The sequence below is a fragment of the Nocardioides imazamoxiresistens genome (assembly GCF_032378595.1).
Taxonomy (GTDB): Bacteria; Actinomycetota; Actinomycetes; order Propionibacteriales; family Nocardioidaceae; genus Nocardioides; species Nocardioides imazamoxiresistens.
On the sequence record NZ_JAVYII010000004.1, the window covers coordinates 202206 to 259676 of the forward strand.

General features: G+C 74.5%; 48 protein-coding genes, 1 tRNA gene and 1 other RNA gene (1 of these 50 cut by a window edge). 34 read left to right on the top strand and 16 right to left on the bottom strand.

Annotated elements, in window-relative coordinates; all coding sequences use genetic code 11:
• A partial coding sequence (locus RDV89_RS10190) for a GDP-mannose 4,6-dehydratase (protein WP_315732933.1) occupies positions 1 to 391 on the top strand: 391 nt, incomplete at its 5' end.
• 30 nt (positions 392 to 421) lie between these two features.
• On the opposite strand, the gene RDV89_RS10195 is transcribed toward RDV89_RS10190, so the two are convergent.
• A complete protein-coding gene (locus tag RDV89_RS10195; protein WP_315732934.1) occupies positions 422 to 1894 on the bottom strand; it encodes a lipase family protein in 1473 nt (490 codons plus the stop codon).
• Entirely contained in the window at positions 1891 to 2448 is a 558-nt protein-coding gene (locus tag RDV89_RS10200) for a hypothetical protein (protein ID WP_315732935.1), read from the bottom strand. Before RDV89_RS10200 ends, RDV89_RS10195 begins: the two co-directional genes overlap by 4 nt.
• Before the next feature lie 189 nt (positions 2449 to 2637).
• Here RDV89_RS10200 and RDV89_RS10205 point away from each other — a divergent pair, with 189 nt between their 5' ends.
• Positions 2638 to 4137, top strand: a complete 1500-nt coding sequence (locus RDV89_RS10205) for a potassium/proton antiporter (protein ID WP_315732936.1) — start codon at positions 2638 to 2640, stop codon at positions 4135 to 4137.
• A 58-nt stretch (positions 4138 to 4195) separates the two neighbouring features.
• Here the strand turns inward: RDV89_RS10205 and RDV89_RS10210 are convergent, their stop codons facing one another.
• From RDV89_RS10210 to eccCa, 3 genes are all read right to left on the bottom strand, one after another.
• On the bottom strand, positions 4196 to 5053 hold the full coding sequence (locus tag RDV89_RS10210; RefSeq protein ID WP_315732937.1) for a LytR C-terminal domain-containing protein: 858 nt from the start codon (positions 5051 to 5053) through the stop codon (positions 4196 to 4198).
• Entirely contained in the window at positions 5050 to 5346 is a 297-nt protein-coding gene (locus tag RDV89_RS10215; protein WP_315732938.1) for a type II toxin-antitoxin system VapB family antitoxin, read from the bottom strand. Before RDV89_RS10215 ends, RDV89_RS10210 begins: the two co-directional genes overlap by 4 nt.
• Before the next feature lie 103 nt (positions 5347 to 5449).
• A complete protein-coding gene (eccCa, locus tag RDV89_RS10220; RefSeq protein ID WP_315732939.1) occupies positions 5450 to 9472 on the bottom strand; it encodes a type VII secretion protein EccCa in 4023 nt (1340 codons plus the stop codon).
• 130 nt (positions 9473 to 9602) lie between these two features.
• Here eccCa and RDV89_RS10225 point away from each other — a divergent pair, with 130 nt between their 5' ends.
• From RDV89_RS10225 to RDV89_RS10250, 6 genes are all read left to right on the top strand, one after another.
• Positions 9603 to 11009, top strand: coding sequence for a hypothetical protein (locus RDV89_RS10225; protein ID WP_315732940.1), 1407 nt, complete (start codon positions 9603 to 9605; stop codon positions 11007 to 11009).
• A 131-nt stretch (positions 11010 to 11140) separates the two neighbouring features.
• The gene (locus RDV89_RS10230; RefSeq protein ID WP_315732941.1) at positions 11141 to 11455 is read left to right on the top strand and encodes a WXG100 family type VII secretion target; all 315 of its coding nucleotides are present in this window, start codon (positions 11141 to 11143) and stop codon (positions 11453 to 11455) included.
• A gap of 31 nt (positions 11456 to 11486) precedes the next feature.
• Entirely contained in the window at positions 11487 to 11777 is a 291-nt protein-coding gene (locus RDV89_RS10235; RefSeq protein WP_315732942.1) for a WXG100 family type VII secretion target, read from the top strand.
• A 163-nt stretch (positions 11778 to 11940) separates the two neighbouring features.
• Positions 11941 to 13293 carry a type VII secretion integral membrane protein EccD gene (eccD, locus tag RDV89_RS10240; RefSeq protein ID WP_315732943.1) on the top strand — a complete coding sequence of 451 codons (1353 nt, stop codon included), beginning with the start codon at positions 11941 to 11943 and terminating at the stop codon, positions 13291 to 13293.
• Between the two features lie 4 nt (positions 13294 to 13297).
• On the top strand, positions 13298 to 14794 hold the full coding sequence (locus tag RDV89_RS10245; RefSeq protein ID WP_315732944.1) for a type VII secretion protein EccB: 1497 nt from the start codon (positions 13298 to 13300) through the stop codon (positions 14792 to 14794).
• Positions 14791 to 16092 carry a S8 family serine peptidase gene (locus RDV89_RS10250; RefSeq protein ID WP_315732945.1) on the top strand — a complete coding sequence of 434 codons (1302 nt, stop codon included), beginning with the start codon at positions 14791 to 14793 and terminating at the stop codon, positions 16090 to 16092. The genes RDV89_RS10245 and RDV89_RS10250 overlap by 4 nt, the downstream gene beginning before the upstream one ends.
• 7 nt (positions 16093 to 16099) lie before the next feature.
• Here RDV89_RS10250 and RDV89_RS10255 read toward each other — a convergent pair whose 3' ends face one another.
• Entirely contained in the window at positions 16100 to 16918 is an 819-nt protein-coding gene (locus tag RDV89_RS10255) for a class I SAM-dependent methyltransferase (protein ID WP_315732946.1), read from the bottom strand.
• A gap of 80 nt (positions 16919 to 16998) precedes the next feature.
• Positions 16999 to 17086 (bottom strand) — tRNA-Ser (locus RDV89_RS10260).
• A gap of 97 nt (positions 17087 to 17183) precedes the next feature.
• Between RDV89_RS10260 and ffs the strand changes: the two genes are divergently transcribed.
• The 9 genes from ffs to RDV89_RS10305 all read left to right on the top strand — a co-directional run bounded on the left by ffs (position 17184) and on the right by RDV89_RS10305 (position 25171).
• An RNA gene (gene ffs / locus RDV89_RS10265) (signal recognition particle sRNA small type) lies at positions 17184 to 17274 on the top strand.
• Positions 17275 to 17317: 43 nt separating this feature from the next.
• Positions 17318 to 18142, top strand: coding sequence for a TspO-related membrane protein (locus RDV89_RS10270; protein WP_315732947.1), 825 nt, complete (start codon positions 17318 to 17320; stop codon positions 18140 to 18142).
• Positions 18143 to 18168: 26 nt separating this feature from the next.
• Complete coding sequence (locus tag RDV89_RS10275) at positions 18169 to 20481, top strand: DNA polymerase III subunit gamma and tau (protein WP_438823267.1); 2313 nt, start codon at positions 18169 to 18171, stop codon at positions 20479 to 20481.
• 67 nt (positions 20482 to 20548) lie between these two features.
• Positions 20549 to 20977, top strand: a complete 429-nt coding sequence (locus tag RDV89_RS10280; RefSeq protein WP_315732949.1) for a YbaB/EbfC family nucleoid-associated protein — start codon at positions 20549 to 20551, stop codon at positions 20975 to 20977.
• Between the two features lie 12 nt (positions 20978 to 20989).
• Complete coding sequence (recR, locus tag RDV89_RS10285; protein ID WP_315732950.1) at positions 20990 to 21589, top strand: recombination mediator RecR; 600 nt, start codon at positions 20990 to 20992, stop codon at positions 21587 to 21589.
• Positions 21582 to 22217, top strand: coding sequence for a DUF5063 domain-containing protein (locus RDV89_RS10290; RefSeq protein ID WP_315732951.1), 636 nt, complete (start codon positions 21582 to 21584; stop codon positions 22215 to 22217). Before recR ends, RDV89_RS10290 begins: the two co-directional genes overlap by 8 nt.
• A gap of 165 nt (positions 22218 to 22382) precedes the next feature.
• Positions 22383 to 23657, top strand: a complete 1275-nt coding sequence (locus RDV89_RS10295; protein ID WP_315732952.1) for an aspartate kinase — start codon at positions 22383 to 22385, stop codon at positions 23655 to 23657.
• A gap of 1 nt (position 23658) precedes the next feature.
• On the top strand, positions 23659 to 24702 hold the full coding sequence (locus RDV89_RS10300) for an aspartate-semialdehyde dehydrogenase (RefSeq protein WP_315732953.1): 1044 nt from the start codon (positions 23659 to 23661) through the stop codon (positions 24700 to 24702).
• Between the two features lie 52 nt (positions 24703 to 24754).
• Entirely contained in the window at positions 24755 to 25171 is a 417-nt protein-coding gene (locus tag RDV89_RS10305) for a DUF3151 domain-containing protein (RefSeq protein WP_315732954.1), read from the top strand.
• A 30-nt stretch (positions 25172 to 25201) separates the two neighbouring features.
• Here RDV89_RS10305 and lysS read toward each other — a convergent pair whose 3' ends face one another.
• A complete protein-coding gene (gene lysS / locus RDV89_RS10310) occupies positions 25202 to 26962 on the bottom strand; it encodes a lysine--tRNA ligase (RefSeq protein ID WP_315732955.1) in 1761 nt (586 codons plus the stop codon).
• A 262-nt stretch (positions 26963 to 27224) separates the two neighbouring features.
• Here lysS and RDV89_RS10315 point away from each other — a divergent pair, with 262 nt between their 5' ends.
• On the top strand, positions 27225 to 28211 hold the full coding sequence (locus tag RDV89_RS10315) for a LuxR C-terminal-related transcriptional regulator (RefSeq protein WP_315732956.1): 987 nt from the start codon (positions 27225 to 27227) through the stop codon (positions 28209 to 28211).
• 24 nt (positions 28212 to 28235) lie between these two features.
• Here RDV89_RS10315 and RDV89_RS10320 read toward each other — a convergent pair whose 3' ends face one another.
• Entirely contained in the window at positions 28236 to 31061 is a 2826-nt protein-coding gene (locus RDV89_RS10320) for a glycosyltransferase (RefSeq protein ID WP_315732957.1), read from the bottom strand.
• 57 nt (positions 31062 to 31118) lie between these two features.
• Here RDV89_RS10320 and RDV89_RS10325 point away from each other — a divergent pair, with 57 nt between their 5' ends.
• Together RDV89_RS10325 and RDV89_RS10330 are read left to right on the top strand one after the other, a co-directional pair.
• Positions 31119 to 32663 (top strand): glycosyltransferase, encoded by a 1545-nt coding sequence (locus tag RDV89_RS10325; protein WP_315732958.1) that lies wholly within the window; start codon positions 31119 to 31121, stop codon positions 32661 to 32663.
• 35 nt (positions 32664 to 32698) lie between these two features.
• Positions 32699 to 33355: an SDR family oxidoreductase gene (locus RDV89_RS10330; protein WP_315732959.1), complete on the top strand. Its 657-nt coding sequence runs from the start codon at positions 32699 to 32701 to the stop codon at positions 33353 to 33355.
• 28 nt (positions 33356 to 33383) lie between these two features.
• Here RDV89_RS10330 and RDV89_RS10335 read toward each other — a convergent pair whose 3' ends face one another.
• A complete protein-coding gene (locus tag RDV89_RS10335; protein ID WP_315732960.1) occupies positions 33384 to 35972 on the bottom strand; it encodes a polysaccharide pyruvyl transferase family protein in 2589 nt (862 codons plus the stop codon).
• Between the two features lie 86 nt (positions 35973 to 36058).
• Between RDV89_RS10335 and RDV89_RS10340 the strand changes: the two genes are divergently transcribed.
• On the top strand, positions 36059 to 38119 hold the full coding sequence (locus RDV89_RS10340) for an acyltransferase family protein (RefSeq protein ID WP_315732961.1): 2061 nt from the start codon (positions 36059 to 36061) through the stop codon (positions 38117 to 38119).
• Between the two features lie 28 nt (positions 38120 to 38147).
• Here the strand turns inward: RDV89_RS10340 and RDV89_RS10345 are convergent, their stop codons facing one another.
• A complete protein-coding gene (locus RDV89_RS10345) occupies positions 38148 to 39065 on the bottom strand; it encodes a diacylglycerol/lipid kinase family protein (protein ID WP_315732962.1) in 918 nt (305 codons plus the stop codon).
• Between the two features lie 187 nt (positions 39066 to 39252).
• Here RDV89_RS10345 and RDV89_RS10350 point away from each other — a divergent pair, with 187 nt between their 5' ends.
• The 5 genes from RDV89_RS10350 to RDV89_RS10370 all read left to right on the top strand — a co-directional run bounded on the left by RDV89_RS10350 (position 39253) and on the right by RDV89_RS10370 (position 45269).
• Complete coding sequence (locus tag RDV89_RS10350; RefSeq protein WP_315732963.1) at positions 39253 to 40539, top strand: adenylosuccinate synthase; 1287 nt, start codon at positions 39253 to 39255, stop codon at positions 40537 to 40539.
• A 135-nt stretch (positions 40540 to 40674) separates the two neighbouring features.
• Positions 40675 to 41922: an MFS transporter gene (locus tag RDV89_RS10355; RefSeq protein ID WP_315732964.1), complete on the top strand. Its 1248-nt coding sequence runs from the start codon at positions 40675 to 40677 to the stop codon at positions 41920 to 41922.
• A gap of 11 nt (positions 41923 to 41933) precedes the next feature.
• Positions 41934 to 43214, top strand: coding sequence for a phosphoribosylamine--glycine ligase (gene purD / locus RDV89_RS10360; RefSeq protein WP_315732965.1), 1281 nt, complete (start codon positions 41934 to 41936; stop codon positions 43212 to 43214).
• Between the two features lie 13 nt (positions 43215 to 43227).
• Complete coding sequence (purB, locus tag RDV89_RS10365; protein WP_315732966.1) at positions 43228 to 44655, top strand: adenylosuccinate lyase; 1428 nt, start codon at positions 43228 to 43230, stop codon at positions 44653 to 44655.
• A gap of 71 nt (positions 44656 to 44726) precedes the next feature.
• Complete coding sequence (locus RDV89_RS10370) at positions 44727 to 45269, top strand: hypothetical protein (RefSeq protein WP_315732967.1); 543 nt, start codon at positions 44727 to 44729, stop codon at positions 45267 to 45269.
• Between the two features lie 27 nt (positions 45270 to 45296).
• Here RDV89_RS10370 and RDV89_RS10375 read toward each other — a convergent pair whose 3' ends face one another.
• Entirely contained in the window at positions 45297 to 45617 is a 321-nt protein-coding gene (locus tag RDV89_RS10375) for an antibiotic biosynthesis monooxygenase family protein (RefSeq protein ID WP_315732968.1), read from the bottom strand.
• A gap of 367 nt (positions 45618 to 45984) precedes the next feature.
• Here RDV89_RS10375 and RDV89_RS10380 point away from each other — a divergent pair, with 367 nt between their 5' ends.
• Together RDV89_RS10380 and RDV89_RS10385 are read left to right on the top strand one after the other, a co-directional pair.
• Complete coding sequence (locus RDV89_RS10380) at positions 45985 to 47457, top strand: HNH endonuclease signature motif containing protein (RefSeq protein WP_315732969.1); 1473 nt, start codon at positions 45985 to 45987, stop codon at positions 47455 to 47457.
• Between the two features lie 359 nt (positions 47458 to 47816).
• Positions 47817 to 48434: an antibiotic biosynthesis monooxygenase gene (locus tag RDV89_RS10385; RefSeq protein WP_315732970.1), complete on the top strand. Its 618-nt coding sequence runs from the start codon at positions 47817 to 47819 to the stop codon at positions 48432 to 48434.
• On the opposite strand, the gene hchA is transcribed toward RDV89_RS10385, so the two are convergent.
• The 3 genes from hchA to RDV89_RS10400 form a co-directional block, all read right to left on the bottom strand.
• Positions 48422 to 49279 (bottom strand): glyoxalase III HchA, encoded by an 858-nt coding sequence (hchA, locus tag RDV89_RS10390; protein WP_315732971.1) that lies wholly within the window; start codon positions 49277 to 49279, stop codon positions 48422 to 48424. The genes RDV89_RS10385 and hchA overlap by 13 nt on opposite strands.
• Before the next feature lie 104 nt (positions 49280 to 49383).
• The gene (locus RDV89_RS10395) at positions 49384 to 49944 is read right to left on the bottom strand and encodes a hypothetical protein (RefSeq protein ID WP_315732972.1); all 561 of its coding nucleotides are present in this window, start codon (positions 49942 to 49944) and stop codon (positions 49384 to 49386) included.
• A gap of 9 nt (positions 49945 to 49953) precedes the next feature.
• Entirely contained in the window at positions 49954 to 50223 is a 270-nt protein-coding gene (locus RDV89_RS10400; protein WP_315732973.1) for a hypothetical protein, read from the bottom strand.
• A gap of 54 nt (positions 50224 to 50277) precedes the next feature.
• Between RDV89_RS10400 and RDV89_RS10405 the strand changes: the two genes are divergently transcribed.
• The 6 genes from RDV89_RS10405 to RDV89_RS10430 all read left to right on the top strand — a co-directional run bounded on the left by RDV89_RS10405 (position 50278) and on the right by RDV89_RS10430 (position 57106).
• On the top strand, positions 50278 to 51183 hold the full coding sequence (locus RDV89_RS10405; RefSeq protein WP_315733191.1) for a phosphoribosylaminoimidazolesuccinocarboxamide synthase: 906 nt from the start codon (positions 50278 to 50280) through the stop codon (positions 51181 to 51183).
• Positions 51184 to 51185: 2 nt separating this feature from the next.
• Positions 51186 to 51635: an SRPBCC family protein gene (locus RDV89_RS10410; RefSeq protein ID WP_315732974.1), complete on the top strand. Its 450-nt coding sequence runs from the start codon at positions 51186 to 51188 to the stop codon at positions 51633 to 51635.
• 59 nt (positions 51636 to 51694) lie between these two features.
• Positions 51695 to 53248 (top strand): long-chain-fatty-acid--CoA ligase, encoded by a 1554-nt coding sequence (locus RDV89_RS10415; RefSeq protein ID WP_315732975.1) that lies wholly within the window; start codon positions 51695 to 51697, stop codon positions 53246 to 53248.
• Between the two features lie 107 nt (positions 53249 to 53355).
• Positions 53356 to 53667, top strand: a complete 312-nt coding sequence (locus RDV89_RS10420; RefSeq protein WP_315732976.1) for a hypothetical protein — start codon at positions 53356 to 53358, stop codon at positions 53665 to 53667.
• Positions 53667 to 56168 carry a hypothetical protein gene (locus RDV89_RS10425; RefSeq protein WP_315732977.1) on the top strand — a complete coding sequence of 834 codons (2502 nt, stop codon included), beginning with the start codon at positions 53667 to 53669 and terminating at the stop codon, positions 56166 to 56168. Before RDV89_RS10420 ends, RDV89_RS10425 begins: the two co-directional genes overlap by 1 nt.
• Positions 56169 to 56179: 11 nt before the next feature.
• Entirely contained in the window at positions 56180 to 57106 is a 927-nt protein-coding gene (locus RDV89_RS10430; protein ID WP_315732978.1) for a hypothetical protein, read from the top strand.
• 16 nt (positions 57107 to 57122) lie between these two features.
• Here RDV89_RS10430 and RDV89_RS10435 read toward each other — a convergent pair whose 3' ends face one another.
• Positions 57123 to 57471, bottom strand: partial view of a YflT domain-containing protein gene (locus RDV89_RS10435; RefSeq protein WP_315732979.1) — the 3' portion only. The gene runs 155 nt beyond the window's last position; the window shows 349 of its 504 coding nt (coding positions 156-504); the start codon falls outside the window, past its right edge; it ends in the stop codon at positions 57123 to 57125.

Here is a 57471-nt window from a genome sequence, read left to right on the forward strand (position 1 = left end):
GCGGCTCGAGATCTACGGCGACGACTACGACACCCCCGACGGCACCTGCCAGCGCGACTACATCCACGTCGACGACCTGGCCGCCGGGCACCTCGCCGCGCTCGAGCACCTCGACGCGATGAGCGAGCCCGTGCGGGCCTTCAACCTCGGCGGCGGCCGGGGCACGAGCGTGGCCGAGGTGGTCGCGGCCTTCCGCGCCGCCTCCGGTCGACCGGTCCCCGCCGTCGCGGTGGACCGCCGCCCCGGCGACCTCCCGGCGTACTGGGCCGACACCTCCCGTGCGGCCAACGAGCTCGGGTGGCGTGCCACCCGCTCGATCGAGGACATGGTCGCCGACGTGTGGCGCTGGCAGTCCGGGAACCCGGACGGCTACCCGGACGACGCCGCCTGAGCCCGGTGGCCGGACGGCGCGGCCGGCGGGTCACCCGCGCGTGATCCGGTACGCCCGCCGCGCCACCTCCTCTCCCGGACCCCCGTCCGAGCCCCCTTCCGAGCCCGGGCCCAGCGACTCCAGGCGCTGGCGCAGGGTCGGGTCGCCGGACGCGTCCACGGCGGCCGCGCCGGCCGCGTACCGCTCCAGCGCGTGCGCCTCGGCCAGCGACCCGCCGCCCGCGTCGAAGCGCACGGTGACGTGCGACAGCCGGTCGGGGTTGGGCTGGCCGTCGAGGCGCGCGACGAGGTCCGACTCGTTCTCGAGCGACGTGACCTCGACGCCCGGCGGCACCTCGGGCATGAGCGCGACCGGCGAGCCGAGGGTCACGACGTGCTCGACGGCGAACTCGCCGGAGGCCGCGATCTGCACCCCCGCCATGCCGCCCTGCGAGTGCCCGACGATCGTCACCGGCGCGTCGGGCGGGATGCCGGCGTCGCGCATCGCCTCCAGGATCCCCTCGGTGTAGACGGTCGGACGGCCGGCCATCGACGCCAGGTTGGTCCCGAGGTCGCGCGCCACGGTGCTGTGCTCGTCGGGGGAGGTCACGAGGTCGTCGGTGCCGGGCAGGAGCACGACGTAGGAGGCGTCCGCGCCGCTACCGGTGCGCTGCACCTCGATCGTCCCGTCGCGGCCGGGACCGCTCGCGCCCGCCACCCGCTCGAGCTCCTCGACCAGCCCGGCCAGCCCGCCGGCGCGGCGGCCCACGACGGGCGCGTCGGCCGGGGCCGCCGGGACGACGACGGGTCGGCCGGGCGTGAACCACAGCGCCAGGGCCCCGGCCGCGGCGGCGATCGTGGGCAGCGCCCAGCGGCCGTGGCCCGCCGACGGCAGGCCGTCGGAGTCCCAGAGCCCCTCGAGCACGCCACCGCCGGTGCCGACGAGCACCTCGAAGTGGTCGGGGTTCTCCAGGGCCCACGCCTCGAGCCGGGCGGCGCCGCCGCCGTCGCCGCCGTCCGAGGCCGAGAGCCGGTCCAGCAGCGGGCCGAGGTCGCCGCCGGGCTCCGGCAGCAGGTCGCCGTTGCCGGTCAGCCGCAGCCCGACGCCCGTGGGGTGCGCCACGAGGTAGCCGAGGCGGTGCTGCAGGTGGTCGACGAACGAGGTCACCAGCTCGTCGGCGGTGCGGAACGCGAGGGAGGAGGTCCGCACGGAGTCGGCCTGCAGCGTCCACCGGGCCGCCGTCGCCAGCAGCCCGCCCGGTCCGGCGGCGAGCGCCGCCAGCTGCGCCTCCACCGACGCGAACGACCGCGGCGCGTAGGGCGCGGAGCACAGCAGGTCGTCGTCGAGCAGCGTCAGCCCCACGTCGCGGCTGCGCCCGGCCAGCAGCGCGGCGGCAGCGTCGTACGCCATCGCCAGACGCTCCACCGCGACGTACTGCGCCTGCAGGCCACCCACGCCGCCGTCGACCTCGAGGTCGCCCGGCGTCACGGGCGCGACCGGCTCCGGAGCCCCCGGCGCGCTCACGCCAGCTCCGGCAGGTCGAGGTCCAGCCACGCGAGGTCGCCGACGCCGGGGACGTGGATGCGCTCGATCCGCTCCCGCAGCTCGGCGGCTGCCTCCTCCGCGTCGTCGCCGCCGAGGAGGCCGCCCAGGTCGCCGGCGAGCTCGCCGACCGCCCCGACGGCGTCGCCCAGTGCCCCGGGCACGTGCTCCCCGACGGTCTCCAGCAGCTCGCCCGCCGTGGACAGCGTCGCCCCCGCGGCGTCGACGACGGTGGCGCCGACGGAGGCGGCCAGCGCCAGGAACCGTTCCCGCACGGCCGCGATCGCCGCCAGCGTCCGCGCCACCTCCAGCGCGTGCGACTCCAACGCCGCGGCCACCTCGTCGTGCTCGTCCGCGCGGGCCCGGGTCATGGCCCCGACCTCGTGGGTGGCCGCCCGCGCCGCTTCCGCGGCGAGCCCGTGCCACGGCGTCGACTCGACCGCCACGCCGAGCGCCGTCGCCTCGGAGCGCAGCGTCCCGCCCGCGGCCCGGTACGCCTGCGCCAGCGCCCGCAGGGCCTCCACGTCCGGCAGCATGCCTCCCCCTCTCCGGGGCGCGGCGCGCCCACGGCCACCTCGGTGCCCGGGCGCGAGGGCACCGGAAACGGCGGTGGAACGGGGTGGGGACGACCACGTCGCGACGGCGTCCTGGGGACGACCGACGGGCCGGGGACCCTCCCGGCGCAACTAGGATCAGCCCCGACCCCACCGAGCGACGGGAGCCCCGTGTCCTTCGACGTGCACGATCTCGACCGCTTCCTGCTGGTGGGGTCGGCCGTCACGCTGCTGGCGATCCTGGCGGTGCGGTTGTCGTCGCGGGCGGGCCTGCCCAGCCTCGTCCTCTACCTGCTGATGGGTGTCGCGCTCGGCAGCTCGGGCCTCGGCATCGAGTTCACCGACGCCTCCCTCGCCCACGCGCTCGGCTTCGGAGCCCTCGTGCTCATCCTGGCCGAGGGCGGGTTGACCACGGACTGGCGCGAGATCCGCCCGAGCATGCGGCTGGGCCTCGCGCTGGCCACGGTCGGGGTGGTGGTCTCGGTCGGGGTGGTGGCCCTCGCGGCGCACTACCTGCTCGGCCTGCCCTGGCAGATCGCGGTGCTCCTGGGCGCCGCGACGTCCGCCACGGACGCGGCGGCCGTGTTCTCCGTGCTGAGGATCGTGCCGCTGCCGCGCCGGATCACCGGCGCGCTCGAGGCGGAGTCCGGGCTCAACGACGCCCCCACGGTCGTGCTCGTGACCCTCGTCAGCACGGGTGCCGCGCTCGAGCACGGTGTGCCCCTGCTGGTGCTGGAGGTCGTCTACGAGCTCGTCGCGGGTGTCGTGATCGGGTTCGTGGTCGGCGCCCTCGGCGCCGCCGCCATGCGCCGCGCGGCCCTGCCCTCGTCCGGTCTCTACCCGCTCGCCGCCGTGTTCTGGGCGGTGCTGGCGTACGCCGTGGGCGCGACCGTGCACGTGTCCGGCTTCGCCGCCGTCTACGTCGCGGCGCTCGTGCTCGGCAACGCCGACCTCCCGCACCGCGCCGCCACGCGCTCGTTCGTCGAGGGCGTCGCCTGGCTCTCCCAGATCGCCCTGTTCGTGATGCTGGGCCTGCTGCTGACGCCCTCGCGGATCACCTGGGAGATCATCGGGATCGCCCTCGCCGCCGGACTGGTGCTGACCGTCGTGGCGCGTCCGGTGTCGGTGCTGGTCAGCTCGGCCCTCCAACCGACGCCGCCCCGCGACCTGCTGTTCCTGTCGTGGGCGGGCCTGCGCGGCGCGGTGCCCATCGTGTTCACCACCATCCCGCTCGCCGCGGGGGTGCCGGGGGCCGAGCAGCTCTTCGACGTCGTCTTCGTGCTGGTCGTCGTCTACACGCTGCTGACCGGGCCGACCCTCCCGTGGGTCGCCCGTCGGCTCGGGCTGAGCGAGGCCGCCGAGCCCCGCGACCTCGACGTCGAGGCCGCGCCGCTGGAGCGGGTGGCGGCCGACCTGCTCCAGGTGCACGTGCCGGAGGCATCGCGCCTGCACGGCGTCGAGGTGGGCGAGCTGCGCCTGCCGCTGGGGGCGTCGGTCTCGTTGGTCGTGCGCGGCGGCGAGGTGCTCGTGCCGGACGCGACCACCGTCCTGCGTCGCGGCGACGACCTCGTGGTGGTGACGCCGCGCGCCGAGCGCGCCGCCACCGAGGAGCGGCTGGCGCTGGTCTCACGCTACGGCCGGCTCGCGCGCTGGCGCCGCGAGCCGGGCTGAGGGCAGGGCCGAGCGGTGGCCCCCGCGTACGCCCCCGGTCAGGGCGTACGCACTCCGGTCACGGCAGCTCGGCCTCCGGCGGACCGCAGACGCTCTCGTCCGCGTTGACCGTCACGCTCTGCTGCGCCTGGCCGGTCGGCCCGTTCCAGCTCGGGCCGAGGTAGATGGCGATGCCGTCCACCTCGGGGTCCGCGACGACGACCGCCGGGTCCCCGATCGTGCCGCGGACCAGCTGGACCGCGGCCGACTCCGTGTTCCGGGCGCGGATCTCGACGCGGTCGACCTGCATGCCCTCCGGGGCGTTGCCGGCCCGGCCGGCCACGAAGCCGGACTGCGTCAGGGTCGTCATCGTCTGCTGCGCCAGCTGCGAGCGGCCGCTGGCGTTGTAGACGCTGACCGCCACGTCCGCCGGGGTGAGCGCGTCGCCGGCCGTGAAGTCGCGGACGGTGCAGATGTCCGTGCTCTGCGAGCCGAGGTTCGCCTCCGGCAGCGGAGCCGTCGTCCGGGACCAGCCCCACACGAAGAAGAACAGCAGCACCGCGACGAGCACGGCGACCGTGATGTTCGACCGCGCGCGCCGGCTCAGACCCTCCCGGGGCGGCGCGGCCGCGGCGCTCGTCGCGGCGGCCGGGGTCGCGGGCTTGGCTCCAGGCTTGGCTCCCGGCTTGCTCGCCCCACCGGGCTTCGCCGCGGACCGGTCCGCCGGCATCGTCTGGGACTGGCGCGTGGGGCGCGTGCCCCGTGGACCCGTGCCGGCGGCCGGGCCGGCCTCACCGCGCGGCCGGTCGGACGCACCCGGCTTCCGGATCGGGCGGGTCGCCTCCTCGCCGCCCTGGCCCGGGCGGGCGGGCAGCGGCTTGCCCTGGCCGCCCGGCTTGCCGGGCTTCCTCGGGCCGGTGCCGCCGGTGCCGCTCACGACTCCACCACGATCACGCGGGCGTGCAGGACGTTGCGCTGCTGGAGCGCCGCGCGCAGCGCGCGGTGCAGGCCGTCCTCGAGGTACATCTCGCCGTGCCACATCACCACGTGGGCGAACAGGTCGCCGAAGAACGTCGAGTCCTCGTCGAGCAGCGCGGCGAGCTGCAGGGTGTCCTTGGTGGTCACCAGCTGGTCGAGCCGCACCTGGCGCGGCGGCACCGCGGCCCAGTCGCCGGCGTCGAGACCGTGGGCGGGGTAGGGCCGCCCGCTGCCGACGCGCTTGAAGATCACGGAGGCGATCATACGGAGCGCAGGGCGCTCCCCGACCGGGCGCCGGGGCTCGGCGCGTCGGCCGGGTGCGGTAGCGGTCCGGACGGGAACGCTCGCGACCCCCTCACAGGTCGGCCGGGGCCGACCAGCCGAGCTGCACGACCTCGGTGCCGCGGTCGCGGGTGACCAGGCGGCCGCGGCCGGGCGGCGCCTTCTGCGGCTTGACCTTGCCGAGCAGGAAGCCCTCCTCCGGCGAGCCCGACAGCACGATGCCGGGCATCGCGAGGTCGCGCATCGACTGGATGACGGGCTCGTACAGCGCCCGAGACGCACCGCCGGCGCGCCGTGCGACGACCATGTGCAGCCCCACGTCGCGGGCCTGGGCCATCAGCGGCTGCAGCGGCTGTGCCGGCGAGTTCTGACCCGTCGCGACGAGGTCGTAGTCGTCGATCACGATGAACACCTCGGCGCCGGTCCACCAGGAGCGGTTGCGCAACTGCTCCGGCGTCACGTCGGGTCCCGGGATCCGGTTCTCGAGGTACTTGGCCAGGTCCCGCAGCAGCGGCGTCGCCTGCGCGGCGCTGGTCAGGTAGTTGAGCTGGTACTCCTCCGGCACCTCGCCCAGCAGCGAGCGCCGGTAGTCGACGACCACGATCTGCGCCTGCTTGTTGGTGCGCGTGCGCATCACCTCGCGCACGTAGCTGCGCAGCAGGGCGCTCTTGCCCGAGCGCCCGTCGCCGAAGACCAGCAGGTGCGGCTCCGCGTCGACGTCGATCCCGACCGGCGCGAGGTCCTTCTCGTTGACCCCGAGCAGGATCCGGCCGCTGCCGGCGAGCGTGGTGTGCTCGTCGAGGCGCAGCCGCTCGGCCTGCTCGACCACGGTGGCGTGGTCGATGAGCTCGGGCAGCAGGCGCAGCTTCGGGCCGGTCGGCCCCGTCCAGGCCTCGCGCATGCGTCGCACCAGGTCCTCGACGCCCTCGCCGAGGGTGGAGGCGTCGGGGTCGCCGTCGACGCGGGGGAGCGCACCGAGGTAGTGCAGCTTGCCGGCGACCAGGCCGCGACCGGGGCGGCCGGTCGGCACGAGGGCGGCGATCTTACGGTCGATCTCGGAGTCGACGGGGTCGCCGAGCCGCAGCTCGAGGCGCGTGCCGAACACGTCGCGCATCGCGGAGCGGAAGTCCGCCCAGCGGCCGGCGGCGACCACGAGGTGCAGGCCGAAGGTGAGGCTGCGCCCCGCCAGCTGCTGCAGCTCCATCTCCAGGTCGTCGAAGTCGCTGCGCAGCGTGCTCCAGCCGTCGACGACGAGGAAGATGTCGCCGTAGCCGTCGTCGGCGCGGCCCTCGCGGCGGCGCCGGCGGTAGGTCTCGATCGAGTCGATGCCCTGCGCGCGGAAGTACGCCTCGCGCTTCTCCACGATGCCCTTGACCTCGGCGACGACGCGGCGCACCACGTCGGGCTCCGCGCGCGTACCGACGCCGGACACGTGCGGCATGTCGGCCATCGGCGCGAAGGTGCCGCCCCCGAAGTCGAGCACGTAGAACTGCGACTCCAGCGGCGTCGTCGTCAGCGCCGTGCTCGTCACGATCGTGCGCAGCAGGGTGCTCTTGCCCGAGCGCGGGCCGCCGACCACCGCGACGTGGCCGGTCGCGCCGTTCATGTTGACCGTCATCGTGTCGCGCCGCTGCTCGCGGGGCCGGTCGACCGTGCCGAGCGGCACGACCAGACCGCCGTGGCGCCGCCACGCGGGGGAGACCAGACCGAGCTCGGGCACGACCCGCAGGTCGTCCATGAGCGCGTCGAGGGTGTCGGGCACGTCGAGCGGCGGCAGCCACACCTGGTGGGCCTCCGGCCCCTGGCCCTGCATCCGCTCGACCGCGATGTCGAGCAGCGACGGCTGCTCGCCGGACGAGCCGCGCTCGGGCGCCACCGCCTCCTCGACGGGCTCGGGGGCCTCGAGCGACTGCACCTCCGAGATCGTGAAGGGGAGGATGCCGCGCACGTTGCCGCCCTCGTCGCGGCGCACGTGCGTCCGCGCGGTCGGCGGCGGCCCGGAGACGTAGGCCGCCTTGAAGCGCAGCAGCGTCGACTGGTCGGGCTTGAGGTAGCCGAGCCCGGGCACGGCCGGCAGCTCGTACGCGTCCGGGACGCCGAGCACGGCGCGGGACTCGGCGGCCGAGAAGGTGCGCAGACCGATCCGGTAGGACAGGTGCGACTCGAGACCGCGCAGGCGGCCCTCCTCCAGGCGCTGCGAGGCGAGCAGCAGGTGCAGGCCCAGCGACCGGCCGAGCCGGCCGATCGCGACGAAGAGGTCGATGAACTCGGGCTTGGCCGAGAGCATCTCGGAGAACTCGTCGACGACCACGAAGAGCGACGGCATCGGGGCCAGCGGCTCCCCGGAGGCCCGGGCGCGCTCGTAGTCGCGGATGGACGCGTAGTTGCCGGCCTCGCGCAGCAGCTCCTGGCGCCGCACCATCTCGCCCGACAGGGCGTCCTGCATGCGGTCGACCAGCGTGAGCTCCTGGCTCAGGTTGGTGATCACCGCGGAGACGTGCGGCATCTGGGACATCCCGGCGAAGGTCGCGCCGCCCTTGAAGTCGACGAGCACCATGTTGAGCTGCTCCGACGAGTGCGTCATCGCCAGGCCGAGCACCAGCGTGCGCAGGAACTCCGACTTGCCGGAGCCCGTCGCGCCGATCACCAGGCCGTGGGGGCCCATGCCCTGCTGGGCGGACTCCTTGATGTCGAGGTGCACCAGGCCGCCGTCGCCGATGCCCACCGGCACCCGCAGCCGGTCACGGGCGGGGCGGGGCCGCCACACGTTCGCGGGCTCGTAGCGGTGCACGTCGCCCAGGCCGAGCAGGTCCATGAAGTCGGTCGGCCCGGTCTCCACCGAGCCGCTGTCCGAGGTGTCGCCGGAGGTCACGGTGTGCAGCGGCGTCAACCGCCGGGCGAGCGCCTCGGCGGTCGCGACGGTGCACTGGTCGGCCGTGCCGACGACGGCCTCGGCACGCAGGCGTACCGCCTCGACGCGCAGGCGGCCCTGCTCGTCCTCGCCCTTGAGCTCCAGGCGCAGCCGGGTGGCGTCCTCCAGCTCGTCCCAGCGCGAGGGCAGGTCGAGCACGGTGACGCCGTGCAGCCCGTCGGGCGGGATCACGTGGTTGCCGGGCGGCAGGCGGCCGCCGTCGACGACCAGCACGACGTGCGGCGTCGCGGGGCGCTCGTCCGCGCCGAAGCGCGGACGCTCGGAGAGGTCGGGGGGCAGCAGGCCCGCCAGGTCGTCGATCGACGTGGTGACCATCCGCTTGGGGCCGACCGCGTCGGTCTCCTGCGCGCTCTGGGCGTGGGGGAGCCACTTCAGCCAGTCCCAGTGCTCCAGGTTGGCCTCGGAGCTGAGCACCGCGACGACGAGGTGCTCGGGGTTGTGGAAGGTGACGGCGCTGGTCAGCAGCGCGCGGGCCAGGGAGCGGGCCTGCTCGCGGGGACCGCAGATCTCGAGGCGGTCGAAGGCCGTGAGGTCGACGGAGGCCGGCAGGTCGGGCTGGACGCGGTGGACGACGAGCAGGCGGTGCAGCGCCGAGGCGGCGGCCGGGTCGACCTGGTCGATCGGGGCGCTCGCCGGCGGGACGAGGTCGATCGAGAGCGGCTGCGGGCACACGCCCCAGCGCGCGTGCAGGAACAGCTCGTCGGCGCTGGTGCGCTCCCACAGCCGGGTGCGCTCCTCCGCGATGGCGGGCAGCGCCTCGGGGGCGGGGTGGTGCCAGGTCAGGGCGCGGCGCTGGCGGTCGGCGGAGTCGCGGGCGGCCTTGCGGATCCCGGAGAGGTAGCGCAGGTACTCCGTGCGCGAGCCCGTGACCTGCTGGTTGCGCTGCTTGCGCTGCCGGTCGATCTGCACCGCGACGAAGCCGAGCGTCGCGAAGAGGAACATGCCCGCCGCGAGCATGCTGCGCGTACCGGTGCTGCCGCCCTGGCTGCTGAGCGAGGCGATCACCACGATCGAGCCGATGCTGCCGAGCATCGGGATGGCGTTCATCAGCACGCCGCCGGCGCCCTCGTGCTCCTGGATCTGCGGAGGGGGCTGCAGGGTGATCTGCCCGGAGGGCGGCTCGGGCGCGTCGACCCGGTGACTGCTGCGCAGGGTGGTGCTCACGTGCCCCCTTGTGCTCGACGGTCGGGTGTCCGAAACCCGTCCCGCTCACGGCGGGGCCGATGATAGGTGGGCGTTCCGACGACGGGCTACCCTCCTGCCACGACAGCGTCGAGCGGCCGAGGGGGATCCGATGACCGGCACGGTCGAGCCCGCCGAGGCCCTGCCCGCCACGTCCGCGGCGACCGGAGGACCCGGCGGCCCGGCGAGCGGGATGCTCGCCGTCAGCGTGCACGGCGTCGCGGGGGTCCTCGACCTGCTCGTGCCCGAGGGGGCGACGCCGGCGGACGTGCTGAAGGAGTACGCGCGCCAGACCGGCACCCCGCCCGCCGCCCGGCTCTTCGACGGACGCGGCCGCGAGGTGCGCGCCGACCTGCTCCTGGGGATCGCCGGTGTCACCACCGGCTCCGTGCTCGTCACCGCGCCCGCCGTGCCTCCGCCGGTCTCGCCGGCGGAGGCCGCCGAGGCGGCCCGCCGCGGGGCCGAGCGCCCCACCACGACGGCCAGCCTCCTCGTCCTCGCCGGCCTCTGCGCGCTGCTGGCGGGGGTGTACGCCACCGCTGCCGCCGGCGTCGACCGCGACGTCGTCGCCGGGGCCCTCGTCGCCGCGGCGCTGCTCGCCGTCCTGCCCGTCGGCCGGCTCGTCGCCCGCCGGGCCGCCGTGGCGCCCGTGTTCGGCGCCGCCGCCGGACTCACCGTCGCCTGGGACGACGGCTCCGCCCGCCTGCCGATGGTGGTCGGGATCGCCGGCGCCGCGGCCGCGCTGACCGCCGCGGTCGGCGCCGCGCTGGGCGACGCCGGGCGCGAGGTGCTGCGCGTGTGGATGTGGGCCGGCTCGGCGGTCTTCGTGGTCGCCGGGGCGGGGGCCGTCCTGGGTCTCGACGAGCGCGTCGTGTGGGCGACGCTCCTGCTCGGCGCCATGCTGGCGGGCCGGGTCGTGCCCTCGTTCGCCGTGGACGTGCCCGACCAGGCGCTGGTCGACTTCGACCGGCTGGCCGTGTCGGCCTGGTCGGCGCGCGAGGGCGACCGCAAGAGCCCGCGGGCGCGCACGATCGTGCTGCGCGAGTCGGTCGAGCAGGTGGTCGACCACGGGTCCCGCACGGTCGCCGCGGCGGCCGCCGCCGTGCTCGTGGTCACCGTCGTCGCGGCGCCGCTGGTGCTGACCACCACCCACCTGCCGCTGGACCGGATCGGCTCCCCGCTGCTGGTCGCGCTCGTCGGCTGCACCCAGCTGCTCGTGGCGCGCAGCTACCGCCACGCGACGGCGCGGCTGCTGCTGCGCGTCGCGGGCCTGTGGTGCCTCGGCGCCGTGCTCGTCCTCGTGGTGGCCGAGCGGGACTGGCGCTCGCAGGTCGGCATCGCCGCCTTCGTCCTGGGGCTGGCCCTCGTGCCGGCGGCGGTCGCGGTCGGTCGGGGCTGGCGCTCCGTGTGGTGGGGCCGCCGCGCGGAGCTCGCGGAGGCGTTCGCCGTGGCCGCGTCGGTGCCCGCGTTCGTGGTGACCGTCGGCGTCTTTCGCAGGATCTGGGAAATCACGGGGTAGGTGTTTAGCGCTCAGGGCGTCGGGTACCACAGCCCCCGCTGCGGCACGCAGGCAACCCGCCCGGCGGCAGCGCTTCCGTTTTCCACGTACATGTCCTCGGGCCGAGCAGCACGGGGAAGAGGAGTGACGACATGTCAGAGAACCTGCAGGTAGGCGAGGGAACACTCGTCAACGCGGCGGAGCGCGTCTCGGGCGCCCGGGCCGACGTGACCCAGCGCTGCAACCAGCTCGCGACCGACATCCAGGGCATGGCCGCCCAGTGGCGGGGCCAGGGTGGAACCGCGTTCCAGAACCTCCAGAACCAGTGGCAGGAGCGTCAGCGCATCGTCCTCGACGCGCTCGGCGACCTGGAGAACGCCCTGCGTGGCACGCAGAGCACCACGACCGCCGCGGACGAGGCGGAGGCCGCCGCGTACGTGTCCAAGTTCCCGGCGCTCGACGCCTGATCCCGGACATCCGGACCCGGAAGGAATTGTCATGAGCGGAATCATCGTCAACTACGCGGCCCTCGAGGGCGCGATCCAGAACCTGCAGTCCACGGCGCGCGGCATCGACGGGCGTCTCAACGAGCTCGAGAGCGAGCTCGCCCCCCTGCGCAGCGACTGGAGCGGTGAGGCGCAGGGCGCCTACACCATCGCCAAGCAGCGCTGGGACGGCGCGATGCTGGAGATGACCCAGTTCCTCGAGTCGACCGCCACCACGGTGCGTGCCTCGTCCGAGAACTTCCAGTCGACCGACCGCCGCGAGGCCGGCAACTACGGCGTCTGATCGCACCACCGAGCCGCCCCCGGACACCGCGACGCGGTGCCGGGGGCGGCTCGCGGTCTGCCGACGGAGGTTCGTCGGCGCCGCTCGATAGCATGCGGGGCGCTCGCTGGCGGGCGCGGTTCGGGCCGGTGCCCACGACAGGGCCCACGGAGGGAGACGCTGCATGACCCAGACCCAGGTCGGTGCCTCGGGACTCGTGCGCGTCACGATCGCCTCCGGGCGTCGCCGCGTCGACCTCGTCCTCCCGGCCGCCGTGCCGGTCGCGGAGCTCGTGCCCGAGCTGGCCCGCAGCGTCGGCCTCCTCGACGGCGCGACCGTCTACGGGGGGTACGCGGTGGTCACCCAGGACGGTCGTGTCCTGGCCCACGACGCGGGTCTGACCATCCAGGGCGTCGAGGACGGCAGCCTGCTCACCGTCAGCGCCGGCGTGGACCAGACGCCCCCGCGGGTCTACGACGACGTCGTCGAGGCGATGACGGACGTCGTGGAGAAGGAGCTGCGGCCCTGGGAGCCGGCGGCCGGGCGACGCACCGCGCTGGGCGCCTCCGCGCTGCTGCTGCTGGTGGGGGCGTACTCGTTGCTCCTGCAGACCGACCAGACCCTCGGTGCCGTCGGCGCCGGCGTGGTCGCGGTGCTGCTGTCCGCGGCGGCCATCGTGCTCTCCCGCGTGCAGCGCGAGCGCCAGGCCGCCGTGGTGCTCGGCACCGTGGCGGCGGTCTACGGCGGGGTCGCCGGAGCGCTCGTCGGCCGCGACGAGGTGCTGCTGGGCCTCGGCGGGACCTACGTCGGGGCCGGGGTGGTGCTCGCCGCGCTCGTCGTCGTGGTCGGCATCGAGGACGGCCGGCCGCTGCTCGTGCCGCCGATCTTCGTCGGCGGCGTGCTGGCCGTGTGCGGCTGGCTCTTCGACGTCACGGACCTCTCGCCGGCCTCCGTCCTCGCCTCGCTGCTCGTGCTCGTCGTGGTGGCCGGCAGCGTCTTCCCCTGGCTCGCCCTCAGCGCGACCGCGACCCGGGTCGACCAGCTGGCCTCCATCGAGGACATCGAGGCCACGCCGGGCGACATCGACGCGGACAAGGTGCTCGCCGACGCGCGCGCCGCACACGAGATCCTCGTCGGCCTGACCGTCGCCGTCGGCGTGCTCCTGGTGCTGGTGGCGCCGCTGGCCGTCTCGCTGGGCGCGGTGGGCACGGTCCTCGTGCTCCTGTGCTCGGCGATCATCATGCTGCGCACGCGGCAGTACCGGACGGGCACCGAGGTGCTCGCCGGGCTGGTCTCCGGCATCGCCGCCCTGCTCGTCATCGGCCTCTCGGTCCTGGTCCTGCACCCCGACTGGCGGCCGGTGGCCGCGGTGGGGCTCGCGGTCGCCGGCGGGCTGGTCCTGGTCGGCACCCTCGTGCCGGGGTCGACCTCCATCCGACGCGCCCGCGTCGGCGACGTGGTCGAGACGATCGCCCTCGTCGCGCTGTTCCCCGTGCTGGCCGTCGCGGTCAACCTCTTCGGACGGTTCGGGGGCTGAGCGGGTGGCCACCAAGCGCGACCTGGTCGAGGCGTACTCGTTCTCGCGGCGACGCCTCGTCACCGCCTTCGTCAGCGGCGCCCCCGGCGGACGCGAGGTGGAGCCGAGCCGGCCGGGCCGGGCGCTGGCCGGCGGGATTGCCCTGACCGTCCTGGTGCTCGCCGCCGGCGCGGTGCTGGGCTTCCTCAAGCCGCGTCCCGACGCGGGCTGGGCCGACCGCGGCGGCTTCGTCGTCGCCGAGGGGACGGTGCAGCTCTACCTGGTGCAGAACGACGAGGGCGACGACGACCCGGTGCTGATCCCGGTCGTCAACACGGTCTCCGCGCGGCTCATCGTCGGTGAGGACCTCGACCCGGTGACGGTGCCGCAGTCGGAGATCGACCGCTACGAGGTCATCGAGGGCATCGGCATCCCGAACGCCCCGGTCACCACCCCCAGCGACAGCGCGCTGGTCGAGGACGGCTGGACGTCGTGCACGGCGCCGGGCGCCGGCGTGCGCACCGCCGTCACCTCGACGCCGCAGGTCGACCTCGTCACCGAGCAGTCGGCGTTCGTGCGCTCGGGGGAGTCGTACTACGTCGTGACCCCCGGCCAGCCGGCCGCCGCGACCGGCGAGGTCCGCTACTTCCGGATGAAGCTGCCCTCCGACCCCGAGGACCTCAACCGCGTCCTCACCAACCTGCGGGGGCCCGGCCTCGAGGACGTGGTCGAGGTCCCGAGCCGTTGGCTCGACATGCTGCCGGCGGGCCCCGCCCTCAACGCGGCCGCCTTCGACTTCGGCGGCGCGTCCTTCTCGGGCCAGGTGCCGGGCCTGACGGACGCCGAGGGGCAGCCGCTGGCGGCCGGCACCCTGGTGACCTACCAGGGGGAGGACGCGGTCGTCGGGTCGGACGGGTACTGGCCGCTCTCGGAGTTCGCGAGCGCGGTGTACGCGGCGCTGCCCGGCCGCGCCGCGCCCGTCGAGGTCGACGAGCTCCCCGGCACCCGCGGGTCGAACCCGTACCCCGACGACGTCTGGCCCGGCGCGGTGCCGGCGGCGCTGGGTGGCGGGGTCACCGCGGACCTCTGCGCAGTGCTGCAGACCCATGCCGACGAGCCGCCCACCGTGGTCCTGGGCGTGCGGCCCACCCCGGAGGTGGCGGCCGGTGACCTGGCGCCCGACACCCACGTCGGCTACGTCGAGCGCGCTCGTGGCTCGGTCGTGCGCGTCGGCGGCTTCACCGCGACGGCCGCCGAGGACGCGTTCCTCATCGACCCCCAGGGCATCCGGTACGCGCTGCCCGGCGACTCGCTGCAGCGTCTCGGCTACGGCCGCGACCAGGCCCGGGTCGTGCCCACCGCCTGGGTCGAGACGTTCTCCTGCGGCGTCACGCTCACCCGCGACGAGGCGCTGAAGACCCTGAGCGCCGAGCGCCAGGCCCAGCAGTCGTGCGGTTCGGCCGAGGCCGACGCGACCGAGGCGACCGACGGGACCGACGGGGCCGGCGAGGGCTCCGGATGAGGTCGCGCACCCTCGGTGCTCTCGCGGGTGCTCTCGCGGTCGCGGCGACCGCGGTCGTGCCGGTGGGAGCGCACGCGTCGGGCACCGCCCCGCAGCCGGCGCTGACGGCCGTCCCGTGCCCGCCGGACAACCAGCCCGACGCCGAGGCCCTCGACACCCCGGGGGCCTCGCCCCTCGCGACCGAGCTCGACTTCACGACCCTGCACGCCGACTACCCCGCCGCCACCGACGTCGGCGTCGCGGTGCTCGGCACCGGCGTCGTGCCGAGCGCGCGGCTCGCGGTCGAGGGGTCCGGCACCTTCGGCTCGCCGGCGCCCACGGCGCAGGTCGAGTCGCTGCACGGGACCCAGGTGGCGGGCATCGTCGCGGGCACGGCGGCCGACGGGGAGCCGGCTCCGGGCGTGGCGCCCGGGGCCCGGATCTTCTCGGTCCAGGTCGCCGACGTCCGCACCGGCGAGGCGCCGGAGGGCGGGGGCGGCCCGCAGCTGGTCGAGCCCACGGCCCAGTCCGTGGAGGCGGGGCTCGCCTGGGTGGCGCAGAACGCGGCGAACCTCGGCATCCGGGTGGCGACCGTGTCGGTCGGCGTCGCCGACGCCGGGGACGGTGCGCTGGAGACCCAGGTCGCGGCGCTGGCCGACCAGGGCGTGCTGGTCGTCGCCGCCCAGGGCGAGGCGGTCCCCCCGGAGGAGCCGTACGGACCGGGCAACCCGCCGCCGGACATCTCGACCGACGAGCCCCCGTCCTTCCCGGCCGGCTTCGAGCAGCCGCACGTGCTCGCGGTCGGCGCGCTGCCGCGGCTCGGGTCCGACGCGGCGGGCACGAACGTGCCGTCCTACCGCACCGACGTGGTGGCCCCCAGCGGCGCCATCACCTTCGACGGGCTGGGCGGCACGTGCGAGGTCGACGGCTCGTCGGGCTACGCGGCCGCCGTGGTCAGCGGTGTGGCGGCCCTGATGTTCGCCAGCAACCCCGGCTGGACGCCCGCGCAGGTGCGGACCCGGATCATCGAGACGGCGGGCGGCGTCACGGACGCACCCAACGCGTACTCCGGGGCCGGGAGCGTGCAGCCCGTCGAGGCCCTCAGCCGGGTGCTGGACGTGCAGCCGGACGGCACGCTCGTCGAGTCGAGCGGGGTGCCGCGGGAGTCCGTGCAGGCCCAGGCCCCCCGGCTGCCCGAGGACCCGCTGGACCGGTCGCGCACGGAGTTCCTGTGGTGGGGCCTGCTCGCCGGCGCCGGCGTGGTGCTCGCGCTGGTGCTGCGTCCCGCGCTGCGGCGCGCCGGGCGCGGGACCCGGTAGACCGGTCTCAGTAGATCCGCAGGATGGGCTGGTCGCGGATCGTCTGCTCGTCGAGCTTGAAGGCGTCGCTGGCCGCGACGCCGGCGCGGACGGCCGCGCGGCCGGGCTCGGGGTCGCCCCAGGTGCCGTAGAGCTTCTGGCCGGTCAGGCAGATCACCTGCAGCCCGTCGTCGAGCACCGTCTCCCACACGGCGGCGGCCGTGCCGGGGGTGTGGGCCGAGCGGTAGTCGTCGAAGCAGACGATGCCGCCCTCGCGCAGCAGCAGCCGCGCGGACTCGGCGTCCTCGCGGACGTGGTCGTACATGTGCGAGGCGTCGACGTGCACGAAGCGGCACGTGTCGGCCTCGACGTGCTCGCGCACCACGCTGGACAGGCCGCGGACGACGACCGGGAGCTCCGGGTGGAACTTCAGGTAGTTCTCCTCGAACGTCTTCTGCGTCAGCGAGCGGTAGGTCGTGCGCTCCGAGGCGGGGATCGACGCCTCGTCGGTGACGTCGTCGAAGAGGTCGACGACCGTGAAGCGCTCGCCCTCGGCGAGGTGCTGGCCGACGTACACCGCGCTCTTGCCCATGAACACGCCGAGCTCGACCACGTCGCCGGCGGGCTCGGTGGCCCGCTGGTGGTCGAGCAGCCACGTGAAGGTCGCCTGGTCGCTCGCGGGGAACCAGCCGCGGATGTCGTCGAGCCGAGGCTCGCGGGGCTGCTCCGGCTCGGCCGGCACGACCGGCTCGGTCGGCGCCGCTGCGGGCGGGGGGCTGGCCGGGGTCGGCTTCGCCGTCTCCTGGCCCCGGACGGCACGGCGAAGGTTCCTCAGCAGTGGCTTCACGGCGCCGACCCTACCGAGGCGCCACCGGACGCGCGAGAGCCCCCGTCGGCTGGTGCCGGCGGGGGCTCTCGTGTTCCGTCTGGCGGAGGTAGGGGGATTCGAACCCCCGAGGGCGTTAACCCAACACGGATTCCAGCCGTGCGCCATAGGCCACTAGGCGATACCTCCGCGGAGGAGGTTAGCGGCTGGCGTCGGGGCGGTGAAATCGGGCAGGGGCGCGGCGCCGACTTTCGTCCCGTCGCGGGGCTCGCCTACACTCGCCCCCAACCCCCCGTGTGGCGGCACCTCGCCCAACTCCCCCAGGGCCGGAAGGCAGCAAGGGTAAGTGAGCTCTGCCGGGTGCACGGGGGGCCTTTGCGTCTCCGGGGCCCGTCAGGGCCTCGCGCCTACCGTGAACGCATGACCACGCCCTCCGCCCCCGCAGCAGTCGCTCCCGTCCGCCCGGCCGGGACCCGCCCGCTGGCCTGGGTGGTCCTGGGGGCCTCGGTGCTGCAGGTGGCGGCGCCGGCCGTATCGATCGGGGTCTCGGGCGACACCCCGGGAGCGGGCTCCGCGCCGGACCTCCTCGTCTCCCCGGCCGGGTGGGCCTTCGGGATCTGGGGCGTCATCTACCTGCTGGCGATCGCGCAGGCCGTGGGTGCGCTGGTGGCCGGCCCGGGCGGTCTGCCGCGCCGGCTCCAGCTGGACCAGGTGCTGCTCTACGCCTCCGGAGCCCTCTGGATCGCGATGTCCGCCCTCGGCTCGAGCCTCGCCACCGCGGCCGCGCTGGCCCTGATGCTCGCCGCCGCCGTCGACGGCGTCCTGGTCGTGGCGCGCTCGGGCCTGGTGCCCCGGTGGCTCGCGCGGCTCTCCCGCGCGGCCGTGGGCCTGTACGCCGGCTGGGTCACCGCGGCCTTCTTCCTCAACCTGGGCACCGCCCTGGTGGAGGTCGGCGCGTTCGACGTGGGCGGCCTCGGCTGGCAGCTGGTGCTGCTCGCGGGAGCGGCCGTGGTGCTGGCGGCGCTGGCGTACGCCACCCGCGTCGTGGCCTACGTGGTGGCCGGGATCTGGGCCCTCGGCGGGATCACCGCGACGGGCCTCGGCAACGACGACCCGGGCGTGTGGGGTCTCGCGGTGGCCGCCGCGGCGGTGATCGGCGCCGCGCTGGTCGCGGGGATCGCGGCCGGCCGGGCCGGTCGGTCCGGGAGCCCGGTGCGGCCGGGTCGCGCCGCGCGACCGAGCTGACCGGACTGTCAGAACCTCTGGCTAGGGTGCTTCTCGTGGAATCACCCCTTGCTCTGTACCGGCGCTACCGCCCGGAGACGTTCGCCGAGGTCATCGGCCAGGATCACGTCACCGAGCCGCTGCGCGCCGCGCTGGCGAGCAACCGCGTGAACCACGCGTACCTGTTCTCCGGGCCCCGCGGGTGCGGCAAGACCACCAGCGCCCGGATCCTCGCGCGGGCCCTGAACTGCGAGCAGGCGCCGATCGCCGACCCGTGCGGCGAGTGCCGGTCCTGCCGTGACCTGGCCCGCGGCGGTCCGGGCTCGATCGACGTCATCGAGATCGACGCGGCGTCGCACGGTGGTGTCGACGACGCCCGCGACCTGCGCGAGAAGGCGTTCTTCGCGCCGGTGCAGAGCCGCTACAAGGTCTACGTCATCGACGAGGCCCACATGGTGACCACGCAGGGCTTCAACGCGCTGCTGAAGCTGGTCGAGGAGCCCCCGCCCCACCTGCGCTTCATCTTCGCGACCACGGAGCCCGAGAAGGTCATCCCGACCATCCGCTCGCGCACGCACCACTACCCGTTCCGGCTGATCCCGCCGCGGCTGCTGTCGTCCTACCTCTCCGAGCTCTGCCAGCGCGAAGGCGTGCCGCTCGAGCCGGCCGCGGTGCCGCTGGTCGTCCGTGCCGGCGGCGGGTCCGCCCGCGACACCCTCTCCGTGCTCGACCAGCTGATCGGCGGGTCGGGGTCGGACGGCGTGACGCACGCGCTGGCGACCGGGCTGCTGGGCTACACACCCGACTCGCTGCTGGACGAGATCGTCGACGCCTTCGCCGCGGCCGACGGCGGTGGCGTCTTCCGCGTGGTCGACAAGGTCATCGAGACGGGACAGGACCCGCGGCGGTTCACCGAGGACCTGCTGCGGCGGCTGCGCGACCTCGTGATCGTGGCGGCCGTGCCCGACGCGCCGACGACCGGTCTGCTCGACGTGTCCGACGACGCGGGGGAGCGGCTGACGTCCCAGGCGGCCCGCTTCGGCGGCGCGGAGCTGAGCCGTGCCGCAGACCTGGTCGCGACCGGTCTGACCGAGATGCGTGGCGCCACCTCGCCGCGCCTGCTGCTCGAGCTCATCTGCGCCCGCGTGCTGCTGCCCGGCGCCGACTCCACGACCGACGGCGTGATGGCGCGCCTCGACCGTCTGGAGCGACGCCTCTCCGTGCCCGGCGGGTCCCTGCCCGGCCCGGCGGCGCCTGCACCTGCACCGGCCTCCGCGCCGGCGCCTTCACCGGCCCCCGCCCCCGCGCCGGAGCGTCCCGCCGCGCCGCGCGTCGACGAGCGCCCGCAGCCGAGCACCGAGGCAGCGCCCGAGCCCGCCCCCGAGCCGACGCCCGAGCCGCAGCGACCGCCCGAGCCGACGCCCGAGCCGACGCCCGAGCCGGTCCAGCAGGCCGAGGACGACGGGTGGCCGGTGGTCGAGGTCGCCGGTGGCGGCGCCGCGCGCCGCGACGCACCGCAGCCCGAGCCGTCCCACGAACCGTCCCCCGCGCCGCAGCATGCGGCCGCCGAGCCGGCCGCTGCTCCGGCCGCGCCGGCGACGACCGGCGGCATGAGCCTGGCCGAGGTGCGTCGCCTCTGGCCCGACGTGGTCGACGCGACGAAGTCGATCCGCCGGGTGACCTGGATCCACCTGTCCCAGCACGCCCAGGTCGTGGCGTTCGACGGCAACGTCCTCACGCTGGGGTTCGCGAACGCCGGTGCGCGCCAGTCGTTCGAGTCGGGCGGCAGCATCGACATCGTGCGTCAGGCGGCGGCCCGCACGTTCGGCTTCGACTGGCGCATCGAGGCCATCGTCGACCCCGGTGCGGCGGGCGGGGCAGGACGCGCCCCCGAGCGGCGTCCCGAGCCGCCGGCGCCCCAGGGCCAGGAGTGGGGCCGGTCGAGCGACCAGCCCGGCAGCCAACAGGGCGGCCAACAGGGCGGCCAGGGTGGCCAGGGCGGTCAGCAGGCCGGTCAGGACCGCGGCCGCGACACCGGTGCCGGCGAGGACCGCCGGCCGGAACCGTCCGGACGGGCGGCCGAGCAGACCGAGCGACCGTCGCAGGGCGGCGACCGCGGACCCGAGACCCGCGGCGGGCGTGGCGCCGACGGCCCTTGGACGGCGACCGCCCCGCCCGACCGCGACGGCCCGCCGCCGGCGTACGACGGTCGCGACGAGCCGCCGAGCTGGGCCGACGAGGACCCGGACGCGGCCGCGTCGCCCGACGACCCCGACGACAACACCCCCGAGCTCGCGGGCACCGAGCTGCTCGAGCGCGAGCTCGGGGCCCGGGTGATCGAGCAGATCCGGCACGATTGACGGGGCACGACCTCTTGCTCGACCGCTTCTCCGACCGCACGACCGACCGCGACACCAGGAGTCCTCGATGACCCAGAACCCGTTCGACCCGGCCGCCGGCGGCGGCAACCCGCTCGGCGGCCTCGACATGGGGGCCCTGCTGCAGCAGGCCCAGGCCATGCAGGAGCAGCTCGTCAGCGCCCAGGCCGAGCTGGAGCAGACCGAGGTGGACGGTCGCAGCGGCGGCATCACCGTCACGGTCTCCGGCTCGGGCGAGCTCAAGGGCGTCACGATCCCGGTCGGCTCCTTCGACGGCGCCGACGCGGAGAGCGTGGCCGACCTCGGCGACCTCGTGGTGGCGGCGTACCGCGACGCGCGTGCCGAGGCCGACAAGCTGGCCGCGGAGAAGCTCGGCCCGCTCGCGGGTGGGCTCGGCGGGCTGGGCGGCGAGGGCTTCGGTGGCCCGGGCGAGGGCGGTCTGCCGGGGCTGCCCGGCGGCGGCAAGCTCGGTTTCTGAGCGGCTGCGCGGGTGTACGAGGGCGTCGTCCAGGACCTGATCGACGAGCTGGGCCGGCTGCCCGGCGTGGGTCCGAAGGGAGCGCAGCGGATCGCGTTCCACCTCCTCGCCGCCGACCCGGCGGACGTGCGCCGGCTCGCCGACGCGCTGCTCGAGGTCACCGTCAAGGTGAAGTTCTGCCGGATCTGCTTCAACGTCTCCTCCGAGGAGGAGTGCCGGATCTGCCGGGACCCGCGCCGCGACCCCTCGGTGATCTGCATCGTGGAGGAGTACAAGGACGTCGTCGCCATCGAGCGCACCCGCGAGTTCAAGGGCCGCTACCACGTGCTGGGCGGCGCGATCAGCCCGATCGACGGGATCGGGCCGGAGCAGCTGCACATCCGTGAGCTGATGGTGCGCCTCGGCGACGACGAGGTCACGGAGATCATCCTCGCCACCGACCCGAACCTCGAGGGGGAGGCGACGGCGACCTACCTGACCCGGATGCTCAAGCCGTTGGGGTTGCGCGTGACGCGACTTGCGAGTGGACTGCCGGTGGGAGGCGACCTCGAGTACGCCGACGAGGTCACCCTCGGCCGTGCCTTCGCAGGGAGGAGATCCGCTGATGACTGACGCTCCGGACCACGACGTCGCCGTGACACCCCTCGCCGCGACGCCCCTCGACGCCGACACCGAGGACCTCGCCCAGCAGATCGCCGACCAGGTGGAGAGCTTCCTGGTGGCGCTGCAGGCGATCGCCCGCGAGGAGGAGGCCGGGCCGGCCGTCTCGCTGCTCCTCCTCGAGGTCTCGCAGGTCCTGCTGGCCGGGGCGCGGCTGGGCGTCCAGCGCGACTTCGACCCCGCCGAGGAGTTCGAGCCCGACGCCGGCCCCGACCCGGACCTCGACGAGATGCGCCTGCGCCTCGCCCGCCTGCTGGACGGGGTCGACGAGTTCACCGAGGTCTTCGACCCGTACACGCTGGACGCCGAGGGCCGCCCGGAGCTGCTGGAGGCCAGCCTGTCGGACGACCTGACCTCGGTCGCCTCGGCACTGGCCCACGGCCTGCGCCACTTCCGGGCGGGACACGTCGCCGAGGCCCTGTGGTGGTGGCAGTTCTCCTACGTCGCGAGCTGGGGCGGCGAGGCGTCGGGCGCCCTGCGGGCGCTGCAGGCGATCGTCGCGCACGACCGGCTCGACGCGGACTTCGCCGGCGAGCTGGACCGCGTGGCGGCTGCGGACGTCCTGCTCGAGCGCGGCTGAGGGGTACGCACGGCGGCTGCGGCGGCCGCGCGCGGCGGGCGTACGCCCACCGGCCGGAATCACGTCGGAGGGCGGGGTGCGCCGCCGGTAGGATCGTCGGCGGTCCAGGAGCGGGACGTCGCGGTCGCGGCGTGCCCGCCTCGTACAGCGTGAAGGAAGTCCTCAGTGAGCATTGTCGTGCAGAAGTACGGCGGCTCGTCCGTGGCCGACGCGGCCGGCATCAAGCGGGTCGCCCAGCGCATCGTGGCGACGAAGAAGAAGGGCCACGACGTCGTCGTGGTCGTCTCCGCGATGGGCGACACCACCGACGAGCTGCGCGACCTCGCCGAGCAGGTCACCCCGATGCCGCCCCCGCGCGAGCTCGACATGCTGCTCACCGCCGGTGAGCGGATGTCGATGGCGCTGGTCGCGATGGCGATCCACTCGCTCGGCTACGAGGCCCGGTCGTTCACCGGCTCGCAGGCCGGCGTGATCACCGACTCGGCGCACGGCAAGGCCAAGATCATCGACATCACGCCGGGCCGCATCGAGCAGGCCATCGGCGAGGGCAGCATCGCCATCGTCGCCGGCTTCCAGGGCGTCAGCCAGGACACGAAGGACGTCACGACCCTCGGCCGCGGGGCCTCCGACACGACGGCCGTCGCGCTCGCGGCGGCGCTCGGCGCCGAGGTCTGCGAGATCTACTCCGACGTCGACGGCGTCTTCACGGCCGACCCCCGGATCGTGCCGAAGGCCCGCAAGCTCGACCGCGTCTCCACCGAGGAGATGCTCGAGATGGCGGCCAACGGCGCCAAGATCCTCCACCTGCGGTGCGTCGAGTACGGGCGCCGCCACACCATGCCCATCCACGTGCGCTCGACCTTCTCGCAGAAGGAGGGCACGTGGATCATCCCCGAGCAGCAGGGAGACCCCATGGAAGACGCGATCATCTCCGGCGTCGCCCACGACAAGAGCCAGGCCAAGATCACCGTCGTCGGCGTGCCCGACAAGGTGGGCGAGGCGGCCCGCATCTTCGAGACCCTCGCGACGACGGGTGCGAACCTCGACATGGTCGTGCAGAACGTGTCGGCGGCCGCCACGGGCCTGACCGACATCTCGTTCACGCTCGCCCGTGAGGACGGCCAGAGCGCCGTCACCGCGCTGGCGGCGCTGCAGGAGCAGGTCGGCTTCGACAAGCTCCTCTACGACGACCAGATCGGCAAGGTGTCGCTGATCGGCGCGGGGATGAAGTCGCACCCGGGCATCACGGCGACGTTCTTCGCCGCGCTCGCGTCGACCGGCGTCAACATCGAGATGATCTCCACCTCGGAGATCCGCATCTCGGTGGTCATCGACCAGACGCAGATCGAGGACGCCGTGCGCGCCGCGCACACCGCGTTCGACCTGGACGACGACGACCCCGACGGTGGCGCCGTGGTCTACGCCGGGACGGGGCGCTGACATGGGCATCCGTCTGGGAGTGGTCGGCGCGACCGGCCAGGTCGGCGTCGCGATGCGGCAGATCCTGCTCGAGCGGGGCTTCGAGGCCGACGAGGTCCGCTTCTTCGCCTCGGCCCGTTCCGCCGGCACGGTGCTGCCGTTCGGCGACCGGGAGATCACCGTCGAGGACGCGTCGGTCGCGGACCCCTCCGGCCTGGACATCGCGCTCTTCTCCGCCGGGGCGACGACCTCGCGCGCGCAGGCGCCGCGCTTCGTCGACGCCGGGGTGATCGTGGTCGACAACTCCAGCGCGTTCCGCAGGGACCCCGCGATCCCGCTCGTGGTCTCCGAGGTCAACCCGCACGCGGCGGCCGAGGTGATCGACGCGGGCCGCGGCATCATCGCGAACCCGAACTGCACCACGATGGCGGCGATGCCGGTGCTGAAGCCGCTGCACGACGAGGCCGGCCTGGTCCGGCTCGTCGCCTCGACCTACCAGGCCGTCTCCGGCTCCGGCGTCGCCGGCGTCGAGGAGCTCGCGAACGGCATCGCGGCGGCCGGCGACAAGGCGACTGAGCTCGCCTACGACGGCGAGGCCGTGGCGTTCGGCGAGCCGGGCGTCTACAAGAAGACGATCGCCTACAACGTGCTGCCCTTCGCCGGGAACCTCGTCGACGACGGTCTCAACGAGACCGACGAGGAGCAGAAGCTGCGCAACGAGTCGCGCAAGATCCTCGGCATCCCCGAGCTGCGCGTCTCGGGCATCTGCGTCCGCGTGCCGGTCTTCACGGGCCACTCGCTGGCGATCAACGCCGAGTTCGAGCGGCCGCTGTCGCCCGAGCGGGCGACCGAGCTGCTGGGCTCCGCGGCGGGCGTGCAGCTGGTCGACATCCCCACCCCGCTCGACGCGGCGGGCAAGGACCCCTCCTACGTCGGCCGCATCCGCGCCGACGAGGGCGTCGACGGCGGCCGGGGCCTGGCGCTCTTCGTGAGCAACGACAACCTCCGCAAGGGTGCCGCGCTCAACACGGTGCAGATCGCCGAGCTCGTCGCCGGCGCTCGCTGACGCCGACCGGTCCCCGGTCTCCCCGCGCCCCCGGGCGTGGGAGGCTGGGGACATGAGCCACGTCGACCTGATGGCGGGTCCCCCGCCCACCCGGCTGCCCGAGGACCCCGCGACCACCGAGCTGGAGACCACGGCCCCCGCCGACGTCGTGCGACGTCGACCCGCGTCACCTGCCGCCTGGGCGGCGCTGGCCCAGCAGGCCAAGGACGAGGGCGCCGACGACGTCACGGTCTACGCGTACGCGCGGGTGGGCTACCACCGTAGCCTCGACCTGCTGCGGCGCAACGGCTGGAAGGGCCACGGCCCGGTGCCGTTCGACCACGCGCCCAACCTGGGCTTCCTGCGCTCGCTGGCGCTGCTGGCCCTCGCCGCGCGCGCCATCGGCGAGACCGAGGAGTGGGAGCGCTGCCGCGACTTCCTGCGCGACTCCAGCCCCGCCGCGTACGACGCACTCCTCCCCGACGCCTGACCCTGCCGAGCCAGGGGGTCCGCGGCGCCGTCAGGCGCCGCGGACCAGGTCCGAGACGGTGTCGAGGCCGAGGGCGAGGATCAGCGTGGGCAGGCGCGGACCGCGCTCGGCCGCCACGAGCAGGCGGTAGAGCAGGCGGAAGAACGCCTTCTGGTCGGCCTTCACCTCGTCCGTCGGCTGGTCCTCCAGCGCGAGGCCACGGGCCAGCTTGGGCACCCCGTAGACGACCGTGGTGACGCGGTCGAGGTCCGGCGTCCCGGTGCTCCAGGCGCTCGGCAGGTGCTCCATGAACAGGTAGAGCCAGGTGCGCTCGGTCTCGTCCAGGGAGGCCAGCAGCTCGCGGTCCGGGGTGGTCCGCACGGTGGTGCGGTCCTCCTCGGGCACGAAGTCGGCCGTCCACGTGATCGAGCGCGTCAGGCGCGGCTCGAGATCGGCCACCGAGGTGTGCTCGTGGCCGAGGTCGCCGACCAGACGGCTGATCTGCGCGGCGCTGCCCGCGGTGACGTCCGCGATGGACGACAGGGTGCGGAACGGCACGACGACCGGGGGCGTCGGCAGCACGCCGGCGCTCGACGTGGCGGACGCCCGCTCCCACGCGAGCACGGCCGCGTCGCGCTTGGCCTCGGGGTTGCGGGCCTTGCGGCCCAGCGCGTCCCACTCGTCGTAGAGCCGCACGACCTCGGGGCCGAGGTCCACGGTGAAGGCCTGCTTGGGCTGGCGGCGGGCGTACAGCCAGCGCAGCACCGGCGCCTCGAGCACCCGCAGGGCGTCGGCCGCGGTCGGCACGCCGCCCTTGGACGACGACATCTTCGCCATCCCGGCCACGCCGACGAACGAGTAGCCGACGAACGCGGGCGCGCGCCCGTCGTACAGCTTCACGATGTCCTTGCCGACCGTGTACGAGGAGCCCGGCGTCGCGTGGTCCACGCCGCCCGGCTCGAAGTCGACGCCCTCGACCGACCAGCGCATCGGCCAGTCGACCTTCCAGACCAGCTTGCCCTCGTGCTGGGTGCGCACGTTCGTGACGTGGGAGTCGCCGCAGACGTCGCAGGTGTACGCGAGGTCGGTCGTGGCGTCGTCGTACGCCGTGAGGGTCACCGTGTCGCGCCCGCAGGTGCGGCAGAACGGCTTGTACGGGAACCGCGCGAGGTCGCCGGTCTGCGTCGGCTCGTCGTCCTCGGCCACCGAGTCCTCGAGGACGGCGGCCTCCTCGGCGGAGACGTCGTCGGCGACGGGCTTCTTGGTGCGGTGCCGGGCCAGGATCGTCTCGATGGCGTCGCGGCGCTCGAGCGCGTGGAGGACCTGCTCGGTGTACGCCCCGGCCGTGTAGCGCTCGGTCTGGTCCACCTCCTCCATCGTGGCGCCCATCTGCTCCAGGGCGTCGCGCAGCGGGGCCTTGAAGTGCTCGGCCCACGACGGGTGGCACTCCCACGGGTCGGGCACGGCCGACAGCGGCTTCCCGACGTGCGTGGACCAGCTCGGGTCGACGCCCGCCGGGACCTTGCGGAACCGGTCGAAGTCGTCCCAGCTGTGCAGGTGGCGCGCGGGCACCCCGCGCCGCTTCAGCTCCTCGGCCACGAAGTGCACGGTGAGGAACTCGCGGAGGTTGCCGAGGTGGATCGGGCCCGACGGGCTGATGCCGGAGGCGCAGGTCACGACCGTGCCGGCCGCGGTCAGCGTCGCGGCGACGTCGGGGTCGCGCGGGTCGCCGCCGGCGTGCCGGATCGCGTCGTCCGCCGCCCGGGTCACCCAGTCCGTCGGCTCGGGGGAGTCGCTGCGCTGTGCTGCCATGCCGGTGTCGTCGCCTGCTTCGTCTGAGGTGGGTGGAGGGCCGTGGGCAGGCTACCGGTCCCGGCCCGGACACGACGAAGGGCGCCGTATCCCCTCGGCACGGCGCCCTCGTCCGACGCCGACTCCCGTCCCCCGACAGGCGTCGCATCCCCCGCGGCGCGACGTCGGCGTCGCGGCACATCCTTCCACTGGCTGGATGCGGACACCTGGCGTGAAAGCGCCAGTGTCCGGAAGTTGCCACACAGCGAATATGCTGCGGCGCGTGGCGACCCGACGTACGACCCAGGCGGTGCTCACGGAGTTCGGGCTGACCCTCGAGGTCGAGGACCTGTACTGGCGTCTGCACGGACGCGACGGGCAGCTGGTCGCGGATGCCGCGTCCGCGCTCGGCTACTCGCCCGAGACCCTCGTGGCGACCCTCGCGCCGCTGGCCGAGCTCGGGGCGGTCGCGGTCGACGACGAGGGCCGGCTGCGGGTGCCGTCGCGCACCCTCGTGCTGGCGCGCCTGCTGGAGGACGAGGTCGCCCGCATCGAGGAGTCCTCGCGGCGGGTGCGGGAGCTGGCGGCGACCGTGCCCTACGTGGTGGCGCCGTCGCCGACGGTGCCGCAGGACGAGGAGCCGCTCGACGGCTTCCGCTCGCTCACCCTCTCGGCGCCCACGGCTCTCGCGCGGTGGATCGACGAGAGCACGGGCGACCTCCTCATCATGCGTCCGGACCAGTGGCGCTCGCCGATGCACCCGGCGCTGACCGCCGCGCTCGAGCGCGCCCACGAGGCCGGGCGGATCTGCCGCGCGCTCTACCCGGCGCGGGCCCTCGAGGAGGCGCCCGACGTGCTGCGGGCCCGGGCCCGGGCGGGGGAGCAGATCCGGGTGCTGGCCGACGTGCCGACCCGCCTGTTCGTCATCCCCACGACCCACGCCCTGGTGCCGCACATGCCGGGCTACGCGACCGACCGGCTGCTCGCCGTCAACGAGCGCGGCCTCGTCCTGCTGCTCGCCCGCTACTTCGAGCAGCTGTGGGAGAGGGCGCTCCCGGTGCCCGACCTCGACCTGCGCGGGTCGCGGGAGCGGGGGCGCCGGCTGCTGCTCTCGCAGCTGGCCTCCGGAGCGGCCGACGAGCAGATCGCCCGCACCCTGGGGGTCAGCGTCCGCACCGTGCGGCGCCGCATCTCCGAGCTGCTCATCGAGCTCGGTGCCGACTCCCGGTTCCAGGCCGGCGTCGAGGCCGCCCGCCGCGGCTGGATCTGACCGGCACCCGGAGCGGGAGCCGCCTCAGCCCAGCCGCGCCCGTCCGAGCGCGTCGGCCTCCTCGACCAGGTCGAGGAAGCCGCGGGCCATCACCTCCGGCGAGCGTCGGCGCGCGAAGGCCCGCGCACCCGCGACCGCTTCCTCGCTGCGGAACCAGTCGTCCTCGAGCAGGGCGGTGATCGTCGCGACCGCGTCGTCGGGGTCGAAGAAGCGCACCCAGGGCTCCTGGCCGAGGTCCTCGACCAGCGCCGGCTCGGACGGCAGGACGACGGGTACGCCGTACGTCGCGGCGAGGTGCGCGGCCCCCGAGTTCAGCACCTTCTGGTACGGCAGCACCGCCACGTCGGCCGCGGAGAACCACGTGGCGACCTCGGCGTCCTCGATGAACCGCAGCGCCGAGGTGACGCGCACCGGCCCCTCCTCGACCTCGCGCAGCACGGGGGCGAGCGCCGGCGCCGGCTTGCCCGCGAGCAGCAGCTCGACCGGGTTGGTGTCCTGCAGGCCGGTCGCGGCGGCGAAGAGCCGCTCGAGCCCCTTGTAGGGCCGCAGCTGGCCGAAGAAGAGCACCGCGCGGGAGTCCGGGTCGGCGCCGATCTCGGCGCGGGCCACGGCGGGGTCGACGGCCGCGCCGTAGACCCCGATGTAGCTGGAGTGCACCAGCAGCCGCGTCTTCGCGGGGTCGACGCGGTAGGCGTCGCCGATGATCGGCAGCGTCATGTCGGTCAGCAGGTGCACGAGGTCGGCGGCGTCGGCGAGCCCCTGGTGCAGGCGGATCGCGGCGGCCGGGAAGCGGGCGTCGTGGGGCAGCGCGTTGTGCACCGTCCAGATCACCCCGCGCCCGCGGCGGCGGGCACCCTCGAGGGCGCTCAGCAGCTCGTCGACGCGCCGCTCGGCGTCGGCGGCGTCCTTGGCCTGCTCGGTGACCGGGCTGGGCCAGTGCAGGTGCACGACCCCGCCGGCCCGCTCGTCGTTCAGCTCCTTGACCAGCGGGTGGTGCAGCACCGTGCCGGGCAGGTCGTAGCCGCACGCGCGCGCCTCGAGGTGCAGCATCGTCATGTACGGGTTGCTGTACCAGTTCGGGAACGTGTAGACGCGTCCCGCCGGCGTGGCCGGCTCGTCGCTGCGCGCCTCGGGGCGGTCGCGACCCACGAGCCGCAGCGGCCGGCGCCCCAGCACCTCGACGTCGTCGGGGGTCGCGACGTCCGCGTCGGCGTGCAGCGGCAGCGCCACCCGGCCGAAGTAGGGCCGCTCGATCTCCAGGTCGACCTCGACCGGGGTGCTCGAGGCGGGCACGACGACCTGCCAGCGCAGGCGGTCGTCGCGGTGCGCGTCGGGCGCCGCCCACGTGGCCACGGTGCGGTGGGTGCCGTCCGCGGAGCGCACCCGCGCCACGAAGCGGGCGTCGGACAGGTCGGCCCCGCCGGTGGCCAGGTCGCCGCGCAGCGTCGTGCCACGGGCGCCGGAGCGCACGTGGCGCACCCGGGCGCCGGGCAGCGGGAGGTCGGCGAGCACCGTCCGGAAGCCGGCCGCGACCGCGTCGCCCGGCAGGTCGCCGGCCAGCGGGGCGCGCACGACGCGGGCGTACGCCTCGCGCGGCAGCGCGTCGGCGAGCACCCGGGCACGGTCGAGCAGCGCGGCTGCGGTGCCCTCGCCGGGCAGCGCGGCGAGCGGGACGAGCACGCGGCTGACGAGCAGCTCGGCGGCCAGCACCGCCTCGACGTCGGCCTCGAGGTCCAGCAGCGCCACGGCGTCGAGGGCGGCCTTGGCGATGGCGCGCACCCGGGCGGGGTTGCGGGGGTTCGAGCCGCTGGGCGGACGCAGCAGCGGGGACACGGCGTCCGCGCCGTCGCCGGCCGCGCCGCCCGTGGCCACGAGCGAGGACCAGCGGCGGCTGACGCCGCGGTCGGCGAAGAAGCGCAGGGCGGCGGCCTGCAGCGGCAGCAGCCCGTCGGGGCGGTCGCCGAGTGCGGCCAGCATCGCGGCGGACAGCGTCTCCATCCGCTCCAGCAGGTCGTCGTCGGCGAAGTCGGTGACCCGCTCGGCGCGCGTCCACCACTGGCGCAGCGTGTGCTTGCCGACGTAGTGGCGCACCAGCGCGTCGTCGCCGTGCTCGACGACGATGTCGACGGTGCGTGCGGCCTCCTGCAGCCAGTCGCCCAGCGTGCGGGCGCGCAGGTAGTCGGCGCTGATCGTCTGCTCGTGGCGGCGGTGCTCGTAGGTCTCGACCGGCACGACCGAGGTCGAGGTGGCGTCGAGCTGCAGGCGCAGCGACAGCGCGATGTCCTCGCAGTGCACCCCGACGGGGAAGCGCATGCCGACCCGGTCGATGAGATCGCGGTGGATCAGCTTCGCCCACGCCGTGTGGTCGTCCAGCAGCGAGGGCATCTCGGTGAGCGTGTGGGTCGCGACCGGGCCCTCGAACTGCCGGCAGCGGTGCGTCCAGTAGCGCGAGCGGCGGCCGCGGGGGTACGTGTCGACCGCGAGGCCGGCGGCGATCTCGCTGTCCGTGCCGCTCAGCGCCCCGACCAGCAGCTCCAGGGTGGGCGGCGTGATGGTGTCGTCGCTGTCGAGGAAGTAGACGTACTCGCCGCGGGCCTGGTCGAGCCCGAAGTTGCGGGCCGCGCCGAGGCCGCCGTTCTCCGTCACGTGCACGACGAAGCGGGGATCGCGCTCCGCGAAGCCGCGGGCGATCGCCTCCGAGCCGTCGGGCGAGCCGTCGACGACCAGCACCGCCTCCCAGTGCGGGTAGGTCTGCGCCTCCACCGAGCTGAGGCACGCCGCCAGCCAGTCCTCGACCCCGTAGATCGGAACTATGATGCTGACGAGGGGCTGGAACGACGTGACAGTCATCGGGTCGGTCTTTCCTCCGTCGGATCGAGTGGTCGTCAAGTCTAGGAGTGCGAGTTCATGAGCCCCACCGGGGACGCCGCGGCAGCAGGCGCCACCGACACCCCGCGCGTCTCCGTGATCATGCCCGTCCGCGACGTGGGCGAGTGGATCGGGGAGACGATGGAGTCGATCCGGGGCCAGTCGATGGCCTCGTGGGAGCTCATCGTCGTCGACGACGGCTCGCAGGACGACACCCCCGACCAGGTCGCCGCGCTCGCGGCGACCGACCCGCGCGTACGCCTCGAGCGCAACCCCGGCGCGGGCGGCGCGACCGCCCGCAACCACGGCGTCTCGCTGGCGCGGGGCGACTTCCTCGCCTTCGCCGACGGCGACGACGTCGTGCCCCGCGACGCGTACCGGGTGCTGGTCGACCAGGCCGACGCGACGGGCGCCGAGATGGTCGTCGGCAACCACGTCGTCGTCGAGCCGCAGCGCCTGACCTCGCGCGACCAGAGCCTGCGCGTCTACGACCGTGTGCGCACGGGCCTGACGATCCGCGACGACCCGCGGCTGCTGCGCGACCGGGTCTGCTGGAACCGGGTGGTGCGCCGCTCCTCGTGGGAGGCGCTCGAGCTGGAGTTCGCCACCTCGCGCCGCTCCAACGACATCCTGGCGATGACGGAGGCGTACTGCGCGCTGGAGTTCGACGTCGTGCCGACGCCGGTCTACGCGTACCGCCGGCGCGTCGGCACCACCTCGATGACCAGCGGCAAGCACCAGCCGGGCGCCCTGCGCGACCACTTCACGCAGGAGCTCGCCTGCGTGGCGGCGGTGCGCCGCCTCGACGACGCGGGGGTGCTGAAGCAGTTCTACGCCGGCATCCTGCAGTTCGACATCTGGGCGCACGGCGTCGTGGCGCTCGAGCGCGACGAGCCGGAGTTCGACGAGGTCCGCCAGCTGCTGGTCGAGCTGGTCACGGGCGCCCCGGCCGCCTCGCTGCGAGGGCTGCCCGCGTTCCAGCGGCTCGTCTACCAGCTCGTCGTCCGCCGCGCCTGGGGCCTGGCGCGCGCCGTCGTCGGCGCCACGGGTCCGCACGCGGCCGAGCAGCTCACGCGCCCCGACGTGCTCGGCGTCGTGAGCGGCATCGCGCACTCCGACCGCGCGCTCGCGCAGCCGCTGGGCGAGGTGCTCGAGCGGGTGTTCCTGCAGCCGCTGGTCGAGACGCCGTACGCGTTGTCGGACGAGCAGGTGCGCGACCTCTTCGACCGTGCGCTGGCCTTCCGCGACGCCGCCGGGATCGCCGGCGCGCTGCGGGGCCCGGTGCGTCGACTCCTCGACGGCGTCTACCCGCACCCGGCGATGCTACGCGCGGCCGCCCGCGGCCTCGAGGCCCGCGAGGCGTCCTCGATGTCGGTCGAGCGTCGGCTGCGCAAGACCGTCCGCGCCTTCCGCAAGGACGGCCCGCGGGCCGGTCTCGGCGAGCTGGCCCGCACCGCGCGCCACGTGCGTCCGCGTCACCTCGTGGCCGCCGCCCGCCGCGTCGAGCGGCGCCAGCTCGAGGCGGGCGCGCGCAAGGGCGTGCGCACGGGCGTACGCGTGGCCCGCCGCGTCGTGCGGCGCTGACGGGCTCCAGCCGAGGCGACGAGGGGATGGCGGGCATGGACGTCGTGGTGCTGGGGGTCAGCGGGGCCGTCGGCGGCCTCCTGGCCGACCTGCTCGTGGCCCGTGGCGACACGGTGCGCGGGCTCGTGCGCACCGCCGAGCAGCAGGACGCCCTGCGGGCGCGCGGCGTCGAGACGGTCGTCGGCGACCTCGCGACCGCGGACGCCGACGCGCTGCGCGACCTGGTCGCCGGAGCCGACGCCGTCGTGTTCGCCGCCGGCTCCAACGGAGGCGCCGCCGCCGTCACGCGGGCGGTGGACGGCGAGGCCGTGACGACCACCCTGGAGGCGTGCCGCCGGGCCGGGGTGTCGCGGTTCCTGCTCGTCTCCGTGCTCCCCGAGTCCTGGCGCGAGCGGGACCTCGACGACGAGGTCGAGCTCTACTTCGCGGTGAAGAAGCAGGCCGACGTCGCGGTCACCCGCAGCGACCTCGACTGGGTGGTGCTGCGCCCGGCGCTGCTCACCGACGACCCGGGCACCGGGGCCGTCTCGCTGGGCCCGGCCGAGCTGCACGGACAGGTGCCACGCGCCGACGTGGCGGCGGTCGTGGCGGCCCTGCTCGCCGAGCCGCGCGTGCGGCGCCAGATCCTGGAGCTCGACGGCGGTGCGGTGCCGGTCGCGGACGCCGTGCGGGCGAACGTCCGCGGCGACTGAAGGGCGTACCGATCCTTCCGCCGTCGCCTCAGCGCAGGCGCGCGGCCACGGTCCGCAGGCCCTTGCGGGCCACACGCCGCGTGACGCGGCCGAGCGGACCGGCCCCGACGCGCACGTAGGTGCCGCCCGAGGGCGTCGACTCCACCACGTTGCCGGCGGCGCCGTCGCGCACCGTCACCGGAGCGGTGTGCGAGGTGCCCGCCGCGGCCAGGCGCAGCACGCCGGAGCCCGGGAGCACCGCGGGCACGGTGGCCGTCCAGGTGCGGCGGGTGCCGGGTCCCGCGACGGGAGCGCCGAGACGCACGGGCGCCGACGCCCGGTGCCCGGTGCCCACGCGCGCCTCGAGCTGCAGGCCCTCGACGCACGGGTGCACGGAGCCGCGCAGGAACCAGACCGGCCCGGCCTTGACGACCCGGTCGATGCGGACGTCCTCGCCGCCCAGGGTGAGCAGCACGGCGCCGGCCACGTCGCCGCCCGCGGCGGCGGTGAAGAGCGGGTCGAGGTGCGGAGCCACGAGCCGCGTCCCGTCCTCCTCGGAGGGCGGGACGACCTGGTCGAGGTCCAGCACGGGCCGCACCAGCGGCCAGGCGGTACCGGCCGTGGTGGTGCGCAGCTCGAGACGCAGGCGGTCCACGGCGTCGGTCGCGAGCGTCGCGACCAGCGGGTGGCCCCGCCCGAAGCGCTCGTCCAGCGCGAGGGCGGCCGCGACCAGCTCGCCGCTGCTCAGGTCCGGGGCGCGGCGCCCCGCGCCGTCGGGGTCCGCCGCGGCGGCGAGGGCCGCGGCGACGTGCCCGGACGCCAGCAGGGCGGGCACCCGGCGCTGCTCGGGCCGGCAGGCGAGCAGGGCCAGCACGGAGAGCCGGCCCACCATGTCGGCCGCCCGATCGGTCAGGTCGGCCAGGGCGGCCGGGTCGAGGCCGTCGGCGAGGCGAGGTCCGTCGGTGCCGCCGGTGCTACCGGTGTCGCCGAGGAGCGCGACGGCGCGGCGCAGCTGCGTCGGCAGGGTGCGGCGCACGACCACGTGGCTGTAGGCGCGGTGCACGTCGTCGTCGCGCTCGGACCACAGCGCCCGGTGGCTGTCGGCCTCGACGCCGACGTAGGCGGTGAGACGCGCGAGCGCCTCCGCGGGGTCGGCGAGCGGCGGCCGCTCCTGGTGGTGCAGGACGACGCGGTCGACGACGTCGATCGCGGTGGCCTTGCGCAGCGCGACCGCGAGCGGCTGCAGGGCCGTGGCGGTGTCGTCGTCGCGGAAGTACAGGTCGTGGTCGCGGTAGGCGTCGGTGTCGAAGAGGTACGCCCCGGCCCGTCGCACGTCGACGAGGTCGGGCACCTCGGCGAGCGTGGTGCGGCGCGGCTCGGTGTCGAAGAACGTCGGGCGGTGCTCGGTGACGGCGCCGGCCGCGCTCGTGACACGGGTGCGGCCGACCGCGATCTGCGAGCCGGTGGCGCGCAGCGACTGCTCCAGCGCGCGCCGCCCGTCGACGTCGACCGTGTCGTCGCCGTCGACGAACCCGAGGTAGGCCCCCCGGGCGTGGGCCACGCCGACGTTCATCGCCTCGCCCCGCGGGCGGGCGCCGGAGCCGACGACGCGGATCCGGTCGTCGTCGGCGGCGCGGGCCCGCACGAGCGCCTCCACCTCGGGGGCCTCGCCCTGGAGCACCACCACGACCTCGCGCTCGTCGTCGGTGCGGCCGTCGAGGACCGGGTCGGGGGCGCGGCCCAGGGCCGGTGCGAGGGCGGAGTCGAGGGTCGCGCCGACGCGGGGCGCGTCGGCGTCGGCGACGACCACGAGCGTGCTGGACGGCTCGCGCCACAGGAACGCGGGGAAGGCGTCGAGGAGGGGTGCGGGGTCCCAGTCGGGCGCGGGCACCGGGCCGAGGGCGTCGGCCGCGTCGAGGTCGGCGGCCAGCTCGAACGGGTCGCGTCCGGTGCCGCGGGCGTAGTCGTCGTACTTGAACCGGTCCTCCGCCTGCGGCTGGAGCGGCCGCGCGGGGACGCCGAGGGCGTCGGCGACGATCAGGCCGTGCAGGGAGGAGGCCACCACGAGCTCGGCGGAGGCGATCTCCCGCACGACGTCCATCGGCGGCAGGTAGGGGGAGACCGCGTCGGGGTGCTCGGCGTACGTCGGCCAGTCGTGCAGGTTGGGCACGATCACGCGGCGCCGCTTCTTCTCCCCGGCCCAGGCGCGGGTCTCGGGGAAGAGGTGGGGCAGCAGCAGGGCGGGGTCGCCGTAGACCTCGGGGGCCCACACGCCGAGCTCCGCGAGACGGGCGCGGGTCAGGGGCCCGCGGACGGCCCGGACGTCGAGGACGTCCGTCCCGACGGGGTCCTGGGTGACCTTGCCGTTGATGCCGGTGCCCCAGACGACGTCGCCGGCGCGGGCGTACTGCAGCACCGAGCCGATCGAGAGCAGGCGCCGCGAGCGGTCGACGGGCCGCTCGACGCCGAGGTGGCGCAGCGCGGCCTCGACGACGACCAGGGCGAGCGAGTCGCCGAAGTTCTCCGGCTGCTCGTCGGGGGCCTCGGCGTGGCGCTGCGGGAGCCAGCGGAAGACCGGCACGCCCAGCACGTCCACGGTCTTGTCGCGCGACGGCAGGTAGTCGACCTCGGTGTCCACGCGCCGATCGTACGGTGCACGAATCGGCGTCCAGGGGCCCGCTTGCCTACACTCGCCCGCGATCCGTCCCGAAGGAGTCCCTGCTTGTGAGCGAGCCCGTCCGCACCGAGCGGAGCGCCCCCCACCCGGGCGCCGTCCCCCGGGACTCCGCCCGACGCGACATCCAGGGACTGCGGGCGTTCGCCGTCGGCAGCGTGATCGCCGAGCACGTGATCGGGTCGCCGTCGGGCGGCTTCGTGGGCGTCGACGTGTTCTTCGTGATCTCCGGCTTCCTCATCACCGGGCTGATGCTGCGCGAGGCCGACCGCAGCGGCCGCGTCTCGCTGGTCGGCTTCTACCGCCGCCGGATCAAGCGGCTGATGCCGGCCGCGCTGCTGGTGCTGGGCGTGACGGTGCTCACCGCCGCTTACCTGCTGCCCCGCACCCGCGCGGTCGAGGTGGCCTGGGACGGCATCTTCGCCGCGTTCTTCACCGTCAACTGGCGCCTCGCCGCCGTCGGCACCGACTACTTCGCCGCCGGCCAGCCGCCCTCGCCCCTGCAGCACTACTGGTCGCTGTCGGTCGAGGAGCAGTTCTACGTCGTCTGGCCGCTCGTGATCATCGCGATCCTCGCGCTGCTGCCGGTGGGCCGGACCAGCGCGCGTCGCCGTGGGCTCGCCATCGGCGGCTTCATCGCCGTCGCGATCGTGGCCAGCCTCGCCTGGGCCGTGCACGAGAGCGTCGCCAACCCGACGTACGCGTACTTCTCGACGCTGTCGCGGGCCTGGGAGCTCGGCATCGGCGCGCTGGTCGCGGTGGTGCTGCACCAGACCACGCGTCGCGTGCCGGCCGCGCTGGCGCCGGTGCTGTCGTGGGTCGGAGTCGCCGGCATCGTCCTGAGCTGGTTCGTGATCTCGGACGCCACGACGTTCCCCGCGCCGGGCGCGCTGCTGCCGGTGCTGTCCACGGCGCTCGTGCTGGTCGCCGGCGCCGGCCAGCCGGCGTCGTTCGACGTGCGGGTGCCCGTGCTCACGAACCGGGTCTTCACCTACGTCGGCGACATCTCCTACTCGCTCTACCTGTGGCACTTCCCGGTCGCGATCCTGCTGCTGGCCGTGATGCCGGAGCGCTCGGTCACCTACGTGCTGGTCGCCTTCGCGCTGACCGCGGCGCTCTCGGTGGCCTCGTACCACCTCGTCGAGGACCCGCTGCGCCGCTCGCCGTGGATGACGAAGCGGATGACCTGGCACCGCCAGACGCGGGTGGTCGCGGCCTGGACCCTCACGGTCGCGCTGGTGGCCGGGGCGGCCGCCGCCTGGGGCCTGACCCGCCAGGTCGACCGGGGCAGCATCGACGACGTGGCCAGCGGCGGGTGCGCCGGCGTGGCGTACCTGTTCAACGACTGCACGACCGACGACCTGACCGGCGAGGTGGTCCCGGCGGCCGACGCGGTCGCCGAGGACACGGGGATCGGGTACGACTGCTGGCGCGAGCAGGACGGTCCGATCGCGACGTGCGGCTACGGGCCCGAGGACGCCGACGTGCGCGTCGCGGTCGTGGGGGACAGCCACGCCGCGATGCTGCTGCCCGCGCTGCGACCGCTGCTGGTCGAGCGCGGCTGGCGGGTCGAGACGTACGTCGGGTACGGCTGCCAATGGCGCACCGGCGGCCCCGACTGCGCCGAGGTGATGGAGCAGGTGCAGGACGCCCTCACCGACGCCGACGACCCCTACGACCTCGTCCTCACCACCGCGGCGCGGTGGGCCGTCGACGGGGACGACGTCCCGGGCTCGTACGCCGACGCCTGGGCCCCCGCGGTCGCGCTGGGCACCGAGGTGGTCGCGATCGGCGACGCCCCCACGCCCACCGAGGAGGCGCTGGCCTGCGTCGCGCGGGTCGGCTACGACCCCCGCGAGGACGACTGCGGCACGCCCCGCGACACGGCCCTGCAGCCCGCCGACCCGCTCGAGGAGGCGGTCGAGCGGACGCCCGGCGCCGCGTACGTCGACGTGCTCGACATGTACTGCACCGAGGACGAGTGCCCCTCGACCATCGGCGGCGTCACCGTCTACCGCGACGCGGTCGGTCACGTGACCGCGACGTACGTCGAGACGGCCGCGGAGATGCTGGTCGAGCGGATCGACGAGGCGCGGGCGACGCTCGGCTGAGGCCCGGGCCGAGGACTCGGGCGAGGACTCAGCCGCGGGGGAGCAGCATCGTGTACGCCGCCGGCTCGACCCGCCAGCTGCGGTGACGCTCGGGGCCGGACAGCTCGCCGTCGGCCGCGCACCAGAACTCCTCGCCGGCCACGGTCACGTTCGAGGCGCGCCGGTAGAGCACGTCCTCGCGCTCGGGGTGCCGGCCGGTGGTGAGGGCGGCGACGTAGCCCAGCTTCGCCATCGGCGACGTCGCGAAGCTGACCATCACGTCGGCCTTGCCGTCGCCCACCTCGGCGAGCGGGGTGAGCTCGGCGCCGCCGCCGACGCTGCTGCCGATGCCGACCGCGACCATCAGCACGGGCCGGTCCAGGTCGGCGACGGTCTCGCCGTCGATCTCGACGTGCAGGCGCAGGTGCGGCGGGTCGACCGCGGCGAGCGCCGCCCCGATCGGGTAGCCGACGCGGCCCAGGTTGACCTTGCCGACGCCGACCTTGCCCAGGCGCTTCTTCCAGCGCGCCCCGCGGCGGCTCGCCTGGGCGCCCGCGCCGACGTGCACGTTGTTGGTGACGACGCCGCCGAGCTCGTCGAGGAGCAGGTCCACGGGGCGTACCTCGCCGTCGACGAGCGCCTTGGCGGCGTCCTCGATCTCCAGCGGGATGCCCGCGCCGCGGGCGAAGTCGTTGCCGGTGCCGAGGGGCAGCAGCCCGAGCACCCGGCCCTTGAGCTCGTTGCGCCGGTGCAGCGCGTTGACCACGGCGTGCAGGGAGCCGTCGCCGCCGGCGACCACGATGGTGCGCGACCCGGCCCGGTGCAGGACCCCGTCCAGCTCGCCGGGGTTGGAGGTCGCGGCGACCTCGACGGAGGCCTCTTCGCGCAGCACGAGGAGGGCCTGCTCGAGCGTCTCCTCGTCGGAGGTGCCGGCGGCCGCGTTCGTGATGACGAGGAGCGGGTCCATCGCCCGCGACCCTACCCGGCCACTCCCGGACGTCCCCGGCGCTCCGCGGAACGGGCGGGTTGCGACGGCACTTTGGTAGCGTGACGTCGCAAGAGCCCTGGTCGACTCGGCGCCGCAGCCGAAGCGTCGGGGCTCCTGTGTTGGGCACGGACCGTGCACGACCCACCACGACGACGAGAGGGCTGCGATGCCCGCGATCATCATCCTCGGGGCCCAGTGGGGCGACGAAGGCAAGGGCAAGGCGACCGACCTGCTCAACACGACGGACGACATCGACTACGTCGTCCGCACGAGCGGCGGGCACAACGCCGGCCACACCATCGTCGTGGACGGCAGGAAGTTCGCGACCCACCTGCTGCCCAGCGGCATCATCACCAAGGGCGCGACGTGCGTGATCGGCAACGGCGTCGTCGTCTCGCCCGAGGCGCTGTTCCGCGAGCTCGACGGACTGGTCGCGGAGGGAGTCGAGGTCGCCGACCTCGTCGTCTCGGCGAACGCACACGTGATCGCGTCCTACCACTCGACGATCGACAAGGTCACCGAGCGCTTCCTCGGCAACAACAAGATCGGCACGACCGGGCGCGGCATCGGCCCGGCCTACGCCGACAAGGTCAACCGCGTCGGCGTGCGGATCGCGGACCTGTTCGACGAGAAGATCCTGACGCAGAAGGTCACCGCCGCGCTCGAGCAGCGCAACCACCTGCTGACCAAGGTGTTCAACCGGCGCGCCATCGAGGTCGAGGCGGTCGTCGAGGAGCTGACGGGGTACGCCGAGCGCCTGCGGCCGATGGTCGCCGACACGTCCCTGCTGCTCAACCGCGCGCTGGACGAGGGCAAGACGGTGCTCTTCGAGGGCGCCCAGGCCACCATGCTCGACGTCGACCACGGCACCTATCCGTTCGTGACGTCCTCCAACCCGGTCGCCGGCGGCGTCTGCGTCGGCGGCGGCGTCGGCCCGACCCGGATCGACCGCGTGGTCGGCGTGATCAAGGCGTACACCACGCGCGTCGGCTCGGGGCCCTTCCCGACCGAGCTGTTCGACGCCGACGGCGAGGCGCTGCAGCGCATCGGCGGCGAGATCGGCGTCTCGACCGGACGCACGCGCCGCTGCGGCTGGTACGACTCCGTCATCGCCCGCTACGCGACCCGGGTCAACGGCCTCACCGAGTTCTTCCTGACCAAGCTCGACGTGCTCGACCACTGGGACCGGATCCCGGTCTGCGTGGCCTACGAGATCGACGGCCAGCGGGTCGAGGAGATGCCGGCGACGCAGACGGACTTCCACCACGCGAAGCCGGTCTACGAGTTCTTCGACGGCTGGAAGACCGACATCTCGGGCTGCCGGACGTTCGAGGAGCTGCCGAAGAACGCGCAGACCTACGTCAAGGCGCTCGAGGAGCTGTCCGGCGCGCCGTTCTGGGGCGTCGGCGTGGGCCCGGGCCGCGAGCAGACGATCGTGGTCAACCCGGCCTGACGCCGGGCCCGACGCCCGGCCTGACGCCCCCCGGCCCCCGCCCGGCCGCTCTCCGGACGGACGGGGGACCGTCGGCGGAACCGCTGTAGCCTGCAACTACTTCGGCCCGCCGACGGAACGCCCAGGAGGAACCCCGTGCCGACCCCGCGCTGGCCGTACCCGGCCGTCCTCGTGCTCACCGCCGTGATGCTCGGGGTTTCCGGCGCGCCGGCGCCGCTCTACGGCATCTACGCCGAGCAGTGGGGCTTCGCGCCGATCACCACGACGGTGGTCTTCGCGGTCTACGCCGCGGCCGCACTCTCCAGCGTGCTGGTCACCGGCGCGATCTCGGACCGGTACGGCCGGCGCCCGGTGCTGCTGGTCGCGATCGTGCTGGTCCTCGTCGGGCTGGTCGTCTTCGCCCTGGCGGACGGCGTGGTGGCGCTGGTGGTCGCGCGGGCCCTGCACGGGTGGGGCGTCGGCGCCGTGGTCGTGGCCGGGTCCGCCGCGCTGCTCGACCTGCGTCCCGACGCGGGCGCCCGCGCCGGCCTGCACTCCGGCGTCGCCTTCAACCTGGGCATCGCCGTCACGGTGCTGCTGGTCTCCCTCGACGCCGAGCTCGGTCCCGCGCCGCTGGTCACGCCGTACGTCGTGCTCGCGGTCCTCACCCTGCTCGGCGCCGTCGCGGTGCTCGCGATGCGCGAGCCGCACACGCAGGACCGGGCGGTACGCCTCAACGTCGCGCGACCGCGCGTGCCCGCCGCGATCCGCCCCGACTTCCGGTTCTCCGCCCTGGGCGTCATGGCCGCCTGGTCGGTGCTGGGTGTCTTCCTCTCGCTGTTCCCGACCATCGCCGCCCACGCCGTCGGCACGACCAACCTCGCGTTCGGCGGCTCCGTCGTGGCCATCTCCGCCGGCGTCGCCGCCCTGAGTCAGGCCGTCGGCGCCCGGTTCGCGGCCCGGTCGGCGGCAGTGGTCGGCGACCTGGGCACCGCCGCGAGCCTGCTGCTGTGCATCGGGGCGGTCGCGCTGGGCGACCCGGTCGTGCTCCTGGCGACCTCGGCCGTGCTGGGCGTCTTCTTCGGGCTGGCGTTCGGCGCCTCCCTGCGCCACCTGGGGCAGGTCGTGCCGGCCGGCCACCGCGGCGAGGTGATGTCGGCGTTCTACGTGCTGGCCTACACCGCGATGGTCGTGCCGACCCTGCTCGCCGGGTGGGCCGCGACCGTGTGGGGGGCCGAGGACGTGCTGGCCCCGTTCCTCGTGCTGGTCGCCGTCGCCTGCACCGCCGCCGGCCTGCTCGGCCTGCGGGTGCGCGGCGTCGCCCCCGACGAGCCGGTGGACGCGCCGGGTGCGCACGGGTCCGCCGACGGCACGGCCACGGAGCGCCCCGTCCGCGCCGGTTAGGATCAGCGCCCGTGACGGACACCGCGCGCACGCCCCTCAAGACCCTCGTCATCGGCACCGGCGGCCGCGAGCACGCGCTCGCCCGCGCCCTGTCCCTCGACCCGGGGGTGGCCGAGGTGCACGCCGCGCCGGGCAACCCCGGCATCGCGGACGTCGCGTCGCTGCACGCCGTCGACCCCATGGACCCGGCCGCGGTGGCCGCGCTCGCGCAGCGCCTCGCGGTCGACCTGGTCGTGGTGGGACCGGAGGCCCCGCTGGTCGCGGGCGTCGCCGACGCCGTGCGGGAGGCGGGCATTGCCTGCTTCGGGCCCTCGAAGGAGGCCGCCCAGCTGGAGGGTTCGAAGGCGTTCGCCAAGGACGTGATGGCGGCGGCCGGCGTGCCGACGGCGAAGGCGTACGTCTGCACCACGCCCGAGGAGGCCGCGGCCGCGCTCGACGAGTTCGGCGCGCCCTACGTGGTCAAGGACGACGGCCTGGCCGCGGGCAAGGGCGTCGTGGTCACCGAGGACCGCGAGGAGGCGTTGACCCACGCCGGGCAGTGCGAGCGGGTCGTGATCGAGGAGTACCTCGACGGTCCCGAGGTCTCGCTGTTCGCCATCACCGACGGCGTCACGGTGCACCCGCTGCAGCCCGCGCAGGACTTCAAGCGGATCTTCGACGGCGACGAGGGCCCCAACACCGGGGGCATGGGGGCGTACACCCCGCTCGACTGGGCGCCCGAGGGCCTCGTCGAGGAGGTGCGTCGCGACGTCCTGCAGCCGACCGTCGACGAGATGGCGCGGCGCGGCACGCCGTTCGCGGGCCTGCTGTACGCCGGGCTGGCGCTGACGTCGCGGGGCACCCGCGTGGTGGAGTTCAACGCCCGTTTCGGCGACCCCGAGACGCAGCCCCTGATGGCCCTGCTGGAGTCGTCGCTCTCCGAGCTGCTGCTCGGTGCCGCGACCGGCACGCTCGCCGACGTCCCGGCCCCGCGCTGGCGCACGGGTGCCGCGCTGACCGTGGTGATGGCGTCGAAGGGCTACCCGGAGACCTCGTCGAAGGGCGACGTGATCAGCGGCCTCGCCGACGCCGAGGCGCTCGAGGGCGTGCACGTCATCCACGCGGGCACGGCGCGCGAGGGCGACGACGTCGTCACGGCCGGCGGACGGGTGCTGACCGTCACCGCGGTCGGGAACTCGCTCGCGGCGGCCCGCGCGGCGGCGTACTCCGGCGTGGACCGCATCTCCTTCGACGGCGCGCAGCACCGCACCGACATCGCGCTCGCGGCCGAGCGCGGCGAGGTCCGCGCCTGAGCCACGTGGGAGGATGCGGGCCGTGACCGTCCCGAACGTCCTCGCCACCCGCTACGCCGCCGCCGACCTCGCCGGCATCTGGTCGCCCGAGCACAAGATCGTGCTCGAGCGCCGACTGTGGATCGCCGTGCTGAAGGCGCAGCGCGACCTCGGGGTCGAGGTGCCCGACGGTGTGGTGGAGGCGTACGAGGCCGTCGTCGACCAGGTCGACCTCGCCTCCATCGCCGCCCGCGAGCGGGTCACCCGCCACGACGTGAAGGCGCGGATCGAGGAGTTCTGCGCCCTCGCCGGTCACGAGCACATCCACAAGGGGATGACCTCGCGCGACCTGACGGAGAACGTCGAGCAGCTGCAGGTGCGCGCCTCGCTCGAGCTGGTGCGCGAGCGCGCCGTCGCGACCCTCGCCCGTCTCGCGCGCCTGGCCTCCGAGCACGAGACCACGGTCATGGCCGGCCGCTCGCACAACGTCGCCGCGCAGGCCACGACGCTGGGCAAGCGGTTCGCGACGGTCGCGGACGAGGTGCTCGTCGCGGTCCAGCGGATCACCGAGCTGCTCGCTCGCTACCCGCTGCGCGGGATCAAGGGGCCGGTCGGCACGGCCCAGGACATGCTCGACCTGCTCGGCGGCGACGCCGACAAGCTGGCCGAGCTCGAGGACCGCGTCGCCGCGCACCTCGGCTTCGACCACGTGCTGACCAGCGTCGGCCAGGTCTACCCGCGCTCGCTGGACTTCGAGGTCGTCTCGGCGCTCGTGCAGCTCGTGGCGGGCCCCTCGAACCTGGCGACCACGATCCGGCTGATGGCCGGCGTCGAGCTCGTCACCGAGGGCTTCAAGGAGGGCCAGGTCGGCTCGTCGGCGATGCCCCACAAGATGAACACGCGCTCGTGCGAGCGGGTCAACGGCCTCGCGGTGATCCTCCGCGGCCACCTGTCCATGGTCGGCGAGCTCGCGGGCGACCAGTGGAACGAGGGCGACGTGTCCTGCTCGGTGGTGCGCCGCGTCGCGCTGCCGGACGCCTTCTACGCCACGGACGGGCTCTTCCAGACCTTCCTCACCGTGCTCGACGAGTTCGGTGCGTTCCCGGCGGTGATCCAGCGCGAGCTCGACCGCTACCTGCCGTTCCTCGCCACCACCAAGGTGCTGATGAGCGCGGTGCGCAACGGCGTCGGTCGCGAGAGCGCCCACGAGGCCATCAAGGAGCACGCCGTCGGCGTGGCCCTCGAGATGCGCCAGGGGCTCGCGGTCAACGACCTCTACGAGCGCCTCGCCGGTGACGAGCGGCTGGGCCTGACGCGGCCGCAGATCGACGCGCTGGTCGCCGACCCGATCGAGTTCACCGGCGCCGCCCGCGCCCAGGTCGCGGCCGTCGTCGCGCAGGTGGAGCGGCTCGTCGAGGAGCACCCCGCGGCCGCGGCGTACGTGCCCGGCGACATCCTCTGAGGTCGGCCGGACGGCCAGCCGTCAAATGTTGACGGTTGCCGGCGTCCCGGGCGCCGCGCTTGCATGACGCCATGGCCATCTCGGGAACCGTCAGCACGTCCACCGGCAGCCGGTCGGGCAGGCGTACGCGCCGGCGCAGCCTCGCGGGAGCGCTCGCGGCTGCGGCCCTGGCGCTCGGGGGCGTCGTCGCCACCGCGGGCCCTGCGGCTGCGCTGACCCACGCCGACGCGGCGGCCCAGCTGTCGGCGGCCGGGATCGGGATCTCGTCCTCGGGCGGGTGCACCGACCGGGGCACCCCGACCTGCACGTCGCTCGACGGCGTCCGGCAGGCCACCGTCTCGGGCGCGGTCACGCTCGCGGGCGCGTCGGGCTGCTCGCTGACCGTGACCGGCGGGACCGAGGTGGGGCACGCGGACGGCACGTACTCCCACCACAACGGCTACAAGCTCGACTTCTCGCTGAGCAGCTGCCTGACGTCCTACGTGACCTCGACGTTCACCTACGTCGGCGAGCGGGGCGACGGGGCCGCGCTCTACCGCGCGGGGTCGGGCAACGAGTACGCCCGCGAGGGCAGCCACTGGGACGTCACGTTCTACAGCTGCGGCGGCTGCTGAGCCGCCCAGCCGGACCGGTCGGGTCCGTCAGCCCTGCGGGGTGACGTCGAGGACGACCTCGAACTCGAGCAGTTCGGCGCCGGTGGCGACCGGCTTGCGCGGTGCCTCGCCCTCGGGCGTCGCGTGCGCCGCGCGGGCGTCGCCGTCGCGCCACGCGGCGAACGACTCCTCGTCGGCCCACTGGGTGACCACGAAGTACGTGTCGCCCCCGCCCGTCGGGCGCAGCAGCTGGAAGCCGAGGAAGCCGGGCTGGCCCTCGACGGTGCCGGCGCGCGCGGCGAAGCGCTTCTCGAGCTCGGCGCCCGCCTGCGGCGGCACGGAGATGGCGTTGATCTTGACGACGGACATGCCCGCGAGCCTAGTGCGTGCGTCGAGTTGCGGGTTGTGCCGCGGTTCGGGGCGTCGAGTTGCGGGTTGTGCCGCGGTTCGGGGCGTCGAGTTGCGGGTTGTGCCGCGGTTCGGGGCGTCGAGTTGCGGGTTGTGCCGCGGTTCGGGGCGTCGAGTTGCGGGTTGTGCCGCGGTTCGGGGCGTCGAGTTGCGGGTTGTGCCGCGGTTCGGGGCGTCGAGTTGCGGGTTGTGCTGCGGGGTGTGGCTGGGGTGCGGATGGGGTACGCGCAGGAGGGTGCGCAGGTGGTGTGTTGACCTGCGGAAACGCTCTCCACAGATCCATCCGCGACCCTGGTTATCGAACGCACGTTCGGATAGAATCTGGGGTATGGATCGGGGGACCCAGCAGCACACCAACAGCCCGTCACGGGCTGCGCTGCTGACTGTTGCGTCCGACGCGATGCGGGCCCAACGCGCTGCCGAGGCGGGCGCGTTCTTCGCGGCTGCCGACTACGCCGACGCCCACCTCGACGTGCTGCGCGGCAGCTCGTCCAGCAACCCAGTGGTGGGTGACCCGATCGGCCCTTTGGGCATGTGGGTCGACGACGAGGAGTACCTCGCGGCGGTGCCGGGTGGGGATCGGTGGCTGGCGTACGGCGGACCCGGTGCCCCGCTGGTGTCGGAGTTCGCGGTCCTGGAGCTGGTGACCGCGATGGGCCTGTCGCATGAGGCGGGTCGTGCGCTGGTGGGTGACGCGGTCGAGGTCCGCCACCGCCTCCCTCAGCTGGCCGGCCGGGTCGCCTCTGGTGGGGTGCAGGTGTGGCGGGCTCGTCGGATCGCGCGGGCGACGCGGACGTTGACGTTCGAGGGGGCTGGGTTTGTAGACCGCAACCTCGCTCATGTGGCGCACTCGGTCTCGGGTGCTGGGATCGATCGGCTGGTCGCGGAGGCGTCGGCGCGGTTCGACCCCGAGACCACCGAGGCGGATCGGGCGGACGCGGACGCGGGGCGGTTCTTCTCGATCGACTTCCGTGCCCGTGAGGCGCTGGGGGTGCACGGTCAGGTCGGCGGCACGGTCGCCGTGTCCGGGGAGTTGGATCTGGCCGACGCGCGTGATCTCGAGGAGGTCGTCGCCCGTGGTGCCGCTGAACTGGCGGCGTTGGGGTCGGGTGAGTCGCTCGACGTGCGACGGGCGATCGCGGTCGGTGAGCTCGCCCGTAGGCAGACCGCCCTCGACCTCACCGGTGGAGCAGAGGCATCGACGGTCGCTGCCCGTCAGGTCGTGCTGCACGTCCACCTCACCCAGGCCGCGCTGGCATCGACGTCGATCGGGATCGACCCGCTCACCGGTGGCACCGGGATCGACCTGGCCACCGTCACCGCGCCCGGCATCGCGCTGCGGACGGTGACCGCGGAGCAGGTCCGCGACTGGTGCCGCACCGACAGCACCCAGGTGGTGGTCAAGCCGGTGATCGACCTCAACGAGCACATCACGACCCCGAGCTACCGGATCCCCCAGCGCCTCGTCGAGCAGGTCCAGCTCCGCCACCCCACCTGCCGGTTCCCGTACTGCAACCGCCCAGCACGGGCCTCCGACCTCGACCACCGCGTCGAATGGGACGCCGGCGGTCACACAGCCAGCGACAACCTCGTCCCGCTGTGCCGGCTGCACCACCGCGCCAAGACGCACCCCTCACCGCTCGGCACCGACCCACGCGACCCACCCAACGGCCACGAGCACGAGCGCCGCTGGCGCTACCGGCCCACACACCCCGACGAACCACCCGACGGCTTCATCTGGACCAGCCCCCGAGGCCGCCGCTACCTCGTCACACCAACCGGAACGACGGCGCTCGAATAGCCGGATCCGACGACAGCCCTGCACCGCCCCGCACCACCGGCAGGCCCGCCGACACCACGTCGCCGGGCCCACCGGCGCGCCCAGCGCGGCGCGTACCGACCGCGCGCCTGCGTGGCGGATCGCGGTCAGACCTGTGCTCAGCGATCCACCACACTGCCGCCCCCGCGCGTACCGACCGACCAGGCCCACCGACCGCACGGCCGGCCCCTCCGGTTCGCGGTACCTCCGATAGTCGACAACTACCGGAGGTACCGCGACCGGGGACGAGCGCCGGAGCCTGCGTCCCACACCCCCGACGTGCCCGCCGTCACGACGCCGGGGAGTTGCGTGCGTCGGCCGCGCCTCGCAGCATCGCGACCATGAGTGCCGAGCCTGCCTCCCCGGTCACGGTCGCGGCGACGCGGTACGCCGATCCCGCGCGCGAGGCGGAGATGACGTCGTGGATCCGGGCGGGCACGCACCTGGCCGAGCAGTTCCCGGGCTTCCTCGGGCACGGCTTCGTGCGGTCCGCGGAGGGCGACGGGGCGTGGCACATGCTGTACCGGTTCGCCAGCCCCGAGGCGCTCGCGGCGTGGGAGTCCTCGCCGCAGCGCGCGTGGTGGCTGGGTGCGGCGCAGGGGCTCGTGGGCGAGTTCCGGGTGCAGCGGATGACCGGGATCGAGGGCTGGTTCGACCCGCCGGCGAGCCACGACGTCGACTACCCCGGACTCCCGCCGGGCCCTCCGCCGCGGTGGAAGCAGGCGGTCGCGATCTTCGTGGTCTTCCTGCCGCTCAGCCTGCTGCTGGGCGTCACGGGCGCCGCGCTGCTGCCGGACCTGCCGCTGGCGTGGCGGATCACCCTGCAGACGGTGGTCGCCACGCCGCTGATGGTCTGGTTCGGCCTGCCGTGGATCACCCGCCGCCTGGAGTGGTGGCTGCACGGACGCCCGGCGCCGTGGCGCCGGACGCGCCGGACGCGCCCGCCTCAGGCGTCGTAGGTCTCCCGCAGGGTGTCGACGGCCAGGCGACCCAGGGCGTTCGAGGCCAGCGGGCTGTCGCCGGTCAGGAGCTGGCGATCGCGGTGCACCCGGCCGGACATGTCGTCGTTGACGACCACGACACCGGCGGCCGCGAGCCGCTCGGCGACCAGCCAGGTCATGGGGCCGGGCAGGTAGCCGAGGTCGAGGTTGGCCCCGGTGTCGAGGGCGTCGGGGAACACGCACACCTCGTAGCCCGCGAACCGGTTGGCGCCGGCGTCGTCGGTCGCCGCGAGCAGCGCGGCGGGGCCGTGGCACAGCGTGATCACGAGCCGGTCGTTCTCCAGCGCCCAGGCGAGGGTGTCGCGCACCGCGGGGCTGGTGGGGATGCCGCCGATCGTGGCGCCGTGCCCGCCGGGCACGAAGACGGCGGCGTAGTCGGAGTCGGGCCCGAGGGTCTCGACGACGTCGCCGAGGCGCAGGGGTGCGTCGAAGCCGTCGCGGTCGGCCTCGTACGCCCCGCGCACCGCCTCGTCCTCCGCCGGGAACGCCCAGTGCTCGAACTTCATCTTGTTGCCCGACACGGTCGCGACGTCGAACGTGTAGCCGGCGGCCGCCAGGTGCAGCATCGGCACCAGCGTCTCGACGGGGTGGTTGCCGGTCGAGAAGTAGCGGCCGTCCTGCAGCGCGAGGTAGCGCTCGTCCGTGCCGATCACCAGGACCTTGCGCGGCCCGCCCCGGACCGGCTCGTGGTCCGCGCCGTCGAAGTCGGTGCGCGGCGGCACGTACTGCTCCAGCGAGGACGGGGAGGGGAAGTACGCACGGTCCTCCGCCGGGTCGGGGGTCGGGAGCTTCTCGTCCGCCATGGTGCCGGTCCTCCTCGTTCGGGGGTGGGTCCCTCCCGACGGTAGCCACGGGCGCCAGCCCGGACGTACGCCCGGACGCCAGCCCGGACGTACGCCCGGACGGGTCACCCCGGCAGCAGCAGGTCGGCGCCCTCGCTGACGAGACGGACGACGGCGAGCTCGGCGCCGGTGTCGAACGCAGCCGCGAGGGCGTACGCCAGGGAGGCCTCCAGCGGCTCGGGCTCGGGGGCCCGGGCGACGAACCGTCCGCGGCCGACGGTCTCGGACCACGCCAGCGCGACGGTGCCGTCGGGGCTGCGGGTCAGCGACGCCAGCTCGTTGTCGCCGCGGTAGCGCCGGCCGCGCACGAAGCGGGAGGAGTACGGGTCGCTGGGCGTGAGCATCCACGCCTCGTCGTCGCGCCGCACGCGTACGCGGTAGGAGCCGCGGGCCAGCCGCCCGCGCCCCGGCTCGAGGTCCAACGGGACCCCGTCGGCGGTGAGCACGAGACCCGCCGGGTCGCGGGTGCCGATCGGTGGTCGCGAGGAGTCGCGCCGCTCGTCGAGCGGACCGGTGCGCTCGATGCGCGTGGTCGGCACCTGCGCGCCCCGCACCTCGACGGCGTCGGGGGCGACGCCGAGGAGCAGCGCGCCGAAGCGGCGATCCTCGACCGGGTGCTCCTCCATCACCGGGGCCTAGACGCGCTCGCGCGCCTCGACACCGACCGGCTCGGTCGGGTCGACGGCGAGCCGCTCGCCGCCCGCGCGGGCGGAGCGGGTGAGCTGCACCGCGCCCACCACGACCAGCACCAGCGCCCCGGCCAGGCACACCCCGGCGACCGCGGTCGCGACCACCCCCCGACCCTGGAGCAGCAGCCCCAGGCCGAGCAGGGGCATGGCCGCGACGGCGGCGAGCAGCACGCGGAGCACGTTGCGGCCGCGGTCGGTCAGGTGTCGGTCCTCCATGCGCTCGACCGTAGCCAGCGGGTCGCAGCGGGCCGACTACCCTTGGCGCCCGTGATCGCGAACATCCCGCAGGCGCCGGCGCTCGAGGGCGCGACCCACCTCCACTCCGGCAAGGTGCGGGACCTCTACCGCATCGACGCGGGCGAGCACGCGGGCCGTCTGCTGATGGTCGCGAGCGACCGGATCTCGGCCTACGACTTCGTCCTGGCCTCGACCATCCCCGACAAGGGCGAGATCCTCACCCGGATGTCGCTGTGGTGGTTCGACCAGCTCGCCGACCTGGTGCCGCACCACGTGGTCTCCGCCTCCGACGTCCCCGCCGCCGTGGCCGGCCGCGCGGTCGTGTGCCAGGACCTCGACATGTTCCCCGTCGAGTGCGTGGCGCGCGGCTACCTGACCGGCTCCGGCCTCGCGGACTACCGCGCGAGCGGCGAGGTCTGCGGGATCGCGCTGCCGCCGGGCCTGCAGGACGGCGACCGGCTGCCCGAGCCGATCTTCACCCCGGCCACGAAGGCCGACCTCGGCGACCACGACGAGAACGTCTCGTACGCGGCGGTCGCCACGACCGTCGGCGACCACGACGCCGCGGCGCTGCGCGACCTGACGCTGCGGGTGTACGCCCGCGCCGAGGAGCTCGCCCGCGAGCGCGGCATCCTGCTGGCCGACACCAAGCTCGAGTTCGGCCGCGCCCGGGACGCGGGCGACCGGGGCGCGATCGTCCTGGCCGACGAGGTGCTCACCCCCGACTCGTCGCGCTACTGGCCCGCCGACGACTGGCAGCCGGGCCGCACGCAGCCGTCCTACGACAAGCAGATCGTGCGCAACTGGCTGACGGGCCCGGACAGCGGCTGGGACCGCACCTCCGGGGCGGAGCCGCCGGCCCTGCCGGCCGAGGTCGTCGAGCTGACCCGCAGCCGCTACGTGGAGGCGTACGAGCGCCTCACCGGCGAGCGGTTCTGATCGTGCGCACCGTCACCGTCCGGGTCGCCGACGTCACCGTGGCCGTGGGCGCGCCGGCCGCGGCCGTCCACGCGTACCTCGCCGACCCCGACAACCGCCCCGCCTGGCAGTCCAGCCTGCGCCGCGTCGACGCCGTCGTCGAGGCCGGCGGCCCGCCCGGGGACGTCGGCACGACGTGGACCGACGTGACGCTGGTGCCCGGCGTGCGGCCGCGGATGCGGGTGGTCGAGAGCGAGCCGCCGCACCGCTGGGTCGAGGTGGGCGAGTGGTGGTGGGTGCGCGCCACGCTGACGATGACGTACGCCCCGCGCCCCGACGGCGGCACGGACGCCCGCGCGGTGGCCGAGCTCGTCGTGCCGCTGCCGGCGGCCCCCCTGGCCCACGCCCTGCGGCTGCCGACGCCGCTGGCGCTGGCCGCCGACCTGCGGGCGGCGGCCCGGGTCCTGGGCTGACGGCACGCTCGCGCCGACGGACGCGTGACGCGGGTCATACCTGCCAGTAGGTTGGAGCCATGACCAACCTGTCGTCCCTCCTGGAGGGCTCCGCGCAGCAGCACCCCGACCGCGTCGCGATCGTCCTCGGAGACACGCGCCTGACCTACGCCCAGGTGGACGGGGCGGCCAACCAGGTCGCCAACCTGCTCACCTCCCGCGGCGTCGGCCGCGGCGACAAGGTGGCGCTGACCTGCCCGAACCTGCCGTACTTCTCGATCGTCTACTACGGCATCCTCAAGACCGGCGCCACGGTCGTGCCCCTCAACGTGCTGCTCAAGGCGCGCGAGATCGCCTATCACCTCGAGGACTCGGACGCGAAGGCGTACTTCTGCTTCCAGGGCACCCCCGAGCTGCCGATGGGCCAGGAGGGCAAGGCCGGTTTCGACCAGGTCGACGGCTGCGAGCACCTGTTCGTGATCACCGCCGACCCGGCGGCGCCGTCGCCGGTCGAGGGCACCGAGACGCTCGGCCAGGGTCTCGCGGGCCAGGCGCCGACGTTCGACGCGGTGGCCGCGGACGACGACGACACCGCCGTCATCCTCTACACCTCCGGCACGACCGGCCAGCCCAAGGGCGCCGAGCTGCGCCACTCCAACATGCTCTCGAACGCCCTGGTCAGCGACCGGCTGTTCGGCGCCGACGCCGCGAAGCCCGACACCTACCTGTGCGTGCTGCCGCTCTTCCACTCGTTCGGCCAGACGGTGATCCAGAACAGCGCGTTCGCCTACGGCGGCACCGTCGTGATGCTGCCCCGCTTCGAGGCGCAGCCGGCGCTCGGCCTGATGGTGAAGGAGTCGGTGACGTTCTTCGCCGGCGTCCCGACGATGTACTGGGGCCTGCTCGGCGCGCTCGACGAGTCCGTCGACGTCGCGACCATCGCGCGCAACCTGCGGGTCGCGGCCGCCGGCGGCTCCGCGCTGCCGGGCGAGGTGCACCGCAACTTCCAGGAGCGCTTCGGCGTGACCATCCTGGAGGGGTACGGGCTGTCCGAGACGTCGCCGGTCGCCTCGTTCTCGCCGTGGGGCCAGGAGCCCCGCGTCGGCTCGATCGGCACGCCGATCCCCGAGGTCGAGATGAAGCTGATCGACCCGGACTGGAACGAGGTCACCGAGCCCGACGGCATCGGCGAGATCGCGATCAAGGGCCCCAACGTGATGAAGGGCTACCACGGTCGGCCCGACGCGACGGCCGACGCGATCCGCGACGGCTGGTTCCGCTCCGGCGACCTCGGCAGGAAGGACGCCGACGGGTGGTACTACATCGTCGACCGGGCCAAGGACATGATCATCCGCGGCGGCTTCAACGTGTACCCGCGTGAGCTCGAGGAGGTGCTGATGACGCACCCGTCGGTCTCGCTGGCCGCGGTCATCGGCGTGCCCCACGAGTCCCACGGCGAGGAGGTCAAGGCGTACGTCATCCTCGACCAGAACGCCGACGCGGTGACCTCCGAGGAGCTCGTGGCCTGGGGCAAGGAGCAGTTCGCGGCGTACAAGTACCCGCGCCAGGTCGAGGTCGTCGAGACCCTCCCGATGACCGCCACGGGCAAGATCCTCAAGCGCGAGCTGGGCTGAGGCCCGGGACGCCCGACCTCCTGCTCGTGGCCCCTGCCGGGTTTCGGACGGGCTGCCCCGGGGCAGCCCGTCTCCCGGCAGGGAGCCGGTCGAGGAGAGGAACGGTCGTGACGCTCGAGATGGTGCGCGAGGCGGTGGTCGATGCCGCCGGCAGGATGGACGAGGCGGCGGCAGGAGCCGAGGGCACGTCGGTGGGCGAGCACGTCGGCACGGTCGGCGGGGCGCTGCCCGGCTCGACGAGCGGACCGGCGGCCACGACGCTCGGGACGACCTGGACCTCGGAGTTCGAGGCCTGGGTCCGCGACGCCCGCGACCACGCCGAGACCATGCGTACCTCCGCGGCCAACATCGAGGAGGCCGACACCGTCTCCGCCGCCGCCCACGGTGCCGGTGGCCGCAACATCCCGCAGGCCGTGTGATGGTCAGCATCGAGACGCTGCTCAGCTGGCAGCCCGCGACCCTGTCCACCGCCGCCGACTCGCTGACGAACGACCGGCGGACCCTGCTGGACCTGCAGGACGAGATCCTCGACGCCAACCCGGCGGGCAAGTCCTGGTACGGCGAGGCCGCCAGCGCTGCGGGTGAGGCCCACCGGGCCCTGCGCGACCGCCTCAACGACCAGGTCGCCGAGATCTCCCCGGTCATCGAGGCGTTGGACAACGCGTACACCAGGATCAACAGCGCGCAGGAGCGCGTCCGCTCCTCCCGCGACGCGATCCAGGCGCTCGGCTGGACCCTGACGGTGACGGCCTCGACGGTGCGCGCCGATCCGCCGGCCGGCTCGACGGCCGAGGAGACCGAGGGCGACCAGGCGACGGTCGACAGCCACGTCACCACGATCAGCGAGGGCCTCTCCGACGCCGAGACGGCGGACGCCGACCTCACCGCGGTGCTCCAGTCCGCGAACAACAACCAGTACGACGGCGGCTCCGGCAGCCTCGCCGACGCGTCGCTGCCGCCGGAGGCGCGCTACCTCTCCGACCGCGAGCTGGCCGAGTGGCTGCTGGAGGACCCGGAGAACCGCAACACCTACGTCGACGGGCTCACCGTCACCCAGCAGCAGGCGCTCGGTACGGTGCTCGGCGAGAACCTCGACGAGATCGGTGGCATGAGCCCCGACCTGTACTACGACGACGGGGACTTCCCGGACTCCGAGCGGATCGACCAGCTCACCGAGCAGCTCGAGTTCTTCGGCACGAACCCCGTCGTGGCGACCTCGCTCCTCGAGCGGCTCGGCCCGGAGGGCCTGGCGGGCGTCAGCCAGACGCTGCTCGCCGAGCGGCCGGGCTCCGGCCAGCTCTACTCCCCGGACACGATCGGCGGGGCCCAGAACGCGCTGGGCGCCGTCCTCGCGGCCGGCACGAACGGGGTGGACGACACCCCGGGCGGATCCGCGTCGAACGTCAGCCGGGACTGGGTCGACCAGCTGGTCGAGTCCGGCGAGCAGCGCTACCGCATCACCGACGACAACTTCCACCCGTACGACCCCTACGGCTACCAGCTGCTGGCACCGCTGCTGCGCGCCGAGGGTCACTCGACCTACCTCCTGACCTCGGTGGGCGAGGCCATGGAGACGTTCGAGCGCGAGCACATCGAGCGCGAGGGCGTCACGCCGTGGGAGGAGTACATGGGCTACGGCGCCAGCCAGATCGACTACACCGACGGCCCGGCCGAGGTGGTCGGGGAGTGGGGCGAGGACGGCTGGTACTGGTCCAGGCCGACCGGCCAGGACCCCTTCGGCGGTCTGTTCGAGGGCATGGAGCACAACCCCGAGGCGGGCCGCGAGTTCCTGCACGGTGCGAACGGCGAGAACCTCGACCGCGTCGACTACTACCTCTCCGAGCGGGACTGGCCCCAGCACACCGACTCGGCTGCCGGCTGGCCCACGTCGCAGCGCTACTTCGGCGACGCGCTGGTCGCGGCGACGACGCAGGACGCCACCGAGGCGTCCCCGCAGATCCTGGAGCGTGCGGTCGCGGTCGCCTACGCGGACGCGACCGGGGAGAACCCGACCGAGCTGATCCCGTCGCTGCGCCGCGACTTCGCCGAGATGTTCAGCGCCTACGCGCCGGACGTCTACGAGGCGTACTCCGGCGACTCGCACCCCGACGCCTCGTGGCTGCCGGGCGGGCGCGACCCGAACCTCGCGGCCGACCTCGACCGCACCCAGCTCGACCAGCTCATCGGCCAGATCGGTGCCGACGACCAGGAGGGCGTCAGCGTGCACGCGGGCGACATCCTCACGCAGGGCATGTCGAACTACGCCAGCCTCGGCTACGACCACTACCTGGGCTACTACAGCGACGAGGCCAACCGCGACGACTGGCCGCCGGACGTGCAGAACATGACGTTCGAGGAGCGGTGGATGGCGGCCGCCGAGCAGGCGAACCCGGTCGTGAACCAGCCGTTCGGCAACATCCTCGAGACGCTGGGCGGCTCGTACGCCGAGCAGGCGACCGCCGCGGGGGCCGCGTCCGACGCCGAGCACAACGCCGGCAACAACGGCTACTGGAACGAGGCCGGCTACGTCTTCGACTACGTCGTGGGCGAGGCGACCGGCAAGGTCCCGTTCGTCGGCGGCCTGATCGAGGACGCGGTCACGGCCGGCAGCGGTGCGGTCGTCGACGGCCAGACCAGCGCCGGCGACATCGACACCTCGGCCCAGGTCGAGGCCCAGATCAACGAGACGCTGGCCGACCGCGAGGGGCACGCCACGCAGGTGGCGGAGGCGGCCGTCTACCGCAACCTGCCCGACGAGTACCTCGACCCGGTGTTCTTCGCCGAGGACGGCTCGCGGATCCCGATGTCGCAGTGGGGCGAGGAGCAGGTCACGGCGTGGAGCGAGGCCCGCACCGAGCCGGGCATCACCGGCACGGGTGCCCGCTGGTCCGACGACCTGCGGGAGCGCATCAGCCGATGATGAGCCGCACGATGCGCGCCCCCGCCGTGGTGGCCGTCGCCGTGGTGGCCGCCCTCGTGGCGGTCCTGGCGACCCTGGGCGTGCAGCGCTGGACGGCCGAGGAGCCCGACCGGCCGTCCGATCGCCTCGCCGGCCTGGTCGACGACGGCTACGCGGCGTCCCTGTTCATGGAGCAGGCGCCGGACGGGCTGCCCGACGACCTCGCCGAGCGGATGGAGCTCGTCCTGACCGAGGACTCCTGGACGGACGCGCAGGCCCGCGACGTGTCGGCGGCGCTGGTCGACGCCGGCGCTGCGTCGGCCGGAGGGCTGGACGAGGAGGGCGCGGCGGTCGCGGGGGCGGTCGTCGCGGCCGCGCCCGACGAGGTCCACCCCGGGCTGCGGGCCGCCGTCCTCAACGTCCTGGCCCAGCGCCTGCCGGCCGTCCACCGGAGCCTCACCGGGGTCGAGATGGGGGCCGACACCGGGTCCGGGGCGGGCCTCGAGCTCGCCGAGGAGGACCTGGTCGCCACGTTGCGCGCCGCCGGGCAGGACCGCGGCGCGGCGGTCTCGTTCGTCGAGACCTACGGGGACTGGGCGGCCGGTCTCCTGGCGGTCGAGCTGGACGGGGTGTCCGAGATCCCGGACGCGATCCGGCAGCGCCCCGACCTGGGCCGGGGTCCGGGCCGCGCGCTGGTGGAGGTCCTCGAGGGCTGCCAGGACTGCGGCTCGCTCGAGACGACGGTGAGGGGCACCGTCGGTCTGGCCTACGACCAGGCTGTGCTCCAGGCGTACGTCGCCGCCGGCGACCAGCGCTTCCCGACCCTGGTCGCGCCGAGCGGCGACGCCGTGCTCCTCGACCTGCCGCTCACGGCGGAGCAGGCGGCCGAGTACGCCGACTTCCGGGAGACGACCCCGGCGACGTCGGTGCTGCGCAACGAGTTCGAACGGGCGCGCTGAGCGCTGCGGCGGACCCTCAGGCGAACGGGTTCGGCAGCGCCCCGGGCAGCTCGGCGAGCAGGTCGCGGGCCCGGGCGGCGTGCTTGTGCTCGACCAGCACCTCGTAGCGCGTCGCGACGACGGTCGAGACCGAGCTGAAGTCGCGGCGGCCGCGGGTGGCGGCGTACCCCAGCACCGCCCACACGACGCTGAACGCGACGGCGATGACCACCGTGGCCAGGATCGTCGGGAGCACGTCGCGCTCCACGAACAGCGAGAACAGCAGGCCGACGAACAGGCCGAGCCAGACGCCGGAGGCGGCGCCCGCCGCGGCGACCTTCGGGTAGGTCAGCCGGCCCGTGATGCGCTCGACCTGCTTGAGGTCG

Excerpts from the sequence above, each read along its gene's own strand:
- RDV89_RS10200 (WP_315732935.1), bottom strand. The coding sequence starts at position 2,448 with ATGCTGCCGGACGTGGAGGCCCTGCGGGCGCTGGCGCAGGCGTACCGG.
- RDV89_RS10225 (WP_315732940.1), top strand. The coding sequence starts at position 9,603 with ATGACCGGCACGGTCGAGCCCGCCGAGGCCCTGCCCGCCACGTCCGCG.
- RDV89_RS10230 (WP_315732941.1), top strand. The coding sequence starts at position 11,141 with ATGTCAGAGAACCTGCAGGTAGGCGAGGGAACACTCGTCAACGCGGCG.
- RDV89_RS10235 (WP_315732942.1), top strand. The coding sequence starts at position 11,487 with ATGAGCGGAATCATCGTCAACTACGCGGCCCTCGAGGGCGCGATCCAG.
- eccD (WP_315732943.1), top strand. The coding sequence starts at position 11,941 with ATGACCCAGACCCAGGTCGGTGCCTCGGGACTCGTGCGCGTCACGATC.
- RDV89_RS10250 (WP_315732945.1), top strand. The coding sequence starts at position 14,791 with ATGAGGTCGCGCACCCTCGGTGCTCTCGCGGGTGCTCTCGCGGTCGCG.
- RDV89_RS10270 (WP_315732947.1), top strand. The coding sequence starts at position 17,318 with ATGACCACGCCCTCCGCCCCCGCAGCAGTCGCTCCCGTCCGCCCGGCC.
- RDV89_RS10280 (WP_315732949.1), top strand. The coding sequence starts at position 20,549 with ATGACCCAGAACCCGTTCGACCCGGCCGCCGGCGGCGGCAACCCGCTC.
- RDV89_RS10290 (WP_315732951.1), top strand. The coding sequence starts at position 21,582 with ATGACTGACGCTCCGGACCACGACGTCGCCGTGACACCCCTCGCCGCG.
- RDV89_RS10300 (WP_315732953.1), top strand. The coding sequence starts at position 23,659 with ATGGGCATCCGTCTGGGAGTGGTCGGCGCGACCGGCCAGGTCGGCGTC.
- RDV89_RS10305 (WP_315732954.1), top strand. The coding sequence starts at position 24,755 with ATGAGCCACGTCGACCTGATGGCGGGTCCCCCGCCCACCCGGCTGCCC.
- lysS (WP_315732955.1), bottom strand. The coding sequence starts at position 26,962 with ATGGCAGCACAGCGCAGCGACTCCCCCGAGCCGACGGACTGGGTGACC.
- RDV89_RS10320 (WP_315732957.1), bottom strand. The coding sequence starts at position 31,061 with ATGACTGTCACGTCGTTCCAGCCCCTCGTCAGCATCATAGTTCCGATC.
- RDV89_RS10325 (WP_315732958.1), top strand. The coding sequence starts at position 31,119 with ATGAGCCCCACCGGGGACGCCGCGGCAGCAGGCGCCACCGACACCCCG.
- RDV89_RS10330 (WP_315732959.1), top strand. The coding sequence starts at position 32,699 with ATGGACGTCGTGGTGCTGGGGGTCAGCGGGGCCGTCGGCGGCCTCCTG.
- RDV89_RS10345 (WP_315732962.1), bottom strand. The coding sequence starts at position 39,065 with ATGGACCCGCTCCTCGTCATCACGAACGCGGCCGCCGGCACCTCCGAC.
- RDV89_RS10350 (WP_315732963.1), top strand. The coding sequence starts at position 39,253 with ATGCCCGCGATCATCATCCTCGGGGCCCAGTGGGGCGACGAAGGCAAG.
- purB (WP_315732966.1), top strand. The coding sequence starts at position 43,228 with ATGCGGGCCGTGACCGTCCCGAACGTCCTCGCCACCCGCTACGCCGCC.
- RDV89_RS10370 (WP_315732967.1), top strand. The coding sequence starts at position 44,727 with ATGGCCATCTCGGGAACCGTCAGCACGTCCACCGGCAGCCGGTCGGGC.
- RDV89_RS10375 (WP_315732968.1), bottom strand. The coding sequence starts at position 45,617 with ATGTCCGTCGTCAAGATCAACGCCATCTCCGTGCCGCCGCAGGCGGGC.
- RDV89_RS10380 (WP_315732969.1), top strand. The coding sequence starts at position 45,985 with ATGGATCGGGGGACCCAGCAGCACACCAACAGCCCGTCACGGGCTGCG.
- RDV89_RS10385 (WP_315732970.1), top strand. The coding sequence starts at position 47,817 with ATGAGTGCCGAGCCTGCCTCCCCGGTCACGGTCGCGGCGACGCGGTAC.
- hchA (WP_315732971.1), bottom strand. The coding sequence starts at position 49,279 with ATGGCGGACGAGAAGCTCCCGACCCCCGACCCGGCGGAGGACCGTGCG.
- RDV89_RS10395 (WP_315732972.1), bottom strand. The coding sequence starts at position 49,944 with ATGGAGGAGCACCCGGTCGAGGATCGCCGCTTCGGCGCGCTGCTCCTC.
- RDV89_RS10400 (WP_315732973.1), bottom strand. The coding sequence starts at position 50,223 with ATGGAGGACCGACACCTGACCGACCGCGGCCGCAACGTGCTCCGCGTG.
- RDV89_RS10415 (WP_315732975.1), top strand. The coding sequence starts at position 51,695 with ATGACCAACCTGTCGTCCCTCCTGGAGGGCTCCGCGCAGCAGCACCCC.
- RDV89_RS10425 (WP_315732977.1), top strand. The coding sequence starts at position 53,667 with ATGGTCAGCATCGAGACGCTGCTCAGCTGGCAGCCCGCGACCCTGTCC.
- RDV89_RS10430 (WP_315732978.1), top strand. The coding sequence starts at position 56,180 with ATGCGCGCCCCCGCCGTGGTGGCCGTCGCCGTGGTGGCCGCCCTCGTG.